Raw genomic sequence first — 57,671 nt, forward strand, 5'->3', positions numbered from 1 at the left:
GGGCGTGAAACCCGATGACCGAGTGGCCGTGAGCCTGAGGCGGGGACCGGAAATGGTCGTCGCCCTGCTGGGGATTCTCAAGGCCGGGGCGGCCTACGTGCCCATCGACCCGGACCTGCCGAATGCACGCCAGGCATTCATGCTCGACGACAGCAGCCCGCGGGCCGTACTGACCAGCCAGGCGTTGCAAGGCCTGCTACCAGCCTCGAGTGCGCCGCTGCTGGCCCTCGATGATCATGCACAACTGGCCGCTCAACCCGAACACAACCCGGACCCGCAAGTCCTTGGCCTGCGCCCCACTCACCTGGCCTATGTGCTCTACACCTCCGGCTCCACCGGCACCCCAAAAGGGGTGATGAATGAACACCTCGGCGTGGTCAACCGTCTGCTGTGGGCCAGGGATGAATACGGCGTCGATGCCACCGACCGCGTGCTGCAAAAGACCCCGTTCGGTTTCGACGTGTCGGTCTGGGAATTCTTCCTGCCACTGCTGGCCGGGGCCGAACTGGTCATGGCGCGCCCGGGCGGCCATCAGGAACCGGACTACCTGGCCCGGCTGATGCGCCAGGCCAGCGTCACGATGTTGCACTTCGTGCCGTCGATGCTCGACTTGTTCCTCGAACACCATGACAGGCAGGCCTTCCCTGACCTGCGACGCGTGTTGTGCAGCGGCGAAGCCCTGCCCCGCAGCCTGCAACGGCGTTTCGAACGGCAGTTGCCAGAGATCGAGCTGCATAACCTCTATGGCCCGACCGAAGCGGCCATCGACGTGACGGCCTGGCAGTGCCGCGCCAGTGATCCTGGCGAAAGCGTGCCCATCGGCCGGCCGATCGCCAATATCCAGATGTACGTGCTCGATGGCCGTGGCGCACCACAACCGTTGGGTGTCGCCGGGGAAATCCACATTGGTGGTATCGGCGTGGCCCGGGGTTACCTGAACCAACCGCAATTGAGCGCCGAGCGCTTTATCGCCGACCCGTTCAGCACCGAGCCGAACGCACGCCTGTACAAGACCGGCGACCTCGGCCGCTGGCTCGCCAACGGCGCCCTGGAGTACTTGGGCCGCAACGACTTCCAAGTGAAGATCCGAGGTTTGCGCATCGAAATCGGTGAAGTCGAAGCGGCCCTGGCGTTGTGCCCGGGTGTTCGTGAAGTGGTGGTCATTGCCCGGGAAGACCACCCCGGGCAGTCGGAAAGCAAGCGCCTGGTCGCCTATGTCTGCGGCGAGCCGATCCCGGCCGAACAACTGCGCAGCACCCTGCTCAAGCACCTGCCCGAATACATGGTACCCAGCGCCTTCGTGCACCTCGATGCCTTGTCCCTGACCGCCAACGGCAAACTCGACCGCCGCGCCCTGCCGGCCCCCGGCCTGGAAGCCCTGGCGAGCAAAACCTACGAGGCGCCCCAGGGCACCACCGAAATCGCCCTCGCCGAGATCTGGAAAGACCTGCTGCAACTGGATCAGGTCGGCCGTCACGACGGCTTCCTCGAACTCGGTGGCCATTCCCTGCTGACCGTGCAGTTGCAGGCCCGCCTGCACCAGGACCTCGGCGTCGAGATCGACCTGCGCACCCTCTTCGCCCAGACCTCGCTGAGCGAACTGGCCCTGCGGGTAGAACAGGCCGGTCACTCCCACGTCCAGCCCATCGACGTGGTGTCCCGCGAGCAGGCGTTGCCGCTGTCCCTAGCCCAGCAACGCCTGTGGTTCCTCGATCAACTGGACCACGCCGCCAGCGTGGCCTATCACATGCCCGCCGCCCTGCACCTGCGCGGCAGCCTGGATCGCAACGCCTTGCAACGCGCCCTGGACCGCATCGTCGCCCGTCACGAAAGCCTGCGCACCACCTTCGAACGCCGTGACGGCGAGGTCCGCCAGCGCTTCGCCGCCACCGACAGCGGCTTTGCCTTGCAGGAACACGACCTGCAAGGCCTGGACGCCGAAGCCCGGCAAACCGCCGTCACCCAACTCACCCAGGCCGAAGCCCGGGACGCCTTCGACCTGAGCCAGGGACCGCTGATTCGCGGCCGCCTGCTGCGCCTGGCCGAGGACGAACACATCCTGCTGGTGACCCAGCACCACATCGTCTCCGACGGTTGGTCGGTGGCGGTGTTGATCGGCGAGTTCAACGCGCTCTACGCCGCGTTCAGCCAGGGCCTTGACGATCCGCTGCCACCCCTGGCCCTGCAATACGCCGACTACGCCAACTGGCAACAGCAGCACCTGCAAGGTGAACGCCTGCACGCCCAGATCGACTTCTGGAAAGCGCACCTGGACGGCGCCCCGGCGCTGCTGGAACTGCCCAGCGACCACCCGCGTCCCCAGGTGCAAAGCTACCAAGGCGCCGCCCTGGCCTTGCAACTGCCCGCGCCGCTGAGCAGCCGCTTGCGCCGCTTCAGCCAGCAACAGGGCCTGACCCCGTTCATGACCCTGCTCGGCGCCTGGTCGATTCTGCTTTCGCGCCTGAGCAACCAGCCGCAGGTGGTGGTCGGCACACCGGTCGCCAATCGCCCACGCCGGGAAACCGAGGCGTTGATCGGCTTCTTCGTCAACACCTTGGCCCTGCGCATCGACGTCCAGGCCCACAGCCGCGTCGACCAGTTGCTGGAACAGATCAAGGCCACCACCCTCGACGCCTACAGCCACCAGGACCTGCCATTCGAACAGGTCGTCGAAGCCTTGCAACCGGAGCGCAGCCTCGGCCACAGCCCGCTGTTCCAGGCCATGCTGGTGCTGGGTAACACCCCGCGCGACCAGGCCCTGGAATTGCCGGGCCTGAGCTTGGCCCCACTGCCCCAGCCCACCGGCACCACCCAGTTCGACGTGAGCCTGTCCCTCAACGATGACGGCGACTGCATCAGCGGCCAGTTCGAATACGCCACCGACCTGTTCGACGCAAGCACCATCGCCCGTTGGGGTCAGCACCTGCTGCACCTGCTCGACGCCCTGCTCGACGATGCGACGCAGCCGCTGGCGACCCTGCCGTTGCTGGACAATGCCCAGCGCCGGCAACTGCTCGGCGGTTTCAACCAGACCCATGCCCCCTTCCCCGAGGGCAGGCTGGTGCATGAGTGGTTCGAACAGCATGCCCAGGCCCAACCACAGGCCATCGCGGTCCAGGCCGAGGGCACCCGACTCAGCTACGCCGAACTCAATGCCCGGGCCAACCGTATCGCCCACCGCTTGATCGCCGCCGGCCTGCGCCCGGATGAGCGTGTGGCGCTGCTGGTGGAACGCAGCCCCGAGATGATCATCGGCATCCTGGCCATCCTCAAGGCCGGCGGTGCCTATGTGCCGCTGGACCCGAATTATCCGCAGGATCGCTTGCAGCACATGCTCAGCGACAGCTCGCCTCGGGTCCTGCTCAGCCAGGGTCTGCTGGCTGAACAACTGCCACCATTGCAGATTACGCAGCTGTTGCTGGACGACACGAGCGAAGGCGATGACCACAACCCACGGGTCGAAGGCTTGACCTCCCGGCACCTGGCCTACGTCATGTACACCTCCGGCTCCACAGGCAAACCGAAAGGGGTGATGCTCGAACACCGCTCGGTCTGCAACCAGATCGGTGCCCTGCAAGAGCGCTATGGCCTCAACCCTCGTGATCGCATCCTGCAATTCGCCACCATGACGTTCGACATGTCGGTGGAGGAGATTTTTGGTGCATTGCTCTCCGGCGCTACCCTGGTACTGCGCAGCGATGCCTGGATTGCCGGCACCGCTGCCTTCGCCTCGCTGTGCGAACACCATGGGATCACCGTCGCGAACCTGCCAACGGTGTTCTGGCAACAGGTCAGCCGCGACCAACATGTGCCGCTGCCGACTTCGTTGCGCCAGTTCATGATCGGTGGCGAAGCGGTGGGCAAACAGGCCGTGAGCCAATGGTTCGCCCGCGCCGGCCATCGCCCGGCGCTGTTCAACGCCTACGGCCCGACCGAGGCCACCGTGAATGCCTCGATCCGTCTGATGGAAAGCGACCACGACGATTTCCGCTCCATCGGCAAACCGGTGCGCAACGCCCAACTGCATGTCCTCGATGCCAACGGCAACCTCGTCCCGCTCGGGGTCGCCGGCGAGATCCACATTGGCGGCGTCGGTGTCGCGCGCGGTTACCTCAACCGCCAGGCGTTGACGGCCGAGCGCTTCATCGGCGACCCGTTCAGCACCGACCCGGATGCGCGCCTGTACAAGACCGGCGACCTCGGCCGCTGGTTGGCAGACGGCACCCTGCAGTACCTGGGACGCAACGACGATCAAGTGAAGATCCGCGGTTTCCGCGTAGAACTGGGCGAGATCGAAGCCGTCCTCGCGGGCTGTGCCGGTGTACGTGAAGCAGTGGTAGTGGCCCAGGAAAGCCAACCCGGCCAATCGGACAGCAAGCGGCTGATCGCTTACCTGTGCGGTGAACCGGTGCCGGTGGAGCACTTGCGCAGCGTCTTGCTGGCGGCCCTGCCCGAATACATGGTGCCCAGCGCCTTCGTTCAACTCGAGGCCCTGCCACTGACGCCCAACGGCAAGCTCGACCGCCGCGCCCTGCCCGCACCGGGCCAGGAAGCGTTCGCCAGCCGAGCCTACGAGGCCCCACGGGGCGAGATCGAACAGATCGTCGCGACGGTCTGGCAAGACCTGCTGGGCATCGAGAAAGTCGGCCGCCATGACCGCTTCTTCGAACTCGGCGGGCATTCGCTGCTGGCCGTGAGCCTGATCGATCGCCTGCGCCAGCATGGCCTGAGCGCCACGGTGCGCACCGTGTTCACCGCACCCAGCCTGCGGGAAATGGCCCAGGCCCTGAGTCGCAGCGATGAAGCCTTGTTCCTGGCCCCGGCCAATCGTATCCCGGCCGATTGCACGGCACTGACACCAGACATGTTGCCCCTGGTGGAACTGACTCCGGCGCAGTTGGAACGAATCGTCAGCGCTGTACCTGGCGGTGCCGCGAACATCCAGGACATCTACCCCCTGGCCCCCTTGCAACAGGGCATCCTGTTCCATCATCTGCTGGGGCACGAAGGCGACGCCTATCTGGTGCGCTCGATGATCGAGTTCGACGATCGCCAGCGCCTCGATGCCTTCATCGCCGCCCTGCAACAGGTGATCGACCGCCACGACATCCTGCGCAGTGCCGTGCATTGGGTAGGACAGCCGCAAGCGGTCCAAGTGGTGCAGCGCCAGGCCGGGCTGCCGATCCATCCCATCACCCTGGCGGCCGATGAGGATCCACGCGTCCAACTGGAGCGCTTGAGCGATCCGCGCCACCTGCGCCTGGATTTGCAACAGGCCCCCTTGATGCGCGCCTGCATCGCCCAGGACCCGCAGTCCGAACGCTGGTGGCTGGCCCTGCTGGACCACCACATGATCAGCGACCACGTGTCCCTGGGCATCGTCCTCGAAGAAATCCAGCTGTTGATGCAGGGCCAGGGCGCCAATCTGCCGACGCCCATGCCTTATCGGGAGTTTGTCGCCCAGGTACTCGCCACGCCGCCCCAGGCCCATGAAGCCTATTTCACCCGACGCCTGGCCAGCATCGAGGAGCCCACCGCTCCGTTCGGTGTGCTGGATGTCCAGGGCGACGGTGCCCAGGTGGTGGAGACCAGCGTGCGCCTCGACCGGGCCCTGAACCTGCGGATCCGCGCTCAATCGCGCCTGGCCGGGGTGACGCCGGCCGTGCTGTTTCATATTGCCTGGGCCCAGGTGCTCGCGCGCTGCACCGGCCGCGACGACGTGGTGTTCGGCAGCGTGGTCGCCGGACGCCTGCAAGGTTCACTGGGCGCCGATCGAGCCCTTGGGGTGTTCATCAACACCTTGCCGGTCCGGGTGCAACTGGCCGGGTTCAGCGCCAGTGCGCTGGTGGACGAAACCTATCGCGACCTCAGCGAACTGCTCGCCCACGAACAGGCCTCCCTGGCCCTGGCCCAACGTTGCAGCGGTGTTGGCGCGGGCCTGCCGCTGTTCACCACGCTGCTCAACTACCGCCACCAGACCGACGGCGGCTCGCTGGCCAACGAAGACCAGGTCCTGGCCTGGGACGGCGTGCGGTTCCTGAGCAACGAAGCGCGCACCAACTACCCGATCGAAGTGGCCGTGGCGGATGAAGGGGACGACTTCTCCGTGACCGCCCAATCCATCACCGGCATCGACCCGCAACGCATCGCCGCCTACCTCGCCCAGGCCGTGGCCGCGCTGGTCGAAGCCCTTGAACAAGCCCCCGAACGCCTCGCCAGCGATCTGGACGTGCTCCCCGACACCGAGCGGCAATTGCTGCTGGCGGACTTCAACCACACCGCCACGGATTTCGGCACGGCGCAACCGATCCATCACCTGTTCGAAGCCCAGGTCCAGGCCAACCCCGACGCCGTGGCCCTGGTCTGCGAAAACCAACAACTGACCTACCGCCAGCTCAACCGTCGCGCCAACCACCTGGCTCGGCAGTTGCTCGAACTGGGCGTCGAACCCGATCAGCGCGTAGCAATCTGTGCCGAACGCAGCCTGGACATGATCGTCGGCCTGTTGGGCGTGCTCAAAGCTGGCGCGGCCTACGTGCCCATCGATCCGGCCCATCCGGCCGAGCGCATGGCGTTCATGCTGCAGGACAGTCAGCCTCGGGCACTGTTGACCCAAGCGGCGCTCACCTTGCCATCCGAGGATCTACCGGTGTTCTTGCTCGATACCAGCGAATCGCTGCGAGCGGCGGACGATGCGACGCTCGATATGAACCCGCTGGTATCGGGCCTTACGGCCGAACATCTGGCCTATGTGATCTACACCTCCGGCTCCACCGGCCAGTCCAAGGGCGTGATGGTCGAGCACCGTTCGGTGTTCAACTTCTGGCAAGTGCTGACCCGCACCACCCACCAGCATTGCCCAAGCCCAGCCACCGTGGCCCTGAATGCCGGGTTCTTCTTCGACATGTCGATCAAGGGCATCTCCCAGCTGTTCTCCGGCCATCGGCTGGTGATCATCCCGCAACTGATCCGCGCCAGCGGCCATGAACTGCTGGACTTCCTCGAACAGCACCAGGTGCACGCCTTCGATTCCACGCCGTCGCAGCTCGACACCCTGCTCGCCGCCGGCTTGCTGGAACGTAGCAGCTACCAGCCGGTGAGCGTGCTGCTCGGTGGCGAGGCCATCAACGCCGCGACCTGGGAGAAACTGCGCAACTGCCCGAGCATCCGCTTCTACAACATGTACGGCCCGACCGAATGCACGGTGGACGCCACCATCGACCTGATCCGTGACCTGGGCGAACGCCCGAGCATTGGTCGGCCGATTGCCAACGTCCAGGTGCACGTGCTTGACACCCACGGCCAACCGACGCCGTTGGGGGTGGCCGGTGAGCTGCACATCGGCGGCGCCGGCGTGGCCCGGGGTTACCTGAACCGGCCGGAGCTGAGCGCCGAGCGTTTTATCACCGATCCGTTCAGCAGCGAACCGGACGCGCGCCTGTACAAGACCGGCGACCTCGGCCGCTGGCTGGCCGACGGCACGCTGGAATACCTGGGGCGCAATGACTTCCAGGTGAAAATCCGTGGTTTCCGCATCGAGTTGGGGGAAATCGAAAACGTCTTGCTCGGCTGTGCCGGTGTCACCGATGCCGTCGTGATTGCCCGGGAAGACAATCGCTTGGTGGCGTACCTGTGCGGCGAACCGGCCAACGCCGAACAACTGCGCAGCACCCTGCTCAAGCACCTGCCCGAATACATGGTACCCAGTGCTTTCGTGCACCTCGATGCCTTGCCCCTGACCGCCAACGGCAAACTCGACCGCCGCGCCCTGCCGGCCCCCGGCCTGGAAGCCCTGGCCAGCAAAACCTACGAGGCGCCCCAGGGCAACACTGAAATCGCCCTCGCCGAGATCTGGAAAGACCTGCTGCAACTGGATCAGGTCGGCCGTCACGACGGCTTCCTCGAACTCGGCGGCCACTCCCTGCTGACCGTGCAGTTGCAGGCCCGCCTGCACCAGGACCTCGGCGTCGAGATCGACCTGCGCACCCTCTTCGCCCAGACCTCGCTGAGCGAACTGGCCCTGCGGGTAGAACAGGCCGGTCACTCCCGCGTCCAGCCCATCGACGTGGTGTCCCGCGAGCAAGCGTTGCCGCTGTCCCTGGCCCAGCAACGCCTGTGGTTCCTCGATCAACTGGACCACGCCGCCAGCGTGGCCTATCACATGCCCGCCGCCCTGCACCTGCGCGGCAGCCTGGATCGCAACGCCTTGCAACGCGCCCTGGACCGCATCGTCGCCCGTCACGAAAGCCTGCGCACCACCTTCGAACGCCGTGACGGCGAGGTCCGCCAGCGCTTCGCCGCCACCGACAGCGGCTTTGCCTTGCAGGAACACGACCTGCAAGGCCTGGACGCCGAAGCCCGGCAAACCGCCGTCACCCAACTCACCCAGGCCGAAGCCCGGGACGCCTTCGACCTGAGCCAGGGACCGCTGATTCGCGGTCGCCTGCTGCGCCTGGCCGAGGACGAACACATCCTGCTGGTGACCCAGCACCACATCGTCTCCGACGGTTGGTCGGTGGCGGTGTTGATCGGCGAGTTCAACGCGCTCTACGCCGCGTTCAGCCAGGGCCTTGACGATCCGCTGCCACCCCTGGCCCTGCAATACGCCGACTACGCCAACTGGCAACAGCAGCACCTGCAAGGCGAACGCCTGCACGCCCAGGTCGATTTCTGGAAAGCCCACCTGGACGGCGCCCCGGCGCTGCTGGAACTGCCCAGCGACCACCCGCGCCCCCAGGTGCAAAGCTACCAAGGCGCCGCCCTGGCCCTGCAACTGCCCGCACCACTGAGCAGCCGTTTGCGCCGCTTCAGCCAGCAACAGGGCCTGACCCCGTTCATGACCCTGCTCGGCGCCTGGTCGATCCTGCTCTCGCGCCTGAGCAACCAGCCGCAGGTGGTGGTCGGCACACCGGTCGCCAACCGCCCACGCCGGGAAACCGAGGCGTTGATCGGCTTCTTCGTCAACACCCTGGCCCTGCGCATCGACGTCCAGGCCCACAGCCGCGTCGACCAGTTGCTGGAACAGATCAAGGCCACCACCCTCGACGCCTACAGTCACCAGGACCTGCCATTCGAACAGGTCGTCGAAGCCTTGCAACCGGAGCGCAGCCTCGGCCACAGCCCGCTGTTCCAGGCCATGCTGGTGCTGGGTAACACCCCGCGCGACCAGGCCTTGGAACTGCCGGGCCTGAGCCTGGCCCCACTGCCCCAGCCCACCGGCACCACCCAGTTCGACGTGAGCCTGTCCCTCAACGATGACGGCGACTGCATCAGCGGCCAGTTCGAATACGCCACCGACCTGTTCGACGAAAGCACCATCGCCCGTTGGGGCCAGCACCTGCTGCATCTGCTCGACGCCCTGCTCGACGATGCGACGCAGCCGCTGGCGACCCTGCCGTTGCTGGGTGACGCGCAGCGCCAGCAACTGTTGGAAACCTTCAACCCGGCCGGTGCTGCCCTGGACGAAAGCCCGAGCCGCTTCCCTCACGTCGTGTTCGAGGCCCAGGCGAGCCTCACCCCGGACGCCGTGGCGCTGGTCTGCGCCGGGGAGACCCTGAGCTATGCCGAACTCAACGCCCAGGCCAACCGCGTCGCCCACGGTTTGATCGCACTGGGTGTGCAGCCCGACGACACCGTCGGCCTGTGCGCGCGCCGTAGCCCGCACATGCTGATCGGCCTGCTGGGTATCCTGAAAGCCGGCGCGGCCTATGTGCCGCTCGACCCGCAGTACCCGGCGCAACGGCTGGCCCACATGCTGGCCGACAGCAAGCCGCGGGCCCTGGTCCACCAACCCGGCCTGGACGAGTTACCGGTGCCACAAGGCCTGGCGACGCTGGAACTGGGCAGCGCGCCCCTGGCCCAGGCCCCGACCCACAACCCTCAGGTGAAGGGACTGGGGTTCAGTCACCTGGCCTACGTGATCTACACCTCCGGCTCCACCGGCTTGCCCAAAGGGGTGATGGTCGAGCATCGCGGCTTGCGCAACCTGCTGGACTGGTACCTCGAAGACCTGGCGTTCCACGCCGGCGACGCGGTGCTGCTGGCGTCCTCCTACAACTTCGACCTGACCCAGAAGAACATCCTCGCACCGCTGATGGTCGGGGCCACCCTGCACCTGGCCGCCGAACCCTTCAATCCCGGCGCCATCGTCGCCCAGGTCGCCGAGGCCGGGATTACCCACCTCAATATGTCGCCCAGCGCCTTCCACGCACTGGTGGACGCCGACCACGGGCAAGCCCTGGCCTGCCTGAAACGGGTAGTCCTGGGGGGCGAGCCGATCCAGGTCGCCATGCTGGAAAAACTCGCCCAGCCACGGCCGACGGTGATCAACAGCTACGGACCGACCGAGTGCAGCGACGTGGTCGCCTGGTACACCGCCGACAGCGACCTTGAGACCTACCGGCACCAGTCGATCCCCATTGGCCGGCCAGTCCGAAACATGCAATTGCACGTGCTGGACGCCCACGGGCAACTGCTGCCAGTGGGCGTGCCCGGCGAGATCCATATCGGCGGTGTCGGTGTGGCCCGCGGTTACCTCAACCTGCCGCAACTCAGCGCCGAACGCTTCATCGCCGACCCGTTCTACGGCAAGGCCGACGCACGCCTGTACAAGACCGGCGACCTCGGCCGCTGGCTGCCTGACGGCACCTTGCAGTACCTGGGGCGCAATGACGATCAGGTGAAGATCCGTGGTCTGCGGGTCGAACTGGGGGAAATCGAAGCCGCCCTCGCCGCACTGGCGGGTGTACGCGAAGCCGCCGTCATCGCTCGCGAGCATTCGTCCGGCCAGCGTCTGGTTGCCTACCTGTGTGGCGAACCGGCCGCCGCCGGGCAATTGCGCACCGAACTGCTCAAGCGCCTGCCCGAGCACATGGTGCCCAGCGCCTTCGTCGTGCTCGACACCTTGCCGCTCACGCCCAATGGCAAGCTCGACCGCCGCGCCCTGCCCGAACCGGACCAGGACGCCTACGCCAGCCGGGCCTTCGAGGCGCCCGCGGGTCGCGTCGAACTGATCATTGCCGGGATCTGGCAAGCCCTGCTGGGTGTCGAGCGCATCGGGCGTCATGACGGCTTCTTCGAGCTGGGCGGCCATTCGCTGCTGGCGGTCAGCCTGATCGAACGCCTACGCGAACAAGGCTTGCACGCGGATGTCCGGGCGATCTTCAGCAGCACGTCCCTGGCCGAACTCGCCCAAGCCCTGACGAACGCCCCACAACCGGCGTTCCAGGCACCGGCCAACCGCATTCCGCCCGCGTGCACCGCCCTGACCCCGGACATGTTGCCGCTGGTGGAGCTGACCGCGGACCAACTCGAACGTCTCGTCGGCGCCGTACCTGGCGGTGCCGCGAACATCCAGGACATCTACCCCCTGGCACCGCTGCAACAGGGCATCCTGTTCCATCACCTGCTGGGGCACGAAGGCGACGCCTACCTGGTGCGCTCGATGCTGCAGTTCGACAACCGCCAGCGCCTCGATGCCTTCATCGCCGCCTTGCAGCAGGTGATCGATCGCCACGACATCCTGCGCACCTGTGTGCATTGGGACGGTTTGCCTCAACCGGTGCAGGTCGTACAGCGCCAGGCGCGCTTGCCGGTGCACAGTGTTTCCCTCGACAGCCACAAGGACCCGCTCAGCCAGCTCGAAGCCCTGAGCGATCCGCGGCAACTGCGACTGGATCTGCGCCAGGCGCCGCTGATGCGTGCCTGCATCGCCCAGGACCCGCATTCCGAGCGCTGGATGCTGGCGCTGCTCAACCACCACATGGCCAGCGACCACGTGACCTTGGAAATCGTCCTGGAAGAAATCCACGCGATCCTCCATGACCAAGCCGAGGGCTTGGCGGCACCGCAACCCTATCGTGACTTCATTGCCCAGGCCCAGGCCGTCCCCGCCGACGTCCACGAAGCCTATTTCAGTCGCCGCCTGGCCGATGTGGATGCACCCACCGCGCCCTTCGATCTGCTGGAGGTACAAGGCGACGGCCGTCACATCGAGGAAGCCAATGTGACCTTGAGCGTCGAGCTCAACCTGCGTCTGCGGGCCCTGGCCCGGGAGCGGGGCATCACCCCAGCGACGCTGTTCCATGTCGCCTGGGCGCAGGTACTGGCCCGCTGCACCGGCCGCGATGATGTGGTGTTCGGGACCGTGGTCGCCGGGCGCCTGCAAGGCTCGGCCGGGGCCGAACGGGCCTTGGGCGTGTTCATCAACACGCTGCCCGTGCGCGTGCCACTGACCGCCGGCGCCCACGAACAGGTGCTGGCCACTCATCGAGACCTGGTCGAACTGCTGACCCACGAACAGGCCTCCCTGGCCCTGGCGCAACGTTGCAGTGGCGTGCCCAGTGCCTTGCCGCTGTTCACCACCTTGCTCAACTATCGGCACCAGCGCGACGATAGCCAACTGCAATGGCCCGGCATGCGCATCCTGGACAGCGCCGAGCGGACCAATTACCCGTTGACCCTGTCGGTCAACGACTACGGCGACTCCCTGGGCCTGACCGTGCAAAGCGTGCAGGCAGTGGACCCGCAGCGCATCTGCGCCCTGATGCAACGGGCGCTGGAGCAACTGGCCCAGGCCTTGATGTACACGCCTCGGGTTCCACTCACGCAGCTGGACGTGCTGCCTGCCCAGGAGCGCACCCTGCTGCTGGACACCCTTAACCAGACCGAGGTGGATTACCCGACTGGCCTGTGCATTCAACAGCTGTTCGAAGAACAGGTTCGCCGCACGCCAAACGCCTGTGCATCCCTCGACGGCCGCCAATCCCTCAGTTATGCCGAGCTCAACGCCCAGGCCAACGGCCTCGCCCAGCAGTTGATCGCGGCTGGCGTCCTGCCGGGGGACCTGGTGGCCATCTGCGTCGAACGCGGCGTGGCGATGATCAGTGGCCTGCTAGGAATCCTGAAGGCCGGGGGCGCCTACGTGCCGCTGGACCCGACCTACCCCGCCGAGCGCCTGGCCTCGATTATCGAGGACGCCAGGCCGCGCCTGTTGCTGGCCGACCCGGTCGGTCGCGCGGCCGTGGGCACATTGCAGGAAGGCACTCGCTACCTGGCCATCGAACGGGCGCTGGCGACACCGTCGAACAGCCGCGATCCTCAACCCGATAGCGTCGGCCTGACGCCAGAGCACCTGGCCTATGTGATCTACACCTCCGGCTCCACCGGCAAGCCCAAGGGCGTGATGATCGAGCACCGCAACCTGGTGACCTCGACACTGGCCCGGGGCACGGTGTATGGACCGGCGACCGGCAAGCGCTTCCTGCTCTTGTCGTCGATTGCCTTCGACAGTTCCGTGGCCGGGATCTTCGGCACGCTGGTCAGTGGCGGCACCTTGTGTATCCCGGATGCCGAAACCGCCCGCGACCCCGAGGCCATCGCCCGCTTCATTGGCGAACAGGCCGTCACTTCGCTGCTGTGTGTGCCGTCCCTGGGCCGCCTGGTGCTGGCAAGCCTTGCCAGCGGCAACGGGCACGGCAGCCTGCAAGAGATGATCGTCGCCGGCGAAGCCTGTCCCGCGCAGTTGGTGCAGGCATGTACCGCCCTGGAGCCGGCGATCACTCTGTACAACGAGTACGGCCCCACCGAAGCCACCGTCTGGACCACGGTGCATCGCTGCACCGCCGCGGACCTGGGCGCGGTGCCCATCGGGCGGGCGATTCCCAACAGCCGCCTGTACGTGCTCGATGAACAGCGCCAGCCGGTACCGCTCGGCGTGCCGGGCGAACTCTACGTGGGCGGCGCGGGGGTTGCCCGCGGCTACCTGGACCGGGCGGCACTGAACGCCGAACACTTCCTCAGCGACCCGTTCGCCCCGGGCGACGAGCCACGGATGTACCGCACCGGCGACCTGGTGCGCCTGCGCGCCGATGGGGTGCTCGAATTCCTCGGGCGTAACGACCAGCAGGTCAAGATCCGCGGTTTCCGTATCGAGCCCGGTGAAATCGAGGCGCTGATGCTGACCCTGCCGGGGGTGCGCGAGGCCGCGGTTATCGCTCGCGAAGACACCCCGGGGGCGACGCGCCTGGTGGCTTACCTGAGCGTCGAGCCGCACCTGGCTGGCCGTAATGCCAGCAGCACGCTACGGCCTTACCTGACTTCGCAGTTGCCGGACTACATGGTCCCGGCGGCGTTCGTGGTGGTCGAGCGGCTGCCGTTGAGCCCCAATGGCAAGCTGGACCGGCGTGCCCTGCCCGCGCCCGGCAATGAAGACTTTGCCCGTCGCCAGTACGAAGCGCCCAACGGTGAAACCGAGACGCTGCTGGCACAGCTCTGGGCCGACTTGCTGGGCCTGGAACGGATCGGCCGGCACGACGACTTCTTCGAACTCGGCGGTCACTCGCTGCTGGCGGTGCAAGTCACGCTCCGGGCGCGGGAAATCTTCGGCGTCGAAGTGCCGCTCAGGGGCGTGTTCGAACACCCCTCGCTGCTGGCCCTGGCCGACCTGATCAACACCCTGCAACTGGCGCAGTACGAGTCGGATGAATTGCTCGACCTGCAACAAGAAATGGCTTCGCTGTCTGAAAGCGAACTGCTCGCTATCGTCTCCAAGGATGCTTAATAAATTGAACGAACATAACGATAGTCTCGACCAGTTGAAACGTGCCGCCCTGCTGCGACTGCTCAAGCAACGTGGCGCGGCGCGTGTCATCGAAACCGTTGCCGACGACATACCCTGCGTCGACCGCGCCGCACCGCTGGCACTGTCGTTCGCCCAGCAGCGGCTGTGGTTTCTCGACCAGTTGGACCCGACCGCCAGCGCCGCCTACCACATACCCGCCTCGTTGTTGCTGCAAGGTGCCCTCGACCAGGCGGCCCTCACGGCAGCCCTTGATCGCCTGGTGGCACGGCATGAAAGCCTGCGCACCACTTTCCGCCGCGAGGGCGAACAGCCGGTACAAGTCATCGCCCCGGCCGATTGCGGCTTCAGCCTCGTGACCCATGACCTGCGACACCTGCCCCGGGAGCAGGCCGCAACCGAGGCCGCACACCTGAGCGAAAACGCCGCCGCGGCGCCGTTCGACCTGCTGCACGGGCCGCTGATCCGCGGCACCCTGCTCCGCCTGGCGGACGATGAACACCGGCTGCTGATCACCCAGCACCACATCATCTCCGACGGCTGGTCCATTGGCATCCTGGTCAAGGAATTCGCGAGCTTGTATCAGGCATTCAGCGCGGGGCAGCCCGACCCGCTGCCGCCGCTGACCCGGCAGTACGCCGACTACGCAGCCTGGCAGCGCCAGCACCTGGAAGGCGAGCGCCTGGAGCGACAAGTGGAATTCTGGCGCGCCCACCTGGCCGGCGCCCCGGCGCTGCTTTCATTGCCGACCGACCGGGCGCGTCCGGCGGTCCAGAGCTACCGCGGCGAAACCCTGGGCTTCGACCTGCCGGCGTCGTTGTCCGCCGCCATCGTCCAGTTCGCCCAGTCCCGCGCCGCGACGCCGTTCATGACCTTGATGGCTGCCTGGGCGGTCTTGCTGGCCCGCATCAGCGGTCAACAGGACCTGGTGATCGGCACCGTCGCCGCCAACCGCGACCGCCACGACGTACAGGCGCTGATCGGGTTCTTCGTCAACACCCTGGCCCTGCGCGTGCGCCTGGAAGCCAACCCGACCCTTGACCAGGTACTGCAGCAGGTCAAGCAATTGATGCTGGAATCCTCCACCCAGCAGGACACCCCATTCGAACTGGTGGTCGAGGCCCTCAAGCCTGCGCGCAGCGCCAGCTACAGCCCCGTGTTCCAGACCATGCTCTACACCAATGCCGCAGGTGCCGGGGGCCAGTTGCAGTTGCCGGGGCTGAACCTGGAGTTCCTGCCCTCGCGCAAGGACAACACCCAGCACGACCTGTCCCTGCACATCGACGAAGGCGGCCCGAGCCTGTCCTGCAGCCTGTCGTATTCCACCGCGCTGTTCGACGCCGCCACCATCGAACGCCTCGCCGCGCGCTTCGAGCGCCTGTTGCACTGCTTTACCGACGCCCCCGACACCCGTATCGGAGCCCTGGAACTGGACCCGCCCCAAGCCTTGCCCGAGGTCACCGCACAAGTCTCCGGGCCAGGACAGACCCCGCTGTCCTATCACCAGGAGCGGCTGTGGTTCGTCGATACCTTCGAAACCGGCTACCTGTACGACGCCAATCCGGTCTATCACAACATTGCGTTACTGCTGGAGTTGACCGGTGAGATCAATCAACCGGCCCTGCAAACCGCCCTCGACGGCTTGCTGGCCCGCCACGACATCCTGCGCTGCCGGGTATTGAGCGACGGTAGCCGGGCCTGGCAACACTTCGACGGCCCGGCCAGCCTGACGCTCGAACTGATCCAGGGCAACCCCGACGACTTGGCGGGCCAGGCCCTGGCCGCGACCCGTCGCCCGTTGAACATGGACGGCGGCAGCCTGGTACGTGCCAGCCTGGTACGGGCAAGCGATCAGCATGGGATCCTGGCCATCGCCGTGCACCATCTGCTGGCCGACCGCAGCGCCATGCAGTTGCTCAAGCGCGACCTGCTGGCCCTCTACGAAGCCGCCTGCGCCGAGCGCAGCGCCGACCTGCCGGCATTGCCGCTGGGCTATGGCGACTTTGCCGCCTGGCAACGCAACCTGCCGGCCACCGCGCTGGAAAACCTGCGGGCCTATTGGGCCTATCAACTGCGCGGCAAGCTGCAAGCCCTGGAGCTGCCCCTGAATCGACCCCGGGCGGCGGTGCATGTGTTTGCCGAAGCCACCCACGGTTTCACCCTCGAACCGGCGCTGGCGCGGCGCCTCGAAGCATTGGCCCGGGAAGTCGGCGTGAGCAGCGACAGCCTGGCCCTGAGCGCATTCACCGCGCTGTTGCGCCGCTACGCCGGCCACGATGAACTGGTGATCGGCACCACGGCCGCCTGCCGTGAGCCGGCCCTGCGGGATGTCGTCGGGCCGCTGGACAATCTGCTGGTCATGCGTGGCCTGTGCGACAGCGACACCACTTTGCAACAGCTTTGGGAGCAGACCGCCAACAACCTGACCGAGGGCCTGCGCCACCGGCACATGCAGTTCGACCAATTGGTGCTGGCCCTCAACCCGGCCAAGGACATGAGCCGCACCGCGCTGTTCGACGTGCTCTTCAATTTCCAGCGCACCACCGACCACGACACGCTGGTGGCGGGCCTGGCGGTCAATACGCTGGAAACCAACCTGGGTTATGGCAAGAACGACCTGCACCTGCTGATCACGGCCGATGAATCACACTGGGCCGGACACCTGGCGTACAACGCGGAATTCTTCGACGCCGAATTCATCCAGCAGTTGATGCGCCACTACGTGCGCCTGCTGGAAGCTTTTGTCGAGGATTCGCAGCAGCGGGTCGACGACGTCCCGCTGCTGGATGCCGCCGAACGCCAGCGACAGATCCTCGACTTCAACGACAGCGAAGCGGCCTGGCCCGAGACCCTGACCCTGCATCAGCTCTTCGAAGAACAGGTGCGTCAGTACCCGGACCGCATCGCGGTCAATCTGGGCCTGGAGCGCCTGAGCTATCGACAGCTCAACGAACAGGCCAACCGCCTCGCCCACCGCCTGCGAGCGGCCGGCGTGCAGCCCCAGGAACTGGTGGCCATCGCCCTGGATCGCTCGGTACAGATGATCGTCGCCACCCTGGCGGTGCTCAAGGCCGGCGGTGCCTACGTGCCCATCGATCCGAGTTCGCCCCAGGAGCGCATCGCCTATGTGCTGCGCGACAGCGGCGCCCGCAAGGCCATCGCCCGCCAGGACATGAGTCCGGCGCTGCAGGCCCTCGGCATCGAAGTCTTCGATGCCGCCACGGACAGCGGCGTCAGCGCCGCCAACCTGCCCAACTTCAGTGCCGCGGACCACCTCTGCTACGTGATCTACACCTCAGGCTCCACCGGGGAACCCAAAGGTGCGTTGCTCGAACACCGCAACGTCGTGCGCCTGCTGCACAACAATCGACTGGACTTCCAGTTCAGCGCCGACGATGTCTGGTCGCTGTTCCACTCCAATGCCTTCGATTTCTCGGTCTGGGAAATCTTCGGCGCCCTGCTCTACGGTGCGCGCCTGAGCCTGGTGCCCGAGGCCCTGCGCCGCGATCCGGTGGAACTGCTGGGTTTCCTTGAAAGCGAACAGGTGACGGTGCTGAACCAGACACCGTCGGCGTTCCTGCAACTGAGCGCCGCAGCCCTGGCGACGCCGCAGGTGGGCCTGGAACATTTGCGCTATGTGATTTTCGGCGGGGAAAGCCTGGAACTGGGCAAGCTCGACGCCTTCCACCGTGCCTTCGGGCATGTGGCGCTGGTGAACATGTACGGCATCACCGAAACCTGCGTGCACGTGACCTACAAGGCCATTGGTGCGGCGGACATCGCCGCCGGCGTCTCCAATGTCGGGCGGCCGATTCCGACCACCGTGGCCTACGTGCTCGACGCCCGTCAACGGCTGCTGCCGGTGGGTGTGGCCGGTGAAATCTGCGTCGGCGGGCTGGGTGTGGGGCGCGGCTACCTGAACCGTCCGGCCTTGAGCGCCGAACGTTTCATTACCGACCCGTTCCGACCTGGCGAACGACTGTATCGCTCAGGAGACCTGGGCAAGCTGCTGGACAATGGTGAAATCGTTCACCTGGGCCGGATCGACGCCCAAGTGAAGATTCGCGGTTTCCGCATCGAACTGGGGGAGATCGAAGCCAAGCTGCTGGCCTGTAACGGCGTGCGTGAAGCGCGGGTGTTGGCCCGCGAAGACGCGAGCCAGGGCAAGCGCCTGATCGCCTACCTGATCCCTGAGACGGGCGCGGTGCTGCAAGTGGCGGCATTGCGCAAGCAGTTGGGGGCGACCCTGCCCGACTACATGATTCCGAGTGCCTTTGTCAGTCTGCAGGCCTACCCGCTCACCGCCAACGGCAAGCTGGACCAGGACGCACTGCCGGCACCGGACCTGGACGCCATGTCCGAGCGCGGTTATGCCGCGCCCGAAGGTGCCGTCGAAGTGGCCCTGGCGCAGATTTTCCAGGAATTGCTGGGTCTGGAACGCGTGGGCCGCAGTGACAGCTTCTTTGAATTGGGCGGGCACTCGCTGCTGGCCGCGCAACTGGTTTCCCGAGTGCGGCAACAGTTGGGCGGCGAACTGATGCTGCGCGAACTGTTCAGTCATCCCACCGTGGAGGAACTGGCGCGGGTCGTCGGCAACCTGCAAACCGTCAGCACCGAGACCATCGGCATCGCCGACCGCACCGCACCGTTGGCGCTGTCGTTTGCCCAGCAACGCCTGTGGTTTCTCGACCAACTCGATGCAAACGCCAGCACCGCTTACCACATGCCCGCGTCCTTGCTGCTGCGCGGCGATCTCGACCACGCCGTGCTCAAGGCTGTCCTCGACCGCTTGGTGGCGCGTCACGAAAGCCTGCGGACCACCTTCGATCGTCATGGCGAACAACCGGTGCAGATCATTGCCCCGGCAGACTGCGGCTTTGCCTTGGCCGAGCAGGATTTGCGCAGCCTGCCTTATGAGCAGGCCAGCATCAGCGCCTCTCGCATGGCCGACAGCGAGGCCGCGGCGCCGTTCGATCTGCGCCAGGGACCGCTGATTCGTGGGCGGCTGCTGCGCCTGGCCGACGACGAACACATTCTGCTCATCACCCAGCATCACATCATCTCCGACGGTTGGTCGGTGGGTGTCCTGGTCAAGGAATTCGCCACTCTTTATCGGGCCTTCAGTCAACACCAGGCCGATCCGCTGCCCGCGCTGTCGGTTCAATATGCCGATTACGCCGCCTGGCAGCGCCAGGTTCTCGACAGCGAGCGCCTGAGCCACCAGGCCGACTTCTGGCGTGAGCAGCTTGGCGGCGCGCCGGCGCTGTTGTCCTTGCCCACCGATCGCCCGCGCCCGGCGGTACAAAGCTACCGGGGTGGCGACGTCAGGGTGAACATCGCTGCGCCGTTGCGCGAACGCCTGGAACGTTTTTGCCAGGCACACAACGTCACCCTGTTCATGGCGTTGCTCAGTGCCTGGTCGGTCCTCATGGCACGCCTGGGCAACGAACCAGACGTCGTGATCGGCGTACCGACGGCCAACCGTGGCCGCACCGAAACCGAAAACCTGATCGGCTTCTTCGTCAACACCCTGGCCTTGCGGGTAGACCTTGGGCAAAACCCGAGCGTGGCGCAGTTGCTGGAGCAGATCAAACAAACCACCCTGGCGGCCCACGAACATCAGGACATTCCTTTCGAGCAAGTCATCGAAGCCTTGCAACCACCGCGCTCCCTGAGCCACAACCCGCTGTGCCAGGTCGCCCTGTCGCTCAACAATACCCCTGGCGGCGTTGAACTGAGCCTGCCCGGCCTGACCCTGGTCCCCGTGGCCCAGGCCCATGAAACCTCGCAGTTCGACCTGATGCTGACACTGGACGATGACGGTGGCACGCTGGGCGGCGTGATCGAATACGCCAGCGACCTGTTCGACCATCGCACCGTGGAACGCTTCGCCCAGCACTTCCAGACCCTGCTTGAGGCCATGATCGAGGACCCCGCACAGCCGGTGCTCGCCCTGCCGCTGCTCACCCCGGCACAGCGCCAGGCCTCACCGGCGACGCTGCCGCCCAAAGCCGTGTTCGCGGCGCAACTGCTGATTCATCAACGCTTCGAACAGGTCGCCGCCGCCCAGCCCCACGCCACCGCCCTGGTCCTGGGCGAACGCGAACTGAGCTATCAGGCACTCAACCGCCGCGCCAACCGCATCGCCCGTGAACTGCTCGCCCAAGGCGTACGGCCCGATGACCGGGTAGCGATCCTGGCCCGCCGCGGGGTGGAAATGGTCTGCGCGGTGCTGGCCGTGCTCAAGGCCGGTGCCGCCTACGTGCCACTGGATCCGGCCTACCCCAGCGAACGCCTCGGCTACCTGCTCGACGACAGCACCCCGGTGGCCTTGCTGGCCCAGCCTGACTGCCTCGCCGTGCTGCCCGAGCATGCCGTGCCGGTGGTGCACCTCAAGGATTACGTCGCCACAGACGACCTGACAGACGTGTCCCTGGACCACAACCTTGAAGCCAGGGCGCTGGGCCTGACGCCGCGGCACCTGGCCTACGTCATCTACACCTCGGGGTCCACCGGGCTGCCCAAGGGCGTGCTGGTGGAGCACGGCAATGTCGCACGGCTGTTCGATGCCACCGCCGGGTTGTTCGACTTCGACCAAAACGACGTGTGGACGCTGTTCCACTCCTTTGCCTTTGACTTCTCGGTCTGGGAAATCTGGGGCGCATTGAGTTACGGCGGCAAGTTGGTGATCGTCCCGAGCGACGTGGCCCGTTCCCCCGATGATTTCTATGCCCTGGTCTGCCAGCAGCGCGTCACGATCCTGAACCAGACGCCGAGCGCCTTCCGCCAGTTCATCGAGGCCCGCGAGCGCAGCGACCAGGAACATACCCTGCGCGAAGTGATCTTCGGCGGCGAGGCTCTGGACTTCCGCAGCCTGCGCCCCTGGACCGCACGCACTACGTTGGCCCGTACCCGTCTGGTCAACATGTACGGGATCACCGAAATCACCGTGCACGCCACTTACTACCCGATCAGCCAGGTGGAAATCGACACCGGCGCGCCAAGCCTGATCGGCCCGCCACTGCCGGACCTGTGCCTGCGTATTCTCGACGAGTACCGGCAACCGGTGCCGGTGGGGGTCAATGGCGAGATCTACATCGGCGGTGCCGGTGTGGCCCGGCATTACCTCAATCGCGACGTGCTGAATGCCGAGCGGTTCATCGGCGATCCGTTCGCCGTGGAGCCTGGCGCAAGGTTGTATCGCACCGGCGACATCGCCCGCTACCGCGCCGATGGCGGCGTGGTCTACGTGGGCCGCAACGACTCGCAGATCAAGATCCGCGGCTTCCGTATCGAGCTGGGGGAAATCGAAGCGCAACTGCTCGATTGCGCCGATGTCCGCGAGGCGCTGGTGATCGTGCGTGAAGACCGTCCCGGCGACAAACGCCTGGTGGCCTACCTGATCGCCCATGAAGGGACCGCCCCGGACTCCTCGGCCTTGCGCAGCCAGCTGGCCAGCGTACTGGCCGAACATATGGTGCCCAGTGCTTTCGTGACCCTGGAGGCCTGGCCGCTGACCACCAACGGTAAGCTCGACCGCGCAGCCCTGCCGACACCGGACTTGTCTGCCACCGCGAACCAGCACTACGAAGCACCGCTGGGGGAGATCGAAGTGACGCTGGCCAGCGCCTGGCAGACGTTGCTCGGGGTTGAACGAGTGGGCCGCCAGGATCACTTTTTCGAACTCGGCGGCCACTCGTTCCTGGTCATCAGCCTGATCGAGCACCTGCGTCAGGCGGGTCTGCAACTGGATGTGCGCACGGTCTTCTCTGCGCCGACACTCAAAGCCATGGCGGCCGTCCTCGCCGGTGGCGGCACCACCCAACAGGAGGTCCCCGCGAACCTGATCCCCGCCGATTGCACGGCGATCGTCCCACAGATGTTGCCGCTGGTGACCCTGAGCCAACAGGAAATCGAGCAAATCGTCGCCGACGTCCCCGGTGGCGCCGGCAATGTGCAAGACATCTACCCCCTGTCATCGTTGCAGGAAGGCATTCTGTTCCACCACTTGTTGCAGGCCGAAGGCGACGCCTACCTGATGCGTACCGTGGTGACGTTCGATCGCCGCCAGGTGCTCGACGACTTCCTGGCCGCCGTACAGGTGGTGATCGACCGCCACGACATCCTGCGTACCGCGTTGCGCTGGCACGGCTTGTCGCAGCCGGTGCAGGTCGTTCATCGCCAGGCGCAACTGCCCGTCATGACCTTGGACTGCTTGCCCGGCGAAGACGCCTTGCAGATGCTCCGGGACCATACGGACACGCATCATCTGCGACTGGACCTGCAACGGGCCCCGTTGATCGCAGCGTACGTCATCTACGACGAACCCCGGGCACAATGGCTGCTGGCATTGCTCGACCATCACCTGATCAGCGATAACGTGACCTTGCGCCTGATCATGCTGGAGATCCAGGCCGTCATGGCCGGCCAGGCCGACAGCCTGCCGCCGTCCCAGCCGTACCGTAACTTCATCGCCCGGGCCGCCAGCGTGCCCCAGGCCGACCACGAAGCCTACTTCCGTCACTTGCTGGCCGATGTGGATGCCACCACCGCGCCTTATGGTGTGCTCGATGTACGAGGCAACGGTGCGGGGATCAAGCGTGCGGTGAAACACTTGAGCGACGATCTCAGTGCCCAGGTGTATCGAACCGCACGCACTCAAGGGGTCCCGACCTCGGTGCTGTTCCATGCGGCCTGGGGCCTGGTCGTCGCGGCCACCAGCGGGCGCGACGACGGGATTTTCGGCACGGTGTTGTCGGGGCGTTCCCAAGGTACCGCCGGGGCCGACCATGCACTGGGGATGTTCATCAACACCTTGCCGATGCGCATTCGCTTGCAGCAGAACACCGTCAGCGACATTGTCCGCGACGCCTACCAGCAGCTCAGTGAGCTACTGACCCACGAACAGGCGTCCCTGGCCCTGGCCCAGCGTTGCAGTGCCGTGGATACGTCGCTGCCACTGTTCACCGTGATCCTCAACTGCCGCCATGGCGACCTGGTAAACGCGTCCGGGGAAAACGTCGCCGACATGGGCAGCCACGAAGGCATGCATTTCATCGCCTCCGAAACCCGTACCAACTACCCCATTGAAATTGCCGTGGCGAATGTGGGCAGCGGCTTCTCCCTGACCGCCCAATCCATCACCGGCATCGACCCGCAACGCATCGCCGCCTACCTCGCCCAGGCCGTGGCCGCGCTGGTCGAAGCCCTTGAACAAGCCCCCGAGCGCCTCGCCAGCGATCTGGACGTGCTCCCCGACACCGAGCGGCAATTGCTGCTGGCGGACTTCAACCACACCGCCACGGATTTCGGCACGGCGCAACCGATCCAGTACCTGTTCGAAGCCCAGGTCCAGGCCAGCCCCGACGCCGTGGCCCTGGTCTGCGAAAACCAAAAACTGACCTACCGCCAGCTCAACCGTCGCGCCAACCACCTGGCTCGGCAGTTGCTCGAACTGGGCGTCGAACCCGATCAGCGCGTGGCGATCTGTGCCGAACGCAGCCTGGACATGATCGTCGGCCTGTTGGGCGTGCTCAAAGCTGGCGCGGCCTACGTGCCCATCGATCCGGCCCATCCGGCCGAGCGCATGGCCTTCATGCTGCAGGACAGTCAGCCTCGGGCGCTGTTGACCCAAGCGACCCTTACCCTGCCGTCCGGCGAACTGCCGCGGTTGTTGCTCGACACGAGCGATTCGCTGCGATCGGCGAATGACGCGGCTTTTGATGCCAACCCGCAAGTGCCCGGCCTGACGCCCGAGCACCTGGCCTATGTGATCTACACCTCCGGCTCCACCGGCCAGTCCAAGGGCGTGATGGTCGAGCACCGTTCGGTGTTCAACTTCTGGCAAGTGCTCACCCGCACCACCCACCAGCATTGCCCAAGCCCAGCCACCGTGGCCCTGAATGCCGGGTTCTTCTTCGACATGTCGATCAAGGGCATCTCCCAGCTGTTCTCCGGCCACCGGCTGGTGATCATCCCGCAACTGATCCGCGCTAGCGGCCACGAGTTGCTGGACTTCCTCGAACAGCACCAGGTGCACGCCTTCGATTCCACGCCGTCGCAGCTCGACACCCTGCTCGCCGCCGGCTTGCTGGAACGCAGCAGCTACCAGCCGGTGAGCGTGCTGCTCGGTGGCGAGGCCATCAATGCCGCGACCTGGGAGAAACTACGCAACTGCCCGAGCATCCGCTTCTACAACATGTACGGCCCGACCGAATGCACGGTGGACGCCACCATCGACCTGATCCGTGACCTGGGCGAGCGTCCGAGCATTGGTCGGCCGATTGCCAACGTCCAGGTGCACGTACTTGACGCCCGTGGCGAACCGGCGCCGTTGGGCGTGGCCGGTGAGCTGCACATCGGCGGCGCCGGCGTGGCCCGGGGTTACCTGAACCGGCCGGAGCTGAGCGCCGAGCGTTTTATCGCCGATCCGTTCAACAGCGAACCGGACGCACGCCTGTACAAGACCGGCGACCTCGGTCGCTGGCTGGCCGACGGTACGCTGGAATACCTGGGGCGCAATGACTTCCAGGTGAAGATCCGTGGATTCCGTATCGAGTTGGGCGAGATTGAGAATGCCCTGGTGGCCTATCCAGGTATCCGCGAGGCCGTGGTCATTGCGCGGGAAGACAGCCCGGGCGACTCGGACAGCAAGCGCCTGGTTGCCTATGTCTGCGGCGACCCGGTCCCGGCCGAGCAACTGCGCAGCGCGTTGTTGAGCGGCCTGCCCGAATACATGGTGCCCAGCGCGTTCGTGCACCTCGATGCCCTGCCCCTGACCGCCAACGGCAAGCTCGACCGTCGCGCCCTGCCGGCGCCCGGCCAGGAATCCCTGGCGAGCAAAACCTATGAGGCGCCCCAGGGCGACACTGAAATCGCCATTGCCGAGATCTGGAAAGGATTGCTGCACCTGGATCAGGTTGGCCGTCACGACGGCTTCCTCGAGCTGGGCGGCCATTCGCTGCTCGCCGTACAGTTGCTCTCGCGGCTGCGACGCAAGCTGGGTGCACGGGTGACCTTGCGCGAACTGTTCGACGCGCCGACCGTGCGCGGCCTCGCCGCCCTGGTGCACGGGGCGTCGCCCACCGAGGCCGTGTCGATTCCCTTGGCCAATCGCGCGGGACGACTGCCGTTGTCCTTTTCGCAACAGCGGTTGTGGTTCCTCGATCATCTGGACCACGCGGCCGGTGCGGCCTATCACCTGCCCCTGGCCCTGAGCCTGAAGGGGGTGTTGGACAAGGCTGCGCTGCAAGCGACCCTCGACCGCCTGGTGGCGCGCCACGAAACCTTGCGCACGCGATTCGAATTGGTGGACGACGAGCCACTGCAAAAAATCGCCCCGGCCGACTACGGCTTCCGCCTGGAGCAGCAGGACCTGCGTGCAATGGCCCCCGCTGAACGCCAGGCCACGCTCGAGCATCTCGGCCAGATCAACGCCACGCAGTTGTTCGACTTGCACAGCGGGCCACTGATGCGCGGCCACCTGGTGCAAGTGACCGATGACGAACATGTGCTGTTCATCACCTTGCATCACATCGTTTCCGATGGCTGGTCCAACAGCGTCCTGGCTCGCGAGGTCAGCGTGCTCTACAACGCCTTCACTCAAGGCCAGAAAGACCCGTTGCCGCCCCTGGCGCTGCAATACGTGGACTACGCCGCCTGGCAACGACAATCCCTTGAAGGCCCGGCGCTGCAAACCCAGATCGACTTCTGGCGGCAACACCTGGAAGGTGCGCCCGTGCTGCTGAACCTGCCGCTGGATCGTCCGCGCCCGGCGATACAGCGGTATACCGGTGGCATCATCGAGTGCAGCTTTTCGCCCACCCTCAGCGCCGATCTGCGTGCATTCAGCCAGGCCCGGGGCACCACGTTGTTCATGGTGCTGCTGGCGGGCTGGTCAGTGTTGATGAGCCATCTGAGCGGCCAGGCAGATGTAGTGGTCGGCACGCCGGTGGCCAACCGTCAGCGTCCGGAGCTGGAAGCGTTGATCGGTTTCTTCGCCAACACCCTGGCGTTGAGAGTCTCCACCGAGCGTGATACCCGCATCGACGAGCTGCTGGGGAAAATCAAGGACCTGACCCTGGCCGCCTACAATCACCAGGACCTGCCCTTCGAACAGGTGGTGAGCGCCCTGCAACCGACTCGCAGCATGAGTCACAGCCCGTTGTTCCAGGTGATGCTGAGCCTGGACAACACGCCACCGGCACCGTTGCAGTTGCCCGGGCTTGAGGTGCAAACCCTGGCAAGCCCCCACAACACCACGCAGTTCGACCTGTCGCTGTCCCTGATCGACAATGGCGAACGCATCGCTGGCAGCCTGCAATACGCCAACGACCTGTTCGACCTGCACACCGTGCAGAACATCGCCGGATTGTTTGCCAAGGTCCTGGAAAACCTGGTGACCGACGCACAGCAATCCATCGGCCAGTTGTTGCAGGACACGCCGCCGCTGGAGCGCTCGGCCACTGCCGTCGTCCAGCCCGTCATCGCTGAAGACGGTCCCGTGCCGTTGCCTTATGAAGCGCCTCAAGGGGATACCGAGATCGCCATCGCGGCTCTCTGGCAGGACCTGTTCAAACAGGAACGGATCAGCCGCCATGACGACTTTTTCAGTCTCGGTGGTATTTCGCTGATGGCGGTGCAAATGGCCTCTCGCCTGCGCAAAGTCCTCGGTAAACCGATCGCCGTGCGGGACCTGTTCGTCGAGCCGACCATTGCCGGTTTCGCCAGGACCCTGGATGGCCAGTCCCGGCCCGGCGTCCAGCGCAATCTGGTGCCGATCCGCCGCACCGGCTCCCAGCGACCGCTGTATCTGGTCCATCCCCTGGGCGGTGAAGTGCAATATGCGCGGGACCTGGCGCCAACGCTCGATCCCCAGATACCGGTCTATGGCTTGGCCGCCAGTGGCTTGGTGGCGGGCGAGGCCCCGCTGTCCGATGTGCCGGCCATTGCAACGCGTTACCTGACGGCCATCCGCCAGGTCCAGCCGCAAGGTCCGTACCGGATCGCCGGTTGGTCGGCCGGTGGCCTGATCGCCTATGAAATGGCCCGTCAACTGCAGGCCGGCGGTGAGGCCATAGAGTTCCTCGGCATCATCGATACATCGACCCGTCCAGACCCGGTGCCCGAGCCATCGATCGGCGAAGCGCAGTTCCTGATGGCCTGGCTACCCGAGGGGATCGAGCCTGATCTGCTCCGGCAACTGACGGCGCTGGCGGAAGACTCTGCCATCGAGGCGATGCTGACACTGTGCATGACCCATCGCCTGCTACCGGAGGAGTTGCCCGATGACATCGACGCTGCCCTGCTGCGCACGCACTTGGGCGTTGCCTATGCCACGCGGCTGGCCATCGGCAGCTACGTCAGCCCGCCCAGCCCGCTCACGGTGTCGTTGTTCACTGCAAAAGATCAGCAACGCAGCGACCCGACCCTGGGCTGGCGTGCGTTGCTGCAGGATCAGGTGAACGTGACGGCCCTGCCCGGCACCCACAACACACTGGTCAAGGCGCCCCACGTGGCCCGGCTGGGCGAGGCGATTTCCCAGGCCTTGAAAACCGCCACGGTGTCATGACAGCCCCGGGCTGTCCTGCGAGCAATTCGCTGGGCAGCCCGAGGTGTGGAGGCTGATCCATCGTCATCGCGAGCAAGCTCGCTCCCACAGGGGATCCGAGGTGTTCATGAAGCTTGCATTCACCACAGGCCCCCTTGTGGGAGCGAGCTTGCTCGCGATGACGGCGGCACAGCCGACATCGGCACACGCTGCCCCACCGCTTCGCGAGCAAGCCCCACAGGTTTCATCCCTGATCCGCGGGCCGGAATGTCCCCGTTTTCCGCTACAGACGTTTCCTACCTGCAACCGCTTAAATACCCCCTCAAGCTGAATCGTTTTTTGTGGATGGAGTCCACAGGCGATGTCCGGTCGCCCGCCGATCAGGACTGTTACCCACCGCACGATCACTCTAAAAGGGAGCCTTATGCATGTGATCATTACGGCCATCGGCTCAGCCGGTGACGTTCACCCATTTATCGGGATCGGCCGCACCCTCGCCGCACGCGGGCATCGGATAACCTTTTGCGCCAGCGCGGCATTCGCTCCGGTGATCGAGCGCTGTGGCTTCAAGTTCCTGCCCTTGGGTACCCGCGAGGAATATCAAGCGGTCATGGCTGACCCGGCGTTGTGGCATCCGCGCACGTCACTGCCCACCCTATGGAAAACCGTCGGTGGCACGTTGCGTGAACAGTATCGGCTACTGGAACAAGCGTGTGACGACGACACCGTCCTGCTGGGCTCGTTGTGGGCATTTTCCGCGCGGCTGCTACAGGAAAGACACGGCATTCCACTGGTCACTGGCCAGGTCACCCCCTTCGCCATCTGGTCGCCCCTCGCGCGCCCCGTCCATCCACCTGGAACGAACCTGCCGGCCTTCGTACCGTATCCCTTGCGACGCCTGCTGCTGGGGGTCATCGAGCACACCTTCCTCGATCGGCTCATGAAGCCTGAGCTCAACGGTTTTCGCCGTGAATTGGGCTTGCCTGCGGTCAAACGCATCATCAGTCAGTGGATCTCCTCGCCCGACCGGGTATTGGGGTTGTTTCCGGACTGGTTCGCCCCGATCCAACAGGACTGGCCTGCCCAAACGGTACTGACCGGGTTCCCGTTATTCGATGAATCCGGCTTCGAGGCGCCAGACGCCGAGCTGGAGGACTTTTTGAATGCAGCCCCACCGGTGGTGTTCACCCCGGGTTCGACGACGGTCAATGCCGAACAGTATTTCGCCGCTGCGGCGAAAGCACTGAAGTTGATCGACCGCCGCGGCGTGTTCCTGACCAGCCAGCCGGTCGACCCGTCGTTGTCCTGCGACGGCAGGATCCTGGTCAGGCCTTACGTTCCCATGAGCCGCATCCTGCCCCATACCTCGGCCCTGGTGCATCACGGAGGCGTCGGGACCACGGCCCTGGCAATCGCCGCCGGGGTGCCACAGATCGTCACCCCATTTGCCCACGACCATTTCGACAACGCCGCGCGAATGCAACGCCTGGGCTGCGGCTTGCAGGTATTCACGCCGGCCTCCGCCGAGTCGCTGGCCTCGGCCCTGGACACGGTGCTGAACAGCGCTGACGTGCGCGCCAGTTGTGACCACTACAGCAAGGCGATGGCCAGTGGTGACAGCGCCCGCGAAGCGGCAGCGCTGCAAATCGAGGCCATCGCCCACAGAGCCGCGACGTATCGCGTTGCGTAATCACGGATTGATTGGCGACTGACACAGCGCTGCCATTGGCCCGGCCAGAAGGCATCACTCTTTTCATTCGTTTCATCGGGCCAGCGGATCGGCCCACGGAGAACACCATGACCCAGACCCTGCCCGCATCGAGCGCAGAGTGCGTGCTTTATCCCCTCACCACCCCGCAACTGGACATCTGGCTGGACCAGGTGCTGCACGCTGACAGTCCGTTGTACAACATCGGCGGCTATGCCCGCATCAACGGCACGGTCGACGCCACGCTGCTGCAGACGGCCTTCAACCAGATCGTCAATGGCCACGATGCCCTGCGGATCCAGCTGGTGCCCGGCTCCAGCGAGCACCCGCTGCCGCGCCAACGCTTCCTGGGGCCGGTCGACGCCCCGCTGGCGGTGCACGACGTGTCGGGCCATGCCGATCCGGAAGCCAGCGCATTGGCCTTGCTGCAGGCCAAGCTGCAAACCCCGTTTTCCTTTGACGATGGGCTGCTGGTGCGCGCGGACCTGGTCAAGGTCCGGGAAGACCTCCACTACTGCTTCGTCAATTGCCATCACCTGATCATCGATGGCTGGTCCTTCGCCATGATTGGCCGAACACTCAGCCAGGCCTATACCGCCCTGCATGACCAGGCGCAAAACGCGGCGACAGCACCGACCTATCAAGCGTATGTCGAGCAGCAAGTCGCCAGCAAAGATTCGGCTTCGTTCCAGCGCCAGCGCCAGTACTGGCTGGAGAAGTACCGCACACTGCCCGAGCCCCTGCTCGCGCCCCGTCACCTGGGTCGACTCGACCAACGCCTGGCGCCCAGCCAGAACCATGCCTGGCGCTTGCCCCGGGCGCTTTACAACCGTCTTGGCGAAAACGCGAAGGCCGCGGGCCCGGCGACGGTCTTCCACGTCATGCTCGGGGTGCTGTACAGCTACTTTGCGCGCACCGAGCAACGGGATGAAATCGTCATCGGCCTGCCCATCCTCAACCGCGCCAATGCCGCACACAAGGCCACGATGGGCTTGTTCGTCGGCATGAGCCCGGTACGCCTGAGCCTGGGCACCGACCTGAGCTTCAGCGACCTGGTCGGCAAGATCGCCCTGACGCTCAAGCAGGATTATCGCTACCAGCGCTTCCCGCTGAGCGAATTGAACCGCGAACTCGGCTTGCAGAACCTGGATCGGCGGCAGTTGTTCGACGTGGTGGTGTCCTACGAACAGGACCAGGACACCTGGTACGGGCCTGCGCCGGCACAGCCGGTCAAACTCAGCAATGGCTACGAACAAATGCCACTGGCGATGCACGTTCGTGAGTCCGCGCCGCAAGACGATGTGTGGATGCACTTCATCTACAACGAGGCCTATTTCGATGCGCCGCAGATCGAGGCCTTGCAACAGCGCTTCATGAACATCCTGGCGTGCGTGGCCGCTGATTTCGACGTGTCGGTTGCGGCCCTCGACCCGTTGGCGCCCTCCGAGCGCCAACTGCTGCGGGACTGGAATCGCACCGGCGTCGACTACCCCAGGGATATGCTGCTCCATCAATTGATCGAAGCCCAGGTCGCCGCTCGCCCCGACGCCATCGCGGTGCGCTTCGCAGACCAGGCGCTGACTTACGACGCGCTGAACCGTCAGGCCAACCGCCTGGCCCATGCCCTGCTGGAAACCGGGCTTGGCCGCGACGATCGCGTTGCCATCTGCCTGGACCGCAGCCTGGAGATGGTGGTCGGCCTGTTGGGCATTCTCAAAGCGGGTGCCGCCTATGTGCCGCTGGACCCGGGTTATCCGGCCGACCGCTTGAGCCATATGCTCAGCGACAGCGCCCCCAGTGCCCTGATCACCACCCTGGGGTTATTGGCGAACCTGCCCGCCGTGACGATGCCCGTGCTGTGCCTGGATGCCGGCTCTGAAGCGCTGTCTCGACAACCGACGCACAACCCGGACCCCGCCGCGCTCGGGCTGACGCCGCGAGACCTGGCCTACGTGATCTACACCTCCGGCTCCACCGGCTTGCCCAAGGGTGTGATGAACCAGCATGACGGGGTCGTCAATCGCTTGCTCTGGGCGCGCGATGCCTATGGGGTCGATGAACACAGCCGGATCCTGCAAAAGACGCCGTTCAGTTTCGATGTGTCGGTCTGGGAATTTTTCCTGCCGTTGCTCAGTGGCGCGCAACTGATCGTCGCCGCCCCCGACGGGCACAAGGACCCGCGCTACCTGATGGACATCATGGCGAGCGCCGGCATCACGCTGCTGCATTTCGTCCCATCGATGTTGCAGGTCTTTCTCGACCAGGTGGAGCCACAGCGCCTGCCCGCGCTCCAGCAGGTCTTGTGCAGCGGCGAAGCCTTGCCCCATGCCTTGCAGAAGCGTTTTTTCGAATGCTTGCCAACGGTGCAGTTGCACAACCTTTACGGCCCCACCGAAGCGGCCGTCGACGTGACGGCTTGGCATTGCCGGCCCGATGCGCACGACGGCATCGTACCGATCGGCCGACCGATCGCGAATATCCAAATGCATGTCCTCGACGCGAACCTGCAACTGCTGCCACCGGGGGTGGCCGGCGAGCTGCACATCGGTGGCATCGGGGTCGCGCGGGGTTACCTGAACCGTCCAGAACTGACGGCCGAACGGTTTATCCACGACCCCTTGGGCAGCGAGCCCCAGGCGCGGCTGTACAAGACCGGCGACCTCGGGCGTTGGCTGCCCGATGGCAGCCTCGAATACCTGGGACGCAACGATTTCCAGGTGAAAATCCGCGGCCTGCGCATCGAACTGGGCGAGATCGAAGCCCACCTGCTCGCCTGTGAAGGTGTCAAGGACGTGGTCGTGATCGCCCGCCAGGAAGCCGGTGATGCGTACCTCAACGCCTATTGGGTGAGCGAGCCCGGCTGCTCACCATCCCCGCAAGCGCTGCAGGAAACCTTGCGCCAGCAGGTGCCTGACTACATGGTGCCCAGGCACCTGGTCGAGCTCGATCAGTTCCCGTTGAATGTCAACGGCAAGCTGGATCGCAAGGCCCTGCCCGAGCCGACAGCCAACCTGGGTAGCGATACGACAGCCCCACGCACGGCGTTGGAACAGGCCCTCGCCGAGCTGTGGCGGGACAACCTCAAGCGCTCGACGCCGGGCATCCATGACAACTACTTCATGCTCGGTGGCGACTCCCTGAAAGTCATCCACTTGCAGATCCATGCCCGTGAACAGGGGATTGCACTGACCCTGGCGCAGGTCTACCAGTACCCCACCATCGCCCAGTTGGCCGAGGCCCTGGAGTCCGGGCAAACCCCGGCCACCGAGTTCGAACCCTTGGCCCACGTAGAGCCTTTCGCCCAGGTTCCGGCGGCGATCCGCCTGGCCAGCGAAGGTGTGTTCGATGACGTGTTTGCCGCTTCGCAACTGCAAGTCGGGATGATTTATCACTCGATGATGCACCCGGACTCGGCGATCTATCACGACATCTTCCGCTACCGCTTGCGCCTGCAGTGGGATGCGCCGGCATGGGAGCGGGCCTGTGCCGCATTGATCCGGCGTCATCCGGCCTTGCGCATGTCGTTCGATATCGGGCACGCCGAGGTGCCCATGGCCCGGGTTCACTCGAACGTCGAGTCCCCGGTGCAAATCATCGATGTCTGCTCAATGAGCCCCGACACCCGGGCCCAGGCCATTGCCGCCTACGTGGAGGAACGCAAGCGTTACCGCGAAGACTGGCATCGGGCGCCGTTGTATCAGTTCTGCGTGTTCGTCGCGGAGACTGAAATCGACCTGGTCTTCAGCTTCCACCATGCGATCCTCGACGGCTGGAGCGTCGCCACCTTGATGCGCGACCTGATCACGCTCTACACCTCGGCACCTGGCACCGACGCCCTACCGGCCCTGACCACCACGCCAGCCGACTTCGTGGCCCTGGAGCAACAAGCCATGGCGACAGAGACCCACCGCCGTTTCTGGCGCGAATACCTGCACGAGGCGCCCGCCGCGGCCATGACCAGCTGGATCCATGGAGTGGCACCGGACCCGACGCCGCACCGCTCGGCCTACCGTGAACTGCCCGCCGCGGACCTGGCCCGGCTCGAAGCCTTCTGCCAGGCCCGTGACCTGCCCCTGCGCGCGGTCCTGCTGACGGCCCACGGTTTCGCCCAGGCGATCATGTCCAATCAAAAGGACGTGCTGTGCGGCGTGATCAGCCATGGCCGACCGGCGTTCGAAGATGCCGCCTCGGTCCTGGGTCTGTTCCTCAATACCCTGCCGGTACGCTTCAGCAGCCAGGGCCAGAGCTGGCTGGAGCTGATCCGGGCGACGATTGCCCAGGAACAACAGGTATTCGCCCATCGGCGCTATCCGTTCGCGTTGATTCATCGCGAGACCGATGTCGCCCTGAACGTAGTGTTCAATTACGTCGATTTCTACGTGCTCAAGGACCTGCTGGCCCAAGGCGAAGAGATCCTCACCGACTGGGAAACCACGGAAGCGAGCAACTACGACTTGCTGACCACCCTCGGCCGCCACCCCGCCAACGGTTCGCTGATGTTGAAGATGGACTACCGCACCGCGCGTGTCGCCACGAGCCAGGCCGAAGCCTATGCCGAGTACCTGCTGCGCACGCTGGAACTGATGATCGCCGCACCTGAGGCCAAGCCGGCCATTCCGGTCTGGCTGCCGCCCGTCGCCCGAACCACACCGGAAGCCGCCAGGGCCTTGCCCCACGACAACCTGTCGAGCGTGTTACTGGACAGTTTCGCGCGCCATGGCGAGCAGACCGCCGTGAGCTTTGGCCAGGCCCGTCTTTCCTACCGCCAACTGCACGATACTTGCGCCCAACTGGTGAGCTGGCTGCACCGCCACGGTATCGGCCAGGGGGATCGGGTCGCGATCATGATGCCCCGCTCGCCCGACCTGATCGTCGCCTTGCTCGGTGTCGTACAGGCCGGCGCCGCCTACGTTCCGATCGACCTGAGCTATCCGCAGGAGCGTATCCAGCTGATTCTCGAAGACTCGCAGCCACGCCTGGTGCTGTTCGCCGATGCCTCTGCGAACCTGGCGATGGCCCTGGCAGGCCAGGCCGATACGCGCCACTGGGACAGCGTGGTTGCTGGCTTCGACGACGATCTGGCCGGCAGTCACCAACGGGTGGCCGCCATTGCCGCTGGCATCATGGCTGAAGACAACGCCTACTTGCTCTACACCTCGGGCTCGACCGGCCGCCCCAAGGGCGTGGCCATGCCGCACCTGGCCTTGACCAATATGATCCTCTGGCAGAACCGCCAGCAGGCACAGGACGGCCATGGGACACAAGCACTGAAGACGCTGCAATACGCGCCCATTTCGTTCGACGTTTCGTTCCAGGAAATTTTCTCGACCCTGTCCAGCGGTCATGAACTGGTGATGATTGACGAAGGGTTGCGCTATGACTTCATCCGCTTGTTGAAGTTTATTGGCACGCAAGCGGTGAATCGCCTGTTCCTGCCCTACGTCGCGTTCCAGGGCTTGGCCGAAGTCGCCACACAACTGGGTATTTACCCCTCCTCGCTGCGTCAGATCAACGTCGCCGGCGAGCAGTTGAAAATCACTGCCGAAATCCGCGACCTGATCGATCACCTCGGCGACTGCCGGGTGGAGAACCACTATGGCCCGACCGAGGCTCATGTGGTCACGAGCCTGCGACTTGAAGGCGCGACGGCGACCTGGCCAAGCATGCCGCCGATCGGCAGGCCCATCGACGGGGTACGCCTGCATGTCCTGGACGCGGCCGGCAACCCCTGCCCGGTCGGCGTGACGGGCGACCTGTTCATCGAAGGGGCCTGTCTCGCCAATGGCTACTGGAATCGCCCCGACCTGACCGACGAGCGCTTCATCTATCGCCAGCTCGAGGGCCAGACACGACGCCTGTATGAAACCGGCGACATTGGCTTCTACTTGCCTGGCGGCGATCTCGTGTACCAGGGCCGTAGCGACGCTCAAGTCAAGATTCGCGGTTACCGCGTCGAGCTCGGCGAGATCGAAGTGGCCATGCTCGGCTCCGCCCGGTTCAGGGCCGACATCGAGCAGGTGGCGGTCATCGACAAGACGGCAACCGATGGCAGCCGTTATCTGGTGGGCTTCGTCCAGGCACTGCCGGGGCGCGAGCCGGACCTGGACCAGTTCAAGGCGGAAATGCGCCTGGCGCTGCCCGACTACATGGTGCCGAACACGCTGGTCAGGATCGCGCAGCTACCGCTCGGGCCCACGGGCAAGATCGACCGGCAGCGCTTGCAAAAGATAGAAGTCCAGACCACCTTGCAGCGGTCCTTCATTGGCCCGCGCAATGCCATGGAGGATCTGCTGCAAGCCTACTGGCAGGAAACCTTGGACCTGGACAACATCAGCGTCCACGACAACTTCTTCGAGCTGGGGGGCAATTCGCTCAAGGCGGTGCGACTGGTGGCCATGCTCGCCAGACATCAAGGCCTGGAACCTTCGCTGTCCGACTTTATCCAGGCGCCGACCATCGCCGAATTCGCCCAGGTGCTGCAACAGACCGAAACCGGACACCCCGGCGCCGGCGCGCTGGTGGACTTCAAGAATGCCACGCGCAAGCCGACGTTGTTCCTGGTCCACCCCATCGGCGGACACGTGCTGTGCTATGCGGCACTGGCGCGGGTGCTCAAGGACCAGGTCCACCTGTATGCCCTGCAAGCGCCAGGCACATGGGATGGCCGTGAACCGCTGCAATCGGTGCAGGCCCAGGCGGTGAACTACGCGGACGCCATCGAGCAGGTCGCCCCTGAAGGCCCCCTGAATATAGGCGGCTGGTCCTATGGCGGCGTCGTGGCGTATGAACTGGCCAGCGAGTTGCAGCGGCGCGGACGGCGCCTGCACAACGTGTTCCTGCTGGACACCATCGTGCGTGTCAGGCAGGGCGAGGTGCGGATAGAACGCAGCGAGTTCATGAACTGGTTCATGTGGGAACTGCTCAGCGGCGACGGCCAGAAGGAGTACGCCTACCACGCCCTGGACTTCTCCTCCCAGGACGACCCGCAGGCCTTCGCGGCGATCCGGCAGCACGGCATCGACCAGGGCCTTTTCGACGAGACCATCACCCTGGCGACACTCGATCAGCTGTTCCGGGTGTTCCATGCCAACTGGCAAGGGCTGCTGGACTATCGCTTCCCGCCACTGGACCTGCCCATCACGCTGTTCGCCGCGGACGTCGAGCTGCCCGATGTACTGCAAGCTCCCCATGAACTGGTGGGTACCGCCTTCCGCGACCCGTACCGCGGCTGGCGCTCGATTGCGCCCCACGTGCAGCGAGTCGCCGTGGAGGGTGACCATCTGACCATGATGCGCGAGCCGCACATCGAGCGAGTGGGCCAATGCATCCGATCGCGGATGGACCTGGCCCGGGCCAGGAACGCCGAATCCATGAACGCACTGGCTTGACCATGATCGCCGATCACGGGGCCGGATTCACGGCCCCGCTTGACTCCATCGCCCGGTCGTTCCGGGCCCGATACAGGTAAAACAGCATGACAGCACCCAAAAAAGCCATTGTCGCCGGCGCCGGGATCGGCGGGCTGACCGCCGCCATCGCGCTGCAGCGCGCGGGCTGGCAGGTCAAGGTCTTCGAAGCGGCCCAGACACTGCGCACCGGTGGCACCGGCTTGTCCGTCATGGCCAATGCCATGGCGGCGTTGCACTCGATTGACGCCCATGTTCCGGTGGAACAGGCCGGCCAGGTGATCCGCGACTTCTTCTTCAAGAAACACCAGGGCGATGCCATCACCCGCATGCCGATCCACGAGATCGGCGAACAGTTGGGTCATCCCAGTGTGAATATCCAGCGCCCGCTGTTGCTGCGCGCGTTGGCGCAGCAGCTCGCCCCCGACACCTTGACGACCGGGCTGCGCTGCACGGGGTATGACCCTCGCCCCGATGGTGTGGTGGTGCGGTTCGAAGACGGCAGCCTCCAGGAAGCGGATCTGTTGATTGGCGCCGATGGACTGAACTCGGTGATTCGCCAGCAGATGCTCGGCGAAACCCCAACCCGCCCATCGGGTTATGTCGCCTGGCTGGCGGTAGTGCCCTTCAGCCATCCGGTCATGACCGAAGGCTACGTGGCGCATTACTGGGGACGCGGCAAGCGCTTCGGGCTCTGCGATGTCGGGGACGGCCAGGCGTATTGGTGGGGCACCTGCAATCACGAAAACGCGGCGGATGCCGCCTTGAACATCAGCAAGCAGGAAGTGCTCGCAGCCTACGCCGACTGGGCGCCGGAAGTCGTGGCCGCCATCGAGGCCACCCCTGAGAGCGTCATACTGAAAATGCATGCCCGGGACCGCCATCCCGTCGAGCAATTCTGCGATGGACACGTGGTGCTCTTGGGCGATGCGGCTCATCCCATGCTGCCCAGCCTGGGCCAAGGTGCCGCACAGGCGATCGAGGATGCCGTGGTACTGGCCGATCGACTGACGCAAACGCCGGACCTGCGCACCGCGCTACTGCACTACCAGGCCCATCGTCACCCGCGGGCCAACGGGATCGTCAATGCCGCGCGCTTCATGAGCGGTATCGAGCAAAGCGAATCGAGCCTCGCCTGCTGGCTGCGAGAATGGTATATGCGCCTGACGCCACAGAGCAGCTTGCGGAAAAAGAACATCGACCTCCTCTCGTTCAAGCCCTGCGCATGACTTGGCGAAACGGTCACTGAGCGAGCTGGGCGGGACGGCGTGAAACCCGACCGGTTACCGATGACACTAAAGCGTCAATGACAAAAAGCGACTCCCATATAGACAAAAAACGACATGCACCGGGAGGAAAATCGATAAACGAGAATTCTTCACCATACTGGGATTCCGGAATTGGGACACTACTGCAAGACAATTCCCACGTTGACAATCATGAAAAAAGCAACCTCTCGACAATCGAACCTAGAATACAACCACTTGATTTAGCTGAATATTTTCATTAAACCGCGCTGAAAGCCGTCCCCCGCGGCGATCATCGTAAAGGAAAAAAACTGTGACCCAACGTGTTTTTTGCCCGGAGGTATCCAAGAACCCACCCCCCACTGACTGACCCGGAATGTCCCTGTTTTCCCTTACAGACTTTTCCCACATGGAAACGCCTAATAGCCCTACCGGCTAAACCGTTTAAGTCAATAGGTCCACAAGACGTTATTGACTCCAAGTATCAACTCCAGAAGAGGCTCAAGCATTTTGGAAGCGGTCGGATTTTCTTCCGTCAACATCACGGATGCGGAGTTTTTTCGAGTAAGCAGGAATAAGGACTATGAATCGACATGCGTGTATTGAGGGTGCAGAAAAATCGCACCTCTACGTAGAGCTAGGAAAGCTGATTTCAAGTGTCGGACACGAGAGTTTCTTGACCAACGTGCACCAGATGATCGAAACAACGGTGCCTGTCAGTCGACTCGAATTGAGTGAATGGACAGCCGACGACACCCAGTCGAACGTCCTCGATGTACAGCTGTTGGGGTATGCGGGTGCGGAAAAAAACGTGCACATGCAGTCCCCCTGCCCCACCACGGCGATACAGCGCAACGATCACCCCTTGGTGAAAAGAGTGCTGGAAGTGGATGACGCCCTGCTGATCCATCTGAACGCACGAATGAAAGATGAAAGAGGCAATGACTGCCTCGGCACTTCCCACCAGTGCATTCTGATTTCACGCAAGGCCAACCGCCGCTGTGTGATCTCATTGCAACGCCCTCAGGTACAGCGCGACTTTTCCCTTCAGGAACTGTCCTTTCTGAAATACCTTTCCGAAACGCTGTTGCCCCTGGCCGAGCGTCATGCGCACCTCAATCGCCAATCTTTCAAAGCCTCTGGCAGCGCTACGGGCCATCCACTCGATGCCGCCGAACAGACCCAGTTGCAACGGGATTTCAATGATCGATTGAGCCCCTGCGACGTCACCCTTTCCGTGCGGGAAAAAGAAGTCTGCCTGGGCCTGCTGGCCGGGGGTACCGTGCCGGAGATTGCGGAAAAGCTACAGGTCAAGAACAGCTCCATCGAAACCTACCTCAAGCGTGCCGCCGCCAAGCTGGGCGTGAGTGGGCGGCATGGGCTGGCGAAATGGATGATCGGATCATGACGGCTCGCCGCGCACGGCCCGCCAGAACCCGCCTGCCTGCGCCCGCGGGGTCTGGGCAGGCACCACAATGAGATAACAGGTCGATGCATAAACTCTTGAGCCCCCTGGCGGCCGCGGCATTCATGCTGGGCGGTTGTTCGCTGATCCCGGACTACCAACGGCCCGACGCTCCGGTCGCCGGGCAGTATCCGCAAACCTCGGCCTATGCCCCGGCCTTGTCGGGGCCCCTGGCGGCCGAACAGGGTTGGCGTGATCTGTTCCAGGATCCGGTGCTGGCGCAACTGATCGAAAGCGCGCTGGCCAACAACCGCGACTTGCGGGTAGCGGCGTTGAACGTCGAGGCTTACCAGGCGCAGTACCGGATCCAGCGGGCTGACCTCTTCCCGGCGATCAGCGCCAACGGCACCGGTTCGCGCCAGCGCCTGCCGGCCAGCCTCACCGGAACCGGTAACGCCGCGATCAGCAGTTCGTATTCGGCAACCCTGGGGATCAGCGCTTATGAACTGGACCTGTTCGGGCGTATACGCAGCCTCAGCGACCAGGCGTCGCTGATCTATCTGTCCAGCGAAGAGGCCCGCCGCAGCAGCCAATTGAGCCTGGTGGCCAGCGTGGCCAGTGCCTACCTGACCTGGCGTGCCGACCAGGAACTGCTGGCGCTGACCCAGGACACGCTCCAGTCCTATGAGCAAAGCCTGCGCCTGACCGAACGCAGTAACCAGGTCGGCACCGCCTCGGCCTTGAACCTGAGCCAATCGCGAACCTCGGTGGAAAGCGCCAGGGCCAGCCTGGCGAAGTTCCAGCGCCAGGTCGCCCAGGATCTCAACAACCTCACGTTGCTGGTGGGCACGTCGGTCGCCGATGACCTGCCCGGCCGTCCACTGGCATCGGACCTGCTCAGCGAAGTACCGGCGGGCCTGCCTTCGGACTTGCTGCAACGCCGGCCGGACATCCTGGAGGCCGAGTACCTGCTGCAATCGGCCAACGCCAACATCGGCGCGGCCCGTGCCGCCTTTTTCCCGAGCATCAGCCTGACCGCCAACGCGGGCAGTTCCAGTACGGAACTGTCCGGGCTGTTCAAGGGCGGGTCGGGCAGCTGGACATTTCAACCGCAGATCAACCTGCCGATTTTCAACGCGGGCAGCCTTCGGGCGAGCCTGAACTACTCGAAAATCCAGAAAGACATCCGCGTGTCGCAATACGAGAAAGCCATCCAGACCGCCTTCCAGGAAGTGTCCGATGGCCTGGCGGCACGCAAGACCTATAAAGACCAATTGATCGCCCAGCGCGATCTGGTGCAAGCCAACCAGGATTACTACCGCCTGGCGGAGCGACGTTATCGCATCGGCGTGGATAGCAGCCTGACCTTCCTCGATGCCCAACGCTCGCTGTTCAACGCCCAGCAAACCCTGATCGTCGACCGGCTGTCGCAGCTGCTCGCCGAAGTCAATCTGTACAAGGCCCTGGGCGGGGGTTGGGTAGAACGCACAAGCAACGTGACTGTGAGGTGACTGCAAATGGGCACATTCGAACCCGGGACACTGGTGCGCTTACGTTCGGGAGGCAAGACGATGGTGGTCAAACAGGCCTCGTCCATCTCCCAGATGCCGGATACCTTGCTGCTCTTGTGTGAGTACCGAGCCAAGAATCGCCTGGTGCAGGGTTTCTATGCGATACGCGACCTGATCCCAGCTTCCGGAAACCCGGGCACTGAAAGTTCATAGCGACCCCGATCGGCAAGATGAAAACCGGTCCCTGTGGCGAGGGAGCTTGCTCCCGCTGGGCTGCGCAGCAGCCCCAAAGAAGCTGAACGCAATCAACCTGACACTCCTCAGTGGCAGGTTTCGGGGCTGCTTCGCCCCCCAGCGGGAGCAAGCTCCCTCGCCACAAAAGCAGTCCGATGCGCCTTGAGCGTCGTCAGACCGTACGCGAATACTGGACTGTCTGGTCGGCCTCCAGGTATGCGTCGAACGCCATGGCCACGTTGCGCATCATCAATTGGCCCTGGGGCAACAGCACCAACTCATCGTCGCGAATGTCCAGCAACCCGTCGCGCACCAGCTCCTGGAGTCGTTCCAGGGCATCGGCGAAGTATTCGCCAAATCGAATGCCGAAGGCGTTGTCTATCCGGTCGAAGTCGATGCGCCCATGGCACATCAGCTCGCTGATGACCTCACGCCGCAGGCGGTCATCGTCGCTCAGCCGATAGCCGCGCTGCACCGGTAGCAGGCCTTGATCCAGCCAGGCGTAATACTGGGAAAGCTCCTTGACGTTCTGGTTGTAGCTGTCACCCACCTTGCCGATCGACGACACCCCCAGGCCAATCAGGTCGCAATCGGCGTGGGTGGAATAGCCTTGGAAATTGCGCTGCAAGGTGCCCTGGGCGCGGGCGCGCACCAGTTCGTCATCCGGCAAAGCGAAATGGTCCATGCCGATGTAGACGTAGCCGGCTTCGGTCAGGCGATTGATGGTCAGTTCCAGCAATTGCAGCTTGCGCTCGGGCGGCGGCATGTCTTCGGGGCGAATCATCCGCTGCGCCCGTACCCGTTGCGGCAGGTGGGCGTAGCTGTAGGCCGCGATCCGGTCCGGACGCAGGGCGATGATCTTGCTCAAAGTGGTATCGAAACTGGCGATGGTCTGCAACGGCAGGCCATAGATCAGATCGACGCTGACGGATTTGAAGCGCGCCCGGCGCGCGGCCTCCACCAGCGCGACGACCTGGGCCTCGCTTTGCACCCGGTTGACGGCAATCTGCACCTGGGCATCGAAATCCTGGACGCCAAAGCTCAGGCGATTGAATCCCAGTTGGCGCAGGCCTTGGATCTGTTGCGCATCGATGGTCCGCGGATCGACCTCGATGGAAAACTCATGGGCATCGCTGTCATCCATGTCGAACGACTGGTGCAGACAGTCCATCAGATCGGCCAGTTGCCCATGGGTCAGGTAAGTCGGCGTGCCCCCGCCCAAATGCAACTGGGTCAGTTTGCGCGAGCGGTCGAACAAGGCCGCTTGCAGGGCTATTTCGCGCTTGAGGTAGGTCAGGTATTCGGCGGCGCGATGGGTCTTGCGGGTGATAATCTTGTGGCACGCGCAGTAATAGCAAAGGCTCTGGCAGAACGGGATATGGATGTACACCGACAACGACTTGGGCTGCGCAGCCTCGTGACTGCGCTTGGCGGCCTGGCGGTACTCGTCCATGGCAAAGGCCTGGTGGAACTGCGGGGCCGTCGGATAGGAGGTGTAGCGCGGGCCCGGGCGGTCGTATTTCTCCACCAGGGCACGATTGAAACCGGAGGCAGTCGTCATGAAGGGTTCAACTTTTCAAAAGCGTGTGGGCTTGCCTCATCCGGTGCCGGGTCGAACAGGTTACAGATCGCATCCACGTTCAAGCGCCCGGCGGGCAAGATGCCGATAAACCGGCTCGTCAGTTCGATCAATCCCTGATCATGCAACGCTTCCAGCAACGGCCAGACAGACGCGAAGTGCTCGCGAAACACCAGGCCGAAACGGGCTTCGATGGCTGGTATGTCCAGCTCCAGGTCACAGGAAAGCTGCTCGGTCACGCTCGCGCTGACCTGGTCCTGCGCTTCGCAACGCCAGCCACGACACACCGGCAATTGCCCGGCATCCAGTTGCTGGCAATAGCGAAGCAGATCGTCGGTGTTTTGTACGTACAGGTGCTCGATCTGAGTGATGGCCGACAAACCGAAACCCACGTGGTCACAGCAACCGTGACGGGTAAAACCCTGGCAATTGCGATGCAGGCGTCCGTGCTCCTGGGCTACCGCCAGGTCATCGTCGGCCCTGACGAACTGGCCCAGGCCGATGTAGTGATAACCGGCACCGATCAACTGTTCGCAACAGATGCGCCGCATGGCGTCCTTGTCGGCCGTGCTGCAAAAGGCGCCAGCCACTCCGGCGTTCTTCGAGCGATAACGATAAGGCGCGCGGGCATAGTCGAAAACGTGCAGCCGGTCCGGTTCCAGTTCGATCAGCGTCGCCAGTTTCAGGGCGAAACTGTTGGGTGTCTGCCAGGCGTGGCCGTAGCCCAAGTCAATGTTGATGGAGCGAAAACCAAACGTGCGCGCCGCATCGATCAGCGAATGGATCGGCGCCGGGTTCTGGTAGCAATCGACCGACAGCGCGCTGTCGACGCCAATGTCGGGCACGCCGATGCTGACATGGGTGAAACCCTGGTCACGGATCAGGCCCATGGTCGACCAGTCGGTGTGATGCAGGTCCACTTCGATGCTGTGATCGGCACCGTCGTACTCGCTGAAGTCGAAGCGCTTGCGCAGATCGCTCATCAGTTTCTGCAAATGAGCGATCACCGGTGTGCCACCGGTCAGGCAAAACTGCTCGACGCGCCGCCCTGCCCCCAGGTGGCAACCGACCAAACCCATTTCATACGCCAGGCGCTGCAGATAGCCCTCGATCTCGCCGCATCGGCAGTCACTGGCAAGGGGCGAACACGACGCCAGCCGCAAACGCGACGGCAGGTGCACCGCCACGGATAGGGGCCGTCGTTTCTGGCGGCTGGTGCGCAACCCCCGAAGCAGGTCGAGGGACCCGATGCCGGTGTGGAATCTTCGTGTACCGACTGGGCAATCGAAATCAGCCACCCGTGGGACACGTCCCGAGGGGCGCTCAACGAGGGTATGGAACGGGTCGAACATGACAATCTCCGAGTGACTGTGCAGGGGCAGTTTGCGCGCTAACCCGCCGGGCCACCTTGACCTGTATCAAGCGCCTTGGCCCCCGCCGCCAGCGCTTACCAGGTGATGTAGAACATGCCCTTGGCCAGCAGCACGATCGCCACCATGTGCAGGAACACGCTGACATGGATGATGTGCACGTAGCGGGCGTTCATGCGGGCGCGCTTGAACAGCCACATGGCCCAGAGGAAATGCCCCAGCACACTGCCCGCCAACAGGATCTTCAGCCCCAGCAGCACGCCGAAGGACGACTGCAACGGCGACGACAATGCCGGCCAATAGCGCAGCCAGACCATGCCGCCGCCCGCGCCGAACAGCACCAGCAGCACCCATGGCATCAACTGCCGGGCGCGCCGGCTGATGCCCTGTTCCAGCAACACCATGACCTTGGTGGGCAGTTGCTTGCGGATGCTTTCCAGGAACAGGACCTCGAAGAACACCGTGCCGATGAACACCAGCGCGGCAAACAGGTGCAAGGTCAGGAACAGCGGATAACTCATGGGGGCCTCGGTCGCCCCTTTCAGCAGGGCGCTGGTTTATTCGAGGTTATCCCGCGGGCCCGGAAGTGGGGTTGATGCCAATCAAGGAAACCGCATGCCAGCCATATCAACGAACCCTGTGGGAGCGAGCTTGCTCGCGATAGCGGTGTGTCAGTCCACATCGATGCAGCTGATCCGACGCTATCGCGAGCAAGCTCGCTCCCACAGTCGGCGTCGTCAGGCGCGGGAAAGCGTCAACGGAACGTTGCTCTTGCGCACATTCCACACAACCGCTGATCAGTTAGTCCGGCTTTTTGACACTTTCCCCGATATGCGGTCACAACTTTTGCGCTCCGTTGGGTCATAACACGAAGGTCGTCGATGGAATGTTGACGTCTACCTAGGTTTAAGCCTGATACGGAGATAAGCTCATGATTTTCAACGTACAAAATTTTGGCGCCAAAGGAGATGGCATCACAGACGACACAGCAGCCATCCAGAGTGCGATCGATGCGGCGGCCGCGGCCGGCGGTGGGCAGGTGTACATGCCCACCGGCACCTACATCGTTTCGGGGGGTGAGGAACCTTCCGACGGCTGCCTGATGCTCAAGAGCAACGTCTATCTGTACGGCGACGGCATGGGCGACACCACGGTCAAGCTGGCCGATGGCTCCGACACCAAGATCACCGGCATCATTCGCTCGGCCTATGGCGAGGAAACCCACGATTTCGGCGTGAGCAACCTCACCATCGACGGCAACCGCGACAGCACCACCGGCAAGGTCGACGGCTGGTTCAACGGCTACATTCCCGGCGAAGAAGGCTACGACTCCAACGTCACCCTCGACAGCGTCGAGATCAAGGATTGCTCCGGGTACGGTTTCGACCCCCACGAGCAAACCGTCAACATGGTCATCAAGAACAGCGTGTCCCACGGCAACGGCCTGGACGGTTTCGTCGCCGACTTCCTCAGCGACAGCACCTTCGAAAACAACGTCGCCTACAACAACGACCGCCACGGTTTCAACGTCGTCACCAGCACCCACGATTTCACCCTGACCAATAACGTCGCCTACGACAACGGCGGCAATGGCATCGTGGTGCAGCGCGGCAGCGAGGACATTCCCTCGCCCAGCAACATCACCATCACCGGCGGCGAGGTGTACGGCAACGGCGCCGAAGGGGTGCTGATCAAACTCTCCAGCGAAGTGACCGTCACGGGCGTCGACATCCATGACAACACCAGTGCCGGGATCCGCATCTACGGCAGCAACCACGTCGAGGTCATCGACAACACCCTCAACAACAACTCCCTGGGCAGTGCCGTACCGGAAATCATCATCCAGTCCTACGACGACACCCTGGGCGTGTCTGGCAAGTACTTCAACGGCAGCGATAACCTCATCCAGGGCAACATCATCAGCGGCAGCGACCTGTCGACCTACGGTGTTGCAGAGCGCAATGAAGACGGCACCGACCGCAACGCCATCATCGCCAACACCATCAGCCACACCAGCAAGGGCGCCACGCTGGTCTATGGCGACGGCAGCTACGTCAGCGCCACGGTACCGATGACCACCGTACAAGGCACTCCGGGCAACGACACCCTGCTCGGCAGCGCCGCCAGCGAGATTTTCTATGGCGGCGCGGGCAACGACACCATCAATGGCGCGGCCGGGGGCGACATCCTCGTCGGGGGCGCAGGCGTCGACAAACTCACCGGCGGCACCGGCGCCGATACATTCCGGTTCGTCGCTCAGTCGGACAGTTACCGCAACGCAACCACCAGCTTCGATGACACCATCACCGACTTCGATGTCACCCAGGACAAGATCGACCTCGCCGGCCTCGGCTTCACCGGGCTGGGAAATGGCCGTGGCGGCACCCTGCAGGTCAGCTACAGCGCCAGCAACAACCGCACCTACATCAAGGACTTCGACGCCGATGCCAGTGGCAATCGCTTCGAGCTGATCCTCTCGGGGAACCTGGCCAGCACCCTGACGGCGAGCAATTTCATTTTCAATCGCGTGATCACGGGCACCAGTGACAGCGACTCACTGCTGGGTAGCGATGCGGCCGACACCTTGCTCGGCCTGGCGGGCAATGACAGCCTCAGTGGCGGCGCCGGCGACGACAAGCTCGACGGCGGTGCCGGGATGGATACCCTCACCGGCGGCACTGGGGCGGATACCTTTGTGTTCGCCAATCGCCTGGACAGCTATCGCAACTACAACACCGGCGGCGCCAACCTGGGCGACCTGATCACCGACTTCAACGTCAGCGCCGACAAGATCGACCTCTCGGCCATGGGTTTCACCGGCCTGGGGGATGGCAAGAACAACACCGTGTACCTGGTGCTCAACAGCGCCGGCACCAAGACCTACATCAAATCCCTGGAGGCCGACGCCAATGGCAACCGCTTCGAAGTGGCACTGGACGGTAATTACCTCAACACCCTGACCAGCGCCAACTTCGTGTTCGCCACCACGTCGCCAACCAACCAGGCGCCCGTGCTGGCGACGCCGCTGGTGGATCAGAACGCCACCGAAAACACCCCGTTCAGCTACGTGGTGCCGGCCACCAGCTTCACCGATCCGGATAACGACAGCCTGAGCTACACCGCCAAGCTCGCCAATGGCAGCGCCCTGCCCAGCTGGCTGACCTTCGATGCCGCCACTCGCACCTTCAACGGCACGCCTCCCGACACCGCGTCGGGCACCTACTCGATCCAGGTCACGGCCACCGATGGCAGCAACGCCACCGTCAGTGACAGTTTTACCCTCGCCGTGCAGGACGTCCCCGCCACCATTGTGATCAATGGCACGCCGAACAACGACACACTGACCGGCACCGCGGCCAATGAACAACTGTTCGGTGGCGCGGGCAACGACACCCTCAATGGCGGCGCCGGCAACGACATCCTGGTCGGCGGCACCGGGGTCGACAAACTCACCGGCGGCACCGGCGCTGATGTGTTCCGCTACACCTCGAAACTCGACAGCTACCGCACCAGTTCCACCAGCGCCAGTGACCAGATCCTCGACTTCGACGTGGCCGCCGACAAGATCGACGTGTCGGCCCTCGGCTATACCGGCCTGGGCAACGGGCTCAACGGTACTCTGCAGGTCACTTACAGTTCGTCGACCAACCGCACCTACCTCAAGGACCTCACGGTCGACGCCAACGGCAACCGGTTCGAGATCTCGATGGCAGGCAACTTCGTCAGCAGCCTGACGGCCAATCACTTCGTCTTCGCCGACCAGACCAACCCCACCAATGTGGCCCCGGTCGTGGCCACCCCACTCCTGGACCAGAACGCCAGTGAAAGCACGCCCTTCAAATACACCGTGGCAAGCAACAGCTTCACCGACGCCAACCAGGATGTGCTGACCTACACCGCGACCCTCGCCAACGGCAACGCCCTGCCCGCCTGGCTGAGTTTCAATGCCACCAGCCTGACCTTCAGCGGCACGCCGACCAGCACCGCTGCGGGCAACTACGACGTCCTGGTCAAGGCCACCGATCCCTCGGGCGCCTCGGTCAGCGACAACTTCACCCTGGTGGTGGCCGATGCGCCCGCCAACACCATTACCGGCACCAACAACGGCGAAACCCTCAACGGCACGACAGGCGCGGACCTGATCCTCGGCCTCGGCGGCAACGATACGATCAAGGCCGGCACCGGCGCGGACATCGTCGACGGCGGTGCCGGACGGGACTCGTTGTACGGTGGCGATGGCGCCGACACGTTTCGCTACAGCAACCTGTCCGACAGCTACCGCGACTACGACACCGGTGGTGTCACCGCCACCGACACGATTTATGACTTCACCGTTGGCGTCGACAAAATCGACGTCTCGGGGCTGGGCTTTCTCGGCCTCGGCGATGGCAGCAACGGCACGTTGTACATGACCCTGAACGCGGCCGGTGACAAGACCTACATCAAGTCCGCCGAAGCCGACGCCGATGGCAATCGCTTCGAGATCGCCCTCAACGGCAACTACCTCAACACCCTCACCGCCAACGACTTCGTCTTCGGCGAGCGTGCCCAGCAGGACATTCTCTACCTGCCCACCCTCGGCCAATCCAATGCGCGCCTGCTGCGCATGACCGAGGACGACGACCAGTCCGGCACTTCGATGCTGGTCAATGACCTGAACCGCTACACCACCTACGACGTGCGCAGCCAGTTCACCGATGCCGATGGCAACGGTATCGACATCGCGGTCGGCGGCAGTACGGTCAACGGCTTGTCCACACTCAGCCCCGAGGAACTCCAGCTGTGCTGGTGGTTGACAGACACCAACCAACCCGGGCCGGCACTGTTGCGGGCAGTGACGCTACTGCGTGACCAGCGCACCGAGCTGCAGTCGATCGACAACGTCACCATGGGCATCATCTGGGGCCAGGGCGAGGAAGCCGCCCAGGAAATCGCCCGCGCCACGGACAAGGCCGCGGCTGCGGCGGCGTATAAAGCCGCGACCCTGAAAGTCTTCGATTACCTGCACGCCCAGTTCGGCAATTTCAGTGTGTACCTGATGGAGACCGGGCACTACGAACAGGATGCGGCGCGGGCCCGGGGTTACTCGGAAGAGAAGATTGCCTCCATCGTCGAAGGCGTCGGTTATGTCCGCGCCGCCCAGGAGGCCATGGCCGCCGAACGTGCCGACGTCAAGCTGGCGGTGGACTACACCGACCTGCCCTTGCGCTACGAAGTCGATCCGCTGGTGTATCCCGATGACGTCTGGCACCTGCACGAGGAATCGGCGGAAATCGTCGGACAACGCCTGGCGGATTACATTGCCGATGACCTGGGCTTCCAGGGCAACCCCAACGACAACAACAGCGTGCAGGACATTTTCGACAACGCCCAGAACCAGGGCGGGATGATCTCCGGCACCGACCAGGACGATACCCTGGTGGGCAGCTCGGGCAACGACACGATCAATGGCGACCTGGGCGCCGACACCATGACCGGCGGCGATGGCAACGACATCTACGTGGTCGACAACGCGTTCGACAGTGTGGTGGAAACCAACACCTCGGCCTCGCAGATCGACACCGTGCAGGCTTCGGTCAGTTGGACCCTGGGCGCCAACCTCGAAAACCTGGTACTCACCGGCATATCGGAGATCGACGGCACCGGTAACGAGCGGCGAAACTTCATCACCGGCAACGCCGCCCATAACGTGCTCGATGGCGCCGCCGGGGCCGACAGCATGAGCGGTGGTGACGGCAACGACAGTTACTTTGTCGACAATGCCGACGACAGCGTGATCGAGACCAACGGCAATGCGGTGACGGGCGGGATCGACAGTGTGCACAGCAGCCTGGCCGCCTATACCTTGGGTAACAATGTCGAAAACCTGTACATCGACAGCACTGGCGCCGCCAATGGCACGGGCAACGCGCTGGACAACACGCTGTTCGCCGGCGCCGGCAACAACATCCTGGACGGGCGCGATGGCAACGATACGGTGTCGTTCGAACGAGCCCTGTCCGGTGTTACGGTGAACCTCTCGACGTCTGCGCAACAAAACACGGTGGGGTCCGGGCTCGATACCTTGAAATTCATCGAGAACCTGACGGGAAGCGCCTATGCCGACAGTCTGTCCGGTAACAGCGCGGGGAACATCCTGAATGGCGGTGCAGGCAACGATACGCTGGTGGGCGGTTCGGGCGATGACCGGTTGATCGGTGGCGCGGGCACCGACAACCTCACCGGTGGCACGGGCGCGGACACCTACGCGTTTGGTGCGCTGTCGGACATGGGCGTCGGGGCTTTGCGCGATGTGATCAGCGGTTTCAAGAGCGCGGAGTTCGACAAGTTGGACCTCACCGGCCTGGACGCCAACCCGCTGACCGCCACCGTCGATGCCTTCACGTTCATCGGCAGCAATGCCTTCGACGCCACCAACGCCACCGGCCAGTTGCGCTTCGTCGATGGCATCCTCTCCGGCAGTACCAACGCCGACGCCACCCCCGAGTTCGAATTCGAACTGGTGGGCGTCAAGGAGCTGCACGCCAGCGACTTCACCGCCTGAAGCAAGTCCCCAGATGTGGGAGCGAGCTTGCTCGCGATGACGGCAGCACATCCAGCATGGATGCTGACTGCCCCACCGCTATCGCGAGCAAGCTCGCTCCCACAGGAGGGCGTGCTGTGCCTGAAAGATTGAAGGCAAGCACAGCGCCTGGACAGTTTTTGTGGCGAACTTGAACCCTGGATTGTCTAGAACAAGCTTTGCACCTGTTCGAGCACCGCGCGGTTCATCTGGCCAGTGTGGGTGTGCAGGCTCACATAGCTTTGCAGCATGTCGAGCTTGGTATTGAGCAGGTCCCGGCGGGCCTGGAACAACCGCTGCTGCGCATCAAGAATATCCACCGTGGAACGCACGCCACCCTGGAAACCTTTTTCCGTCGACGTCAGTGCTCGCTGGTTGGACTCTACCGCCCGCTGCATGGCCTTGCTCTTGGTGAACCCGGCGACGACGCCCAGGTAATCAGCCTCGATGTCCTCGGCCAGTTGTTGGCGCTGCACATCGTAGTCGGACTGGGCACCAGCCAGTTGTGCTTCGGCCTTGGCCACCGAGGCCCGTACCGCCCCGCCGCGATACAGCGGAATGTCCAACTGCACGCCCACGTAATAGGTGTCCTGGCGCGGATCGAGTTCCTGGTATTGACGGGTTTCCCGGCGGGTCAATTGAGTGGTCAACGACAGGGTCGGATAATGCCCGGCGCGCTGACTGTCGGCCTGGGCTTCGGCGACTTTCACTGCCGCCAGCCGGGCGGCCAGCTCGGGACTGGCCTGGCGGGCAATCGCCGTCCAGTACGGCAAGTCCTGCTCCGGCGGGATCGGGCTACCGGCGGCCAGTTCTTCGCGCATCGGCTGGATGTCATCGATAGGCACGCTGGCCCGCCCGGACAAAACCCGCAAGGCGGCCACGCGGCGCGCCTGGGCTTCAGCCTCCTGGGCTTGCACCAGGTCGAGCCGCGCCTGGGCCTCATCGATATCGGTGATCGCGCCCTGGCCGCCCTCGTACAGTTTTTTGCTCTGGATGACCAAGCCTTGGATGGCCGCCTTTTGCTGCTGGATCAGCTTGATCTCGTTCTCGGCACGGGCAACGTCGAAATACCCCTTTGCCACCCGGTCATACAAGGTCTGACCGGCCACGTCGAACACCTGGGTACCCAGTTGCCCCCGCGCCTTGCCTTCCTGGTACGCCGCCCAGCGGGCCTTGTCGTAGAGCGGCTGCTGCGCCGCCAGGGTGACGTTGTTCGCCTGGTAATCGTTGCTGTTGACGTAAGTGCTGTCGTCACCGCCGTCGGTACGTCCGCCGTAGCCGTAGCGCGAGGTCAGCGACACTTGCGGGTAGAGGCCACCACGGCCGATGTCCTCTTCATGCCGCGAAGCTTCAAAAGCGTGAGCCGCCGATTGCACGGTCGGATCGTTGAGGCGCGAAGCGTCGTAGGCGGCAGTGAGGCTCAGGCCACCCTCGGCGGCCCACAGCGGATTGATCACCGCCCAACCGGTATACAGGCCCAGCAATACACGCCAACGGTAGCGGCAACGGTCGACCATGCTCATTCCTCCTTGAAGGCTGCCAGCAAGCGTTCACGCAAAGGCTTCATCAGGTAATTCATCAAGGTGCGTTCGCCCGTCACCACCGTGACATCGGCGAGCATGCCGGGGCGCACCTGCAGGCCGGCGCTCTGCAACGCGACCACAGTGTCGGCGGGAATCTCGACCTTGGCGGAGAAGTACGGTTGGTGTGTCTGCTCATTGATCAACTGGTCCGCCGACACCGTCGTCACCGTGCCGGTGACCGTGGGTGTGTCCACCCGTTGCAGCGCGGTGAAATGCACATGCACCGGCAGGCCCGGGCGCAGTTTGTTGGCCATCAGCGGCTCGAAGCGAGCGGTGATCGCCATCGGCGCATCCAGCGGCACCACCTGCATCAGGGTCTGGCCGGCCTGCGCAACGCCGCCGACCGTATGAATGCTCACGTCCATGACCTGCCCGGCCACTGGCGCGCGGATCGCACCGTTGTCGACTTCAAACTGCAAGGCCCGGATCTGATCGGCATAACCGGCCGCCTCGGCCGAGACTTCACTGAGCTGGGTTTCGGCATCGCGGCGGAACTCCTGCTGCGCCTGCAAGGCCTTGAGCCGGCTTTCGTTGATCGCCTGCCGGGTCCTGCCGACATCGCCCACCCCAGAAGCGATCTGCCCCGCCAACTGGGCCGCGTTGCGCTCGGCCTCGAACAGTTTGTTGCGTGGAACGTAGCCTTCCCGGGCCAGGTCACGCAGGCCTTCAAGCTCTTGCTGCTGGAAGCGCATCTGCGCGTCGTAGTTGCGCTTGACGCCTTCGTAGCCAAGCAGTTGTTGCTGCAATGCCGCGGCTTCGTGCTCGATGATCTGCAAGCGGCTGCCCAGCTCCGCACGGCGAGTGATGAACAACTGGCTCTGCAACGCCATGGCCGCCTTGACCCGCGGCTCGTCGGCGTGGGCCAGCAGTTCCGCGGGCCATTGGATCTCGGCGCTGCCCAGGCGCTCGGCAATCAAGCGCGCCTCGACGCTGCGATCATTGAGCAGCTTGCCCAGGGTCACGTCCAGTTGCGACTGCGCCTGCACCGTGTTGAGTTGCACGAGCAATTGCCCCTGGGTGACGCGGTCGCCATCGCTGACCAGGAGCTTTTCCACCACCCCGCCGACCAACGACTGCACCGCCTTGCGCTCCCCCGCCACCACCACGGTGCCGCTGCCCACCACGCCCTGGTCGAGTGGCGCCAGGCAGGCCCAGAGCAGGAAACCACCCAGCGTCAGGACCAGGAACCCCACGCCATAACGCGCTGCATGTCCGGCATCGGTCCTGGCGCTGGGCAGCGCCAGGGTGTTGCGCACGCTCAGCCCCTGCTCGCTGTAAGCGTGTGCCTCCGGAATCAGATCACGCATCTTTGCCAGCCTCCCTGACCGTGGCCGGTCGCGGCCCCGGCATCAATGCCTTGAGCACCCGGTCCCGAGGGCCGAACGCCTGTTGAGTACCGTCCTTGAGCACCAGGATGTGATCGACCACCGCCAGCACACTGGGCCGGTGAGTGATCAACACCACGGTGCTGCCGGCCGCCTTGAGCGCACTGATCGCCTGGACCAGCGCCAGCTCACCGGCGTCATCGAGATTGGAGTTGGGCTCATCGAGCACGATCAGCGACGGCCGCCCGTAGAGTGCGCGAGCCAGGCCCAGGCGTTGTTTTTGCCCACCGGACAAGCCAAGTCCGCCGGGGCCCAGCGGCGTGTCGTAGCCCTTGGGAAACCTCAGGATCATTTCGTGGATGCCGGCATGCCGTCCGGCGGCGATGATTTTGTCGGCGTCCTGCTCACCGAAACGGGCGATGTTGTCGGCGACCGTGCCGTCGAACAACTCGATGTCCTGGGGCAGGTAGCCAAGGTGCGGCCCCAGGGCATCGTGGGACCACTGGCTGATCTCGGCATCGTCCAGGCGCACCGACCCGCCCATGGCCGGCCAGACCCCGACCAGGGCCCGGGCCAGTGTCGATTTGCCGCTGGCGCTGGGCCCGACCACGGCCAGCACGTCGCCCTTGGCGAGGCTGAAATTGATCCCGCGCAGGATCGGCTGCGAAGCCCCCGGCGGGCCGACATACAGCTGTTCCAGGCGCACCGCGCCGCTGGGCGGTGGCAACGGCATGCGCAGGCGTTCACGCGGGTGCTGGGCCAGCAATTGGCTCAGGCGCTGATAGCTTTGGCGCCCGGCGTTGAATTGTTTCCACGAGCCGATGGCGATTTCCACGGGCGCCAGGGCTCGCCCGAGCAACAGCGACATCGCAATCATCATGCCCGCCGACAGTTGGCCTTCGAGCACCAGCAAGGCCCCCAGCCCCAAGGCCAAGGACTGCCCGGAGATCCGCACGAAACGCGTCGCCGAAGTGATGCGCGCGCCGCGGTCGCTGGCATGGGCCTGGGCGGCAATGATGCGTTGCTGCAGCAGGCTCCAGCGCTGACGCAACGGCCCGAGCATGCCCAGGGCCTGGATGACTTCGGCGTTGTGCAGCGTGCTGTTGACGTAAATCGACGACTGCACCCCCAAGCGATTGGCTTCGCCCAGGCGCGCGCGCGTCGCCAGTTCGCCCCACAGTGCCAAGCCGATCAGCACCAGGGCGAGCACCAGCGTCAGCACGCCGAACCAGGGATGAAAGATGAACGCCACCAGCAGGAAGATCGGCAGCCAGGGTGCGTCGAGCAACGCGATCAAGCCCTGCCCAGTGATCAACTGGCGCAACGTCGCCAGGTCGCTGAGCACCTGCGCCGGGTTGGCGTTGTGTTCGCGCAGGCTGCGGGCGAAAGCCGCGTCGAAGACCCGCTCGCCCAAGGCATCGTCCAGCCCCGCGCTCATACGGATCATCACCTCGCCGCGCACCCACTCGATCAGGGCACTGAACATGAACAGTCCCAGGGCCATCAAGGTGAGCATGAACAAGGTGGTTTCGTTGCGGCTGGTCAGGACCCGGTCGTAGACCTGCATCATGTACAGCGACGGCACCAGCACCAGCAGATTGATCACGCCACTGAACAACGCCAGGGCCCAGAACACCCGGCGGTAGCTCAATAAGGCAGCATCGATGTCATGACGCGGATCGAGTAGAAACCCCATGGGAAATCGCCTGCAAAAGAAATTGTCGGTCCAGGACGCAATCCATCGCGAGGCTCTTTTCACCGAGGGAGCTCGAGAAAAAACTATCCAGCTGATGTGCCGATACCAGGGACGCTCCTCATCCCTACAGGCGCCAATTACTGACAACGCGGCTGCGGGTTAGTGCCGGTTCGCAAGGCTGGGTTTGCAAGTGGGTGACAGGCGGAAGGGCCGCGCTTCAAGACTGAGGTTTTTGTGCCTTGAATGGGCTTGAAAGGCGGTTTTGTTGACGCCAGTAACGTGGCGTCAACAGGGCAAAAATGCCGGGCTAACCGAGGGAAGCGACACGCTCAGGCTGGGGCGCATGCCGCGACGTCGCCAGGCCGATAAAGGAAATGATCAGCGCCAGGCCCAGGGTGGTACTGACCTCGCTGCGGTGCTCGGGGGTGATCATCATGACCGCCAGCGCCGCCGAGATGAACACGATGACCAACCAGGTCAGCCAAGGGAACAGCCACATGCGAAAAGGCAGCTCGATGTTCTGCCGTTGCATCATTCGGCGCATGCGCAGTTGCGAGATGGCGATCACCAGGTACACCAGCAAGGCGATGGCGCCGGAGCTGGCGAGCAGGAACTGGAACAGGCCGGCGGGCATGAAGTAGCTGAACAACGTGACACCCGCGCCCAACACGGTACTGGCAATCACCGCGGACCGTGGCACGCCGGCCGAGGACGTGACCTTCAAGGCCTTTGGCGCATCGCCACGGCGCCCCAAGGAGTACAACATCCGCGAGGCGATATAGATCGAAGAGTTCATGCAACTGGCCACGGCGATCAGCACCACCATATCCACCAGGAATTTGGCGTGGGGAATGTTCATCAGCTCCAGGGCCCGCTGGTAGGAACCGACTGAAGCCAGGAGCGGATCGTTCCAGGGCACCACGGAAATGACCACGAAGATCGACAGCAGGTAGAACACACCGATACGCCAGATCACCGAACGAGTGGCCTTGGCAATGTTCTGCGCAGGGTTATCGGATTCGGCGGCGGCGATCGTTACCGCCTCTGTACCGATGAAGCTGAACATGATGGTGATGAACGCGCCCACCACCGCCGACAGGCCATTGGGGGCGAACCCGCCATGCTCCTCCATCAACCGACTCAGGCCGCTGGCCTCGCGCTCGGGAATCCAGCCCATCAGCACCGCGAAACCCAGGGAGATGAAGCCGATGATCGCCACGACCTTGGCCATGGCGAACCAGAACTCGAACTCACCGTACTTCGACACGCTGAACAGATTCGTCACGGCCAGCAACACGATCGACACCGAGGCGAACAGCCAGGCATCGACGGCGGGAAACCACTGGTTGAGTACATGACCGGCGGCCAACGCTTCGATGGGAATCACCAGCACCCAGAACCACCAGTAGAGCCAACCGATGGTGAAGCCTGCCCAGCGTCCGATGGCCTGGTCGGCATAGGTGGAGAAGGAGCCGGTGTCCGGGTTGGCGACGGCCATCTCGCCCAGCATGCGCATGACCAGGACCACCAACAGCCCGGAAAACAGATAGGCCAGCATGACGGCCGGGCCGGCGGCGGCAATGGCATGGCCCGATCCCACGAACAGACCCGCACCGATGATTCCGGCGATGGACAGCATGGTGACGTGACGAGGCTTGAAGCCCTGTGCCAGATGGCCGTTCGAGTCCTTGAAGCTGGGGCTGGTCATTTTTTTTATTCTCTTGTGATCGAACATTGAGACGCGCGCAGGGACAGTCGGTGTTGCTGGTTTTCCCGCCCCTCCTGGAAGCGGCACCGTTTGGTTGTGTTGATCCACCCTGGGCGAACGTGCGCACTTGCGGTGAAAAGTCGCGCCACGTTACCTGCCTTCCCTCTCGCGTCAGTTACCTGAACGCGCCATCTCTGTGCCTGATTTCGC

Annotated in this window: 15 protein-coding genes (1 of these 15 running past the window's edge); 8 read left to right on the forward strand and 7 right to left on the reverse strand. The window is 64.2% G+C overall.

Annotation, left to right across the window (positions count from 1 at the left end; translation table 11 throughout):
- The 7 genes from AO356_RS28290 to adeC form a co-directional block, all read left to right on the forward strand.
- Window positions 1-14,560, forward strand: partial view of a non-ribosomal peptide synthetase gene (locus AO356_RS28290; RefSeq protein WP_060742638.1) — the 3' portion only. The gene continues 1,553 nt to the left of window position 1, outside the view; only the last 14,560 of its 16,113 coding nucleotides appear in the window; its start codon lies off the left edge, out of view; the stop codon is at window positions 14,558-14,560.
- A 4-nt stretch (window positions 14,561-14,564) separates the two neighbouring features.
- Window positions 14,565-28,148 carry a non-ribosomal peptide synthetase gene (locus AO356_RS28295; protein ID WP_060742639.1) on the forward strand — a complete coding sequence of 4,528 codons (13,584 nt, stop codon included), beginning with the start codon at window positions 14,565-14,567 and terminating at the stop codon, window positions 28,146-28,148.
- A gap of 403 nt (window positions 28,149-28,551) precedes the next feature.
- Window positions 28,552-29,817, forward strand: coding sequence for a glycosyltransferase (locus tag AO356_RS28300; protein ID WP_060742640.1), 1,266 nt, complete (start codon window positions 28,552-28,554; stop codon window positions 29,815-29,817).
- A 107-nt stretch (window positions 29,818-29,924) separates the two neighbouring features.
- Window positions 29,925-37,223, forward strand: a complete 7,299-nt coding sequence (locus AO356_RS28305) for an amino acid adenylation domain-containing protein (RefSeq protein WP_060742641.1) — start codon at window positions 29,925-29,927, stop codon at window positions 37,221-37,223.
- An 86-nt stretch (window positions 37,224-37,309) separates the two neighbouring features.
- Entirely contained in the window at window positions 37,310-38,470 is a 1,161-nt protein-coding gene (locus tag AO356_RS28310; RefSeq protein WP_060742642.1) for an FAD-dependent monooxygenase, read from the forward strand.
- Window positions 38,471-39,071: 601 nt separating this feature from the next.
- Window positions 39,072-39,896: a helix-turn-helix transcriptional regulator gene (locus AO356_RS28315; RefSeq protein WP_060742643.1), complete on the forward strand. Its 825-nt coding sequence runs from the start codon at window positions 39,072-39,074 to the stop codon at window positions 39,894-39,896.
- Window positions 39,897-39,979: 83 nt separating this feature from the next.
- Window positions 39,980-41,404 (forward strand): AdeC/AdeK/OprM family multidrug efflux complex outer membrane factor, encoded by a 1,425-nt coding sequence (adeC, locus tag AO356_RS28320; RefSeq protein WP_060742644.1) that lies wholly within the window; start codon window positions 39,980-39,982, stop codon window positions 41,402-41,404.
- A 406-nt stretch (window positions 41,405-41,810) separates the two neighbouring features.
- On the opposite strand, the gene hemN is transcribed toward adeC, so the two are convergent.
- From hemN to AO356_RS28340, 3 genes are all read right to left on the reverse strand, one after another.
- On the reverse strand, window positions 41,811-43,199 hold the full coding sequence (gene hemN / locus AO356_RS28330; protein WP_060742646.1) for an oxygen-independent coproporphyrinogen III oxidase: 1,389 nt from the start codon (window positions 43,197-43,199) through the stop codon (window positions 41,811-41,813).
- Entirely contained in the window at window positions 43,196-44,569 is a 1,374-nt protein-coding gene (locus tag AO356_RS28335) for a coproporphyrinogen III oxidase (protein ID WP_060742647.1), read from the reverse strand. The genes hemN and AO356_RS28335 overlap by 4 nt, the downstream gene beginning before the upstream one ends.
- Window positions 44,570-44,664: 95 nt before the next feature.
- Window positions 44,665-45,108 carry a CopD family copper resistance protein gene (locus AO356_RS28340; RefSeq protein ID WP_060742648.1) on the reverse strand — a complete coding sequence of 148 codons (444 nt, stop codon included), beginning with the start codon at window positions 45,106-45,108 and terminating at the stop codon, window positions 44,665-44,667.
- A gap of 410 nt (window positions 45,109-45,518) precedes the next feature.
- On the opposite strand from AO356_RS28340, the gene AO356_RS28345 reads away from it, so the two are divergent.
- The gene (locus tag AO356_RS28345) at window positions 45,519-51,131 is read left to right on the forward strand and encodes a putative Ig domain-containing protein (RefSeq protein ID WP_060742649.1); all 5,613 of its coding nucleotides are present in this window, start codon (window positions 45,519-45,521) and stop codon (window positions 51,129-51,131) included.
- A gap of 185 nt (window positions 51,132-51,316) precedes the next feature.
- Here the strand turns inward: AO356_RS28345 and AO356_RS28350 are convergent, their stop codons facing one another.
- From AO356_RS28350 to gabP, 4 genes are all read right to left on the reverse strand, one after another.
- A complete protein-coding gene (locus tag AO356_RS28350) occupies window positions 51,317-52,666 on the reverse strand; it encodes a TolC family outer membrane protein (protein WP_060742650.1) in 1,350 nt (449 codons plus the stop codon).
- A 2-nt stretch (window positions 52,667-52,668) separates the two neighbouring features.
- Window positions 52,669-54,039 carry an HlyD family type I secretion periplasmic adaptor subunit gene (locus AO356_RS28355; protein ID WP_060742651.1) on the reverse strand — a complete coding sequence of 457 codons (1,371 nt, stop codon included), beginning with the start codon at window positions 54,037-54,039 and terminating at the stop codon, window positions 52,669-52,671.
- The gene (locus AO356_RS28360) at window positions 54,032-55,753 is read right to left on the reverse strand and encodes a type I secretion system permease/ATPase (RefSeq protein WP_060742652.1); all 1,722 of its coding nucleotides are present in this window, start codon (window positions 55,751-55,753) and stop codon (window positions 54,032-54,034) included. Before AO356_RS28360 ends, AO356_RS28355 begins: the two co-directional genes overlap by 8 nt.
- 307 nt (window positions 55,754-56,060) lie before the next feature.
- Window positions 56,061-57,461, reverse strand: coding sequence for a GABA permease (gene gabP, locus AO356_RS28365; RefSeq protein ID WP_060742653.1), 1,401 nt, complete (start codon window positions 57,459-57,461; stop codon window positions 56,061-56,063).
- Between the last annotated feature and the right edge of the window lie 210 nt (window positions 57,462-57,671).

Source organism: Pseudomonas fluorescens (assembly GCF_001307275.1).
GTDB lineage: Bacteria > Pseudomonadota > Gammaproteobacteria > Pseudomonadales > Pseudomonadaceae > Aquipseudomonas > Aquipseudomonas fluorescens_AA.

Excerpts from the sequence above, each read along its gene's own strand:
- AO356_RS28300 (WP_060742640.1), top strand. The coding sequence starts at position 28,552 with ATGCATGTGATCATTACGGCCATCGGCTCAGCCGGTGACGTTCACCCA.
- AO356_RS28335 (WP_060742647.1), bottom strand. The coding sequence starts at position 44,569 with ATGTTCGACCCGTTCCATACCCTCGTTGAGCGCCCCTCGGGACGTGTC.
- gabP (WP_060742653.1), bottom strand. The coding sequence starts at position 57,461 with ATGACCAGCCCCAGCTTCAAGGACTCGAACGGCCATCTGGCACAGGGC.
- hemN (WP_060742646.1), bottom strand. The coding sequence starts at position 43,199 with ATGACGACTGCCTCCGGTTTCAATCGTGCCCTGGTGGAGAAATACGAC.
- AO356_RS28340 (WP_060742648.1), bottom strand. The coding sequence starts at position 45,108 with ATGAGTTATCCGCTGTTCCTGACCTTGCACCTGTTTGCCGCGCTGGTG.
- AO356_RS28360 (WP_060742652.1), bottom strand. The coding sequence starts at position 55,753 with ATGGGGTTTCTACTCGATCCGCGTCATGACATCGATGCTGCCTTATTG.
- adeC (WP_060742644.1), top strand. The coding sequence starts at position 39,980 with ATGCATAAACTCTTGAGCCCCCTGGCGGCCGCGGCATTCATGCTGGGC.
- AO356_RS28315 (WP_060742643.1), top strand. The coding sequence starts at position 39,072 with ATGAATCGACATGCGTGTATTGAGGGTGCAGAAAAATCGCACCTCTAC.
- AO356_RS28345 (WP_060742649.1), top strand. The coding sequence starts at position 45,519 with ATGATTTTCAACGTACAAAATTTTGGCGCCAAAGGAGATGGCATCACA.
- AO356_RS28350 (WP_060742650.1), bottom strand. The coding sequence starts at position 52,666 with ATGGTCGACCGTTGCCGCTACCGTTGGCGTGTATTGCTGGGCCTGTAT.
- AO356_RS28310 (WP_060742642.1), top strand. The coding sequence starts at position 37,310 with ATGACAGCACCCAAAAAAGCCATTGTCGCCGGCGCCGGGATCGGCGGG.
- AO356_RS28305 (WP_060742641.1), top strand. The coding sequence starts at position 29,925 with ATGACCCAGACCCTGCCCGCATCGAGCGCAGAGTGCGTGCTTTATCCC.
- AO356_RS28355 (WP_060742651.1), bottom strand. The coding sequence starts at position 54,039 with ATGCGTGATCTGATTCCGGAGGCACACGCTTACAGCGAGCAGGGGCTG.